We start from the raw sequence: 42,922 nt of genomic DNA, 5'->3' as shown, positions 1-42,922 counted from the left end.
GCGGCCAGGCGCCGGTCGCCGACGGCGGCGGCAGCGGCTTCGTCGGCGGCGCGCTCGGCGGCGTACCGGGTCGCGTCACGGACGGCGCGCAGGGCCGGGTGGCAGTGCGCGGCCAGCTCGGCGGCAGCGAGGAAGAGGTGATGGCGGTAGGCGTTGTGGGCGCGCTCGTGAGCGAAGAGGACCTCGCGCTCGGCCGCGTCGAGGCTGCGGATCATCGCGGTGGTGATCACGATGCGGCCGGGCCTGCCGGGCAGGGCGTAGGCGTCCGGGTGCGGCGAGTCGACGACGCACAGGTCCCCCGCCACCGGTCGGCGGCGGACCTGTGCGTGGGCGGCCCGCAGCGTCCTGGCCTGGCGGAGGGCGGAGCGGGTCAGCACCCAGACTCCGATGGCGATCAGGCCGACCGCGGCGGCGGCCGACGGCACGGCGACGGCGTCCCAAGGGGTGCGCAGGGGGTGCACGAGCTCCCCGAGCGATGCGAAGACGGGCAGTTTCAGCAGGCCCGTGACGACCAGGGCGCCCAGGGCGATCACCGAGCCGCCGGCCAGCGCGAGCGCGGCGAGGGTCAGCACCCACACCGCGGGGGCGGGGGCGAGCCGCCGCGCGGTGCGCTCCGCCAGTGCCGGCGCGATGAAGGGCAGCAGGAGGGGGAGCAGGAGGAGGGCGGTCATCGGTCTTCCGGTTCCAGGAGGTCCCTCAGGAGCTGCTCGTCGTCGGGGCTGAGCCGGGCCACGAAGCGGGCCAGGACGGTTTCGCGGTCGGCGTCCCGTTCGAGTTCGCTGTGCATGCGCAGGGCCGTGAGGCCGGGAGCGTCCTGGACGGGGAAGTAGGCGTAGCCGCGACCCTGTCGCCTGCGTCCCGCTATGCCCTTTTCGTATAGGCGCGTCAAGGTCGTGGTCACGGTCGTGCGAGCCGGGTCGTGGGGGAGGGCCGCCTGGACCTCGGCCGGGGTCAGGGGGGTGCCGGCGGCCCACAGGACGGCCAGGACGCCGGCCTCGAGCTCGCCCGCCGGCCGCCGTTCGTCCTTCGCGTTCGTCATGGGAACGTCCTTCACTCCGCCGTCGTCTACACACCAGTAGACCGTCTATATGCTTGTAGTCAGTCGGGGTGCCGCGCAGGCCGCCCGCTCCCTCATTATGAAAGGGCACGCGACGATGTCCGCACCCCTGTTCGCGACGGCGTCTCCGCTCGCCGTCAACGTCCTGGACGCCCAGTCGCTTCTCGGAGCCTTCGGAGTGCTCGGAGTCGGCGTGGTGCTGTTCGCCGAGACGGGCCTGCTGGTCGGCTTCTTCCTGCCCGGTGACTCCCTGCTCTTCACCGCAGGCCTGCTGTGCACCGGCTCGTCGGCCACCGGCGTGCACCTGTCGCTGGCACCCCTGCTGATCATGGCCGTCGCCGGGACACTGGCAGGCTCGCAGTGCGGCTACCTGATCGGCAGGAAAGCCGGTGGCGCCCTGCTCGCCCGCAGTCGCTCCGCCCGGCTCCACGAGGGAGCGCAGCGAGCGGAGGAGCTGCTGGGCCGGTACGGATTCGCCAAGGCGATCGTGCTGGCCCGGTTCGTGCCCATCGTGCGCACCGTCCTCAACCCCATGGCCGGGGCCCTGGGGGTCCCGGCGCGTTCGTTCACGCTCTGGCAGGTGATCGGCGGCGTGCTGTGGACAGTGGGCCTGACCCTGGGTGGCTACGCGCTGGGCTCGTCCATCCCCAACGTCGATCAGTACCTCCTTCCCCTCGTCGCGCTGATCGTCGCCGTGTCGTTGTCGCCGCTCCTGGTCGAGATCCTGCGCTCGCGCCGCGCCGCGGCCGGGCGGCGAAGCGGCACGGACGCGTGACCGGGCGCCGCACAGCGGCAGGCCTTGCGGCCCTGGCCTGCTTCGCGGTCCTGGCCGCGATCGTCACCGTACAAAGCGGTGCCCCTCTGCCCGGGGACAGCGCCCTGCTCTCCTGGGCCGTCGGACACCGTCCGGCCACGGCTGTGAGCGCGATACGGACGCTGACCGATACCGGGACAGGTGCGGTCCCCTACGTCCTGGCGGCCCTGGCGGGTGTCATCGCGGGGTGCACGAGGCGCCAGAAGGTGTACGCGGCCGCCGCGAGCCTGCTGTGCCTGGGCGCGGGGCAGCTCCTGCGGCGGGCGGTGCTGTACCTGATCGGCCGGCCGCGCCCGCCGGCCGGGGAGTGGGCGACGCACGCGTCGGGCTGGTCGTTCCCCTCCGGCCACGCCACTACGGCGGCCCTCACGGCCGCGCTGCTGATCACGGCCGTCCTGCTGCGTTCGCCCCCTGGCCGCTTCCTCATCGCGACGGTGATCGGCTGCTGGGGCGTCGCGGTCGGACTGACGCGCGTCTACCTCGGGGTCCACTGGTTCAGCGACGTCGTCGGCGGCTGGCTCTTCGCCCTCGCCTGGTACGCGGCGTGCGCCGTGGCGGCCACCCGGTGGCTCCCTCTGGTCAGCACCCCTGTGCACAAGGACAGTCCGGAACCGGGGCACGATGCGCAGCCCCGCACGAGTGCGTGAAGGAGACAGGTGCGGCACACCATCCTGGTCGTGGAGGACGACCACGGCCTGCGGGACGTGCTGGTGCGCGGCCTGCGCGACGAGGGATTTACGACCCTGGCCGCGCAGGACGGTGCCGCCGCCCTGCGCCTGGCCCGTGATGCCGTCGACGCGGTGGTCCTGGACGTCGGGCTGCCTGACGCCGACGGGCGGGATGTGTGCCAGGCGATGAGGGCGAACGGCTTCCAGGCACCCGTCCTCTTCCTGACGGCCCACCACCGGCTCACCGACCGTCTAGGCGGCTTCTCCGCCGGCGGCGACGACTACCTGCCCAAGCCGTTCCACCTCGCGGAACTGGCGGCCCGTCTGCGGGCGGCACTCAAGCGAGCAGGGCGGGCGGCACCGGCACGAGCGGGAGACCTGGCCCTGGACCCGGCCCGCTTCACGGCCGGAGTGGCCGGCCGCGACGTCGCCCTCACGCCGACCGAGTTCCGTCTGCTGGCCACGCTCATGGCTGCCCACGGGATCATCGTGGGCAGGCGTGAGCTGGTCCGGGCGGGCTGGCCGGAAGGCGCCCACGTCAGCGACAACACCCTCGACCAGTACCTGAGCCGGCTGCGGCGCAAACTACGACAGGCGGGCAGCGACCTGACGATTCACACCTCGAGGGGAATCGGGCACCGGCTGGCATGACGGCATTCCCGCGGGCCCTGTGGCCCCGCACCCTGCGCGGCCGTCTGTCACTGGTGGCCCTGGCGACGGCGACCTTGGTGATGGTGGTCCTCACCGTGCTCTTCAACGTCGTCGCCCGTACCCACCTGCAGCGACAGGCCGACGACGAACTGCGCACCCGTGCAGAGGCCGTGGCCACCACCGTGGACACCGACCACGACCCCGTACGCGTACGCGAGACGGCCGACGACGCACTGCTCGACACCAACGTATGGATCTACGCCGGCCCCCACCTACTCGAACACCCCGCCTCCACCCCGCCCGACGGTGCCCTCGCCAAAGCCGCCGCCCGGCTTGCCGCGCACAGCGACCGGCGGTGCGCCACCGTCGAAGGCAACGGCTCCCTCCGCCTGTGTTCCCGGCCCGTCAAAGACCTCGACCCTCACGCCGCGCCCCGTGCCGTCGTCGTCACGGCCCTGGATCTCTCCCCCTACCGGGCATCGGCGGACACGATGCTCCTCGCTTCCCTCGCCCTGGGCACTGCTGTCCTCGCCTGCACCTACGTTCTCACCCGTCTCGCGGTCGGGCGGGCACTGCACCCGGTGCGGATCATGACCGACCAGGCCACCCGGTGGAGCGCCGTCGCCTCCGACGAACGCTTCGGCTATACCCGACGACCCGACGAGCTGGCGCGGCTGGGAGCCTCCCTGGACGCCCTGCTGGACCGCATCCGCGCGGTGCTGCGGCACGAACAGCAGCTGACCGCGGAGCTGTCGCACGAGCTGCGCAACCCTCTCGCCCGTATCACCGCCGAACTGGACTGGTGGCAGGCCAGGCCGCGCTCGGCCGAGGAAACCCGGGCCACGCACGCCGGACTCGCCGACGCCGCCCAGTGCATGCGGACCATCTGCGACACCCTCCTCGACGACGCACGCGACAGTGCCCGGGCCATCCCCGGCACCACCGCCGTCCTGCCCACCCTGCGCCACCTCACCGCCGCAGCCCCCGCCGACAGCACGGTCACGGTAACGGTCAGCTGCCCGCAAACGCTGACGGCGGGCGTTGACGCCGCCCTGCTGGAACGGATCATCAGCCCACTCCTCGACAACGCCTTGCGCTACGCCCGCTCCCACGTCCTTCTCCGTGCCGGGCAGCTCCCTGACGGCAGCGTGCGCGTCGAGATCGCCGACGACGGCCCCGGCGTCCCGGACTCCTTCGGCGATCAGATCTTCCAGCCGGGCCGCCGTGCCGATCCCGGTGACGGGCACAGGGGAGCGGGCCTCGGGCTGCCGCTCGCGCGGCGCCTGGCCCGCTCGGTCGGCGGCGACGTGTGCCACGACGCCCGGCACGAGCCGGGCGCCGCCTTCCTGGTCAGCCTGCCCTCGGCGTGAGCCGCTCCCGGTCGGTCACGTCCCGGCGCGTCACCGTCAAGAACACCACCAGGCCGACGATGACGGCCAGGAACAGCCCGCTGGTGACGACCGTACCCAGCCCCAGACCGCCGTCCGCGGCCGGCTGGGACAGGTAGTCGCCGACCGAGGCGCCGAGCGGGCGGGTCAGGACGTAGGCGATCCAGAAGCTCCACACCGCATTCAGGCCCAGCGCGAAGTGCGCCAACGCGACGGCGGCGATCACCGCGGCGAACAGTACGGCGGAGAGCCAGTACCCGAGATCCATGCGCTCGGCGACCAGGTCACCGGCCGCGGTGCCGAGAGCGAAGGTGCACAGCACCGCCAGCCAGTAGAAGCCCTCCCGCCGGACGCTGTCGACATGATGGATGGACAACGTCCGCTCACTGCGGTACCAGAGGGCGAACACCCCGACGAGCACGACGGCGAACGCGCCGGTGCTGACCTGGAGCGGCACCCCCAGGTTGTCGGTCAGGTTGTCGGTGATCAGCGTGCCGACAACGCTGACCAGGGCCACGACGTGCCAGTACACATCGGGACGGTAGGCGCGGGCCCGGAACTGGGCCACCAGCGCCACCACCAACAGCGCGCTCATCAGCAACGACACACCGGTCAGCCCCAGACCGACCCGGCCGTTGAGCAGATCGGCAGCGGTCTCACCGACCGTCGTGCACAACACCTTGATCACCCAGAAGTACAGAGTGATTTCGGGGACCTTGTTCCACCGCGGACGACGGCCCGCACCCGTGCCATCAGCATCGCGTGTATCCGCCACCGCGGCCGTTTCGGAGATCTCAGGGGTCATGACGCCCGACTCTGCCACCGCCAACCTGAACGCATCCTGACCACGTCCACGAAGTGCCCCTCGCAGCGGCGGCACCCGAACCTGATCGCCATGAGCCATGCCGCATCAATCACCCACCCCCTCCCCGGTGGCCCGCCCGACAGGGTGGCTGCGCCGACACTTCAAGTACCGATACGCGACCTGGGCTGCCTGCTGCGGCGGCCCCTGGCCCTCCTCGCCGGCCTCGCCCTGCACCTGATCGCCCCGCTCCTGGTCGTCCCCGCCGTCGCACTCGCACCGCGCGGCTCGCCCAACACCGATGGTGGCAGCGGCATCGTCACCGCCGTGATCATGATCGTCGCGATGCCCGTGGCAGCCGGTGCCACGGTCTGGACCGGCAAGGGAGATGCCGACCAGCCCGTCATGGTGGGGCTCGTGCTCGCCTCCACTCTGCTCAGTCCTTTCACCATCCCCCTGGCCATGGGCGCCCTCTCCCCACTGCTGGGTGGCAACTACGCGGGAACGCTGGACCGGGCGGCCCACAGCCCCGGCTTCGCACTCACCACGGTCCTGCATCCCGGCGGCGCCGGACACCGCTCGGCAACCACCCGCGTCAAACTCCCCGACGGCACCACCTTCACCCTACCTGCGTCAGTGGCAACGGGCGGAGCGGGCGGTCGTGGCGGGTCAGCTGATTTTTTGAGTCCGCTGGGCGCAAGCTCGGGTGGCAACGGAGACACCGGCGAAACCTCACACGAGAACGGCTCACGGGGATACACCGGATCAGCGGGTGCCAAGGGCGGGGACGGGCTGATCCTCGTCGCCTGGTGACCTGCCGGTCCATGCCGCCGAAAGCGCCGGCGCATCACCGCCGGCGCTACCCCACCCACGACCTGCGACTGTAAATTCCCCATCAGACCCCCTGCACCCGCAGCAGTACGTCACGAGGCCCGGCTACCACGATCACCGGCTACGAAAATCTTGGAAGAGCCAATAGAACGGTGTAACTCCGATCATGGGGGATCACCTGTACGACCAGCGAGAACATGGCCGAGGCGGCAACGGGAACGGTGGCTACGGAGACGGCACTGTCGGCGGGGATGGACGAGCGGTTCATCGAGGAGCTTGTCGCCCGGGCTCAGGCCGACGCTGCAGCTGACCGGTGAGGGCCGGCTGTTGCAGCAGCTGACGAAGCGGCGCGGCGAAGACCGCACCCGAAACGAGGAAGCCATCCGGGCTGCCATGGACCGGTTGCTGCGCGGCGAGCTGCCGCCCGGCGGACGCTGCGACCTCAAGACCTGGCGGCGGAGGCCGAGGTGATGAGAACCGCCCTCTACTCCAAGCGCAACCGGGGTACGGCCGGGCGTCGTCGTTGTCGCGGTGCCGCACCGCGCCGGCCGGGAAGTGGACGCCGTGTGTGCCGAGGCGGGGGTCGAGCTGATGGTCACCGTCCAGCGCCGCTGCCACCCCGTCTACGCGGCCATGTTCACCCTGCCGCGTCCTCACCGACATCTCGGCCGTCGCATCACCGGAGGCTGAGTACGACGCCGAGGACACCGCCCTCGTGCACCTCGCCCACGATCGCGGGCCGTCCGGGGCGCTGCCCGTCTCCCGCTCGGCCGGGCCGAAGACCGAGCACCAGGCCACCACCGGCCCCCACGGCACGCTCACCCTCGACCGCGGCGTCGTGCGCGCGCCTCCTCGACCTGGCCGGACAGTTCGTCGAGTCGCTGCTGTACGAGCCGGCCTGGCCCTGCCCGCCCGCCGCGCTGATCGGCCGCTTGTGCCGCGTCCTCAACGGCACCGCCACCAACCCCTCGGGCCCGGCCGAGCACCTGCCGCACGGCGCGTTCCTGGCCGCCGCCTACGTCTCCGCCGCCACCAACCGCCCTGCCGCCCCAAGGAGTACCTGGCGTGAACGGCTCCACGTCGGACCTGCCCGGCGGCGCCCCGGCAATCACGGCTCTGAGCCCGCCCGATCACGCTCGGCCATGCTCAGGCAGTGTGTAGAGGCAGGCGACGTGGCGGAGGAAGAGTGTGCCGAGTGGTGCACAACGGGGGTATCCGCGAACCCGGGTCGTACACCGATGCTTCCTCGGACCAGTAATGCGCCCTGGTCGTAAGCATTCTGACTGGTTGACAGTGTGACTAGCTACCTGTTAGCTGCGGACCTACTGGCATCACGCAGCCGGGCTGAATCCCACACACCTCCCTTTGATCCCTCGTCCGGACACTTGAGGACTGTGGTCCGAGCACAGGACCAGCCTCGGGCAACGCGATTCCGTACATCGTTTCTCAGCGACACGGGCTCGGACGCCGACAGCGTCACTGCATCCGTTGTCAGTGCTCACCGCCGTACGGTCCTCAACTTCAACCGACCTTGAAGCGTGAACGGATGGCTTCCGAACAACCTCTTCATGAGACGTCCAGGGGCCTATCGCAAATGAGGGCGACAGATGCGCACTTCTCCCTACGACCCGCACCGCCCGATCCTTCTTCCGTTCCCTGACGGCTGGTTCGGTGTCGCGTTCAGCTCCGAACTCAAGCCCGGCCAGGTGTTGCGCAGGCGACTGGCCGGAGAGGACGTGGTGCTCTACCGGACACGCGGTGGCCGGCTTCGAGGCATCGAGCCCTACTGCCCCCATCTTGGTGCCCACCTGGGAGTCGGAGGGAGGGTCGAGAATGAGGACCTGGTCTGTCCGTTCCATGGGTTCGCCTTCGACCCCAGCGGGGCATGCGTCCGCACCGGCTATGGGACCGCTCCGCCGGCCAGGGCGCGCCTGGTGCAGCGGCACATTCACGAGGCGAGCGGGATGATCTGGGTGTGGCGCCACGCCGAGGGGGCCCCGCCGTCCTGGAACTTTCCCGAAGGGCCGGGCGAGGAGCACTCCACGTACCCCTGCAGCAGCTTCCATCTCCTGCGGACCTACCCACAGGAGATGCTGGAGAACATCGTCGATCTGGGACACTTCGGTCCGCTGCACGGCTATTCCGGGGTCCGGATCGGCGATGTCCCACCCGTCTTCGACGGCGACACGTTCCGGGCCCACTTCATCGCTGAGCGCGCATTCCCTCTCTTGGGCGTGCTGACAGTGGACCTCAGGTTCCGGGTCTATGGTCTCGGATGTGTGCACTTCGCGGTGGAGATCCCCCGGGTCGGTGTCCGGATGCTGGTCGTGGCCGGCTTCACCCCCCGCAACCCGGGAGAAACCGAGATGCGCATGGCCGCCTACTACCAGAAGCCGGGCTTGAAGGTCGTTTCGTCGCCGCGTGTACGGGCCGCGCTGCAAAGCGTCGTCGAGTCCACCAGCCGAGTGCTCCTGCCACAGGTGTTCCGCTGGTTCGAACGTGAGATACGCCAGGACCAGCCCATCTTCGAGACCAAGACGTACCTGGAGCGGGCTCGGCCGGCCCAGGGAGACGGCCCCATCATGCCCTATCGCCGATGGGCCTCCCAGTTCTACACCCCGCCCCTCCGGAGTGCCGCGGCCGAGGGGCCGTTCCGGCACCGGCTGGACGCGGATGAGGCGTGAGACGATCTCGTTGTGGGGGCCGTGGGATGAACGCCGCTGTCCCGGCCCGCCGGACGACCGCGGGCGGACATCGGGTTTTCTCCGGTGGCGCGGACGCATAGCGGCGCATCGCTGAACACGTCCGTCCCGCAGCCCCTGCTCGACAACATGGTCCGTGATCTGGGCTCTGCCCTCGTTGGCCGGAGTGGCAATGGGACGGGGGCTCGTGGGTATGGCCTTGCTCGCCCTTCTGAGCCCCAACGGCGCCTGGGGCCGTGCATGACCGGGTCGGCAAGAGCCGGCGGCTCTCCTCTCGCAAGTTCCGCCCCGCTTGCTGGGTGAGGCACGCGGACCTTAAGGCAACGGAGCTCTTCGGAGAGAGGGGAACCGGCCACCCAGGGTTGGCGGAGAAGCCGCGCTCCCAGCGGAGGCGTGTGGCCTGGTTCTGACTCGCTGAGCGGTATGGCAGGTGGAGTTGGCAGCGTTTGTGCCGGGCGTGGCTGTCGTGGACTCTACGGGGTGGGATCTTTTGTCGTTGTGGGGCAGGAGGGGAGGGCGCTTATTATGCGGTGCCTGGTTGTGGCCGCTCTGGACTATTTGGGCGGGCCGTGCGCCGGAGGTACTGGGATGCGCGGGGAGCGCGGCGGATGCTTCAGCAAGAGGGTTTCACGCCCTTATCATGGTCGCCGAACTGGTTGAAATTGCAGGTAGTCGCCTTCCCAAGGTGAGCACCTCCGGGAAATCTGCCTGTATTGGACTGGGCATCCGTCCGGAAAGGCTCGCTTGTCGAGTTCCTTGATGTGGCATCCGAGGTCGTTCCGCTGGCCTGATCGCCGTTGGTGTGCTTGTTCTGGTTGAGCAAGGTGGCAACTCGTGAGTGCTTCCGTCGCATTTCGTCCCGATGATTTTCCGCCGCTGCTTGGAGAGGTTTCCAGCCCAGTGGCGGCAAGGGGGTTGTCCCAAAAGCAGCTCGTAGCGCCGACGGGCGATCCGCGGGTTTCTGATCGAGACGGTGGCTGCGACGGGCGGGCACCCGGGACCGAGCCCAGGGGATGGTGGAGCCGACGATCACGTTGCACCGCGGCTTCTGCTTCGCCAGTCCGCCCGCTCAACGGTGAGCAGGAGCGTGCGGTGGCGGCGGCCATCGGCCACGGGGCCATGACCGGTGGCATGGCCCGGGAAGTGCCGAAAGCCCCCTCAAGTGGTTTGCGACCCGCGGCTGAAGCGACATCGAGACCGTCAACGCGGCTGGGGATCCATCACCTTCTCCCCCCCGATAGGCACCCGTCTTCCCTGAACGGGCTCCGGCAGGAAAATCGGCAGTTTCGTTGCCACGACTCTCTGGAGGCACGATGGAGCCCATGGCACAGTTACCGGTTGACGGGCGGGTCACCTTTCGCATTCCGGAGGTTCCGCTCATCACGCCCGCCAAGGGTCATCATCTGGCTGAAGAGATCGAACGCGACAACCAACAGTACATTCGAGCTCACCTGGCACCTCTGTACCACGACGTTGACGAGTTCGAAGACTTCGTCAGCGAAGAGCATGCCGGGTTTGTCGCATGGTGCTATCCGACGGCGAAAGACGACCGGATCGCGATCATCGCGGAGTGGACCAGCGCTTGGCTTGCTTACGACGACGTCTTTTCGCACGGCAGTAAGGCAGGCGCCTCACCGAGCAGGATGCGCGCGATGGCGGACAAACTGATGGCGGCGCTCCGCGGCCCGGATGTGATGGAATGCCCTGCGTTCCTGCGGCCGGCTGTCGACGTGATGCGCAGGATGGCGCAGGGCATGTCACCGCAGCTGAGGGACCGCTATCTCGACACCACCCAGGGGTACCTCGAAGGAACCGTCAAGGAAGTGGGGTTCCGCGCGCGACGCGAGATGCCCGGCTGGCAGGAATACCTGGACATGCATATCCTCGCCGGAGCAACCTGGGTCCTGGATACGGTCGAATACGGCCAAGGCTTCGACCTCACCTATGAACTTTCGGCAAGCAGCGAACTCCGGGAGGCCCGGCGTATCGCCGCCGAAGGCGTTGTGATGGTCAATGACCTCTTCTCGTTCAGGAAAGAGTACTCCACCGGAGATCACTCGAACATCGTCTCGTCGTTCATGGCCGGTGAGAATCTGAGCCTGCAGGGTTCCATCGACCGATTGTGCGATCTCATCCAGGACGTCGAACGCCGCTTCATCCTCAAGCAGGCGGAAGTCCTGGCAGGACCGCTGGGAGACCGGGCGGACGTCCGCGCTCACCTCGAAGCGCTGGGCTACCTGCTGCCCGGAAACATGGAATGGTCGCTCCGGACTCCGAGGTATCAGGGGGCGGGATACGTGTACGACGGCAAACGCTCCCTGGAAGTGACCCTGGATCCCAAGGCATCTCAACAGGGGGAGTCGTGACAACGAACACGCGCCGCCCGCAGACCGCGCGCGTCTACCTGCGCTGGGCCGCTGTGGCAGGCCTCGTGCCGCTGCCGCTGTCCGTGCTGTTCATTTCCATCGGAGCCGTCCCCTGGCCGGAGTCCGGCCAGGACGGGCAGGCGTATCTGGAGTATGTCCTCCACAACCATGTCGGTGAGATCCAGACCATCTGCTGGATGGTCATCATGGTCGCGCTCATGGTGTGGGCCATCGCGCTCGCCATGTTCTACATCCACCGCTCGGGAGGGCCGACGGCGAGTGCCCTGGCCATTCTGCTGGGTACGACGGCCTACGCGATTGCCGGCGGAGTTGCCGGTGCCTTGTTCAACGGCGTCGTGCTGTACGCCCGTGGCAATCCGTCGTTCGGCAGCGACCCGGCCGACTTCAGGGTGATCGCATTCGGCTGGGAGAACCTCGGCATGATGTTCGGCATGGGAAGCGTCCTGTGGGTGCTGGCCTTCGCCGGCGTCGCCGCCGCCAACCGGGCCACACCGATCCTTCCCCGCGCACTCGCCGAATGGTGCGGCATCGCGATCGCCGTCATCAGCGTGGGCAGCCTTGGTTTCTGCTTCGCCTACCGGGGCCCCTGGTCGTACGGCAGCATCGGTCACACCCTCCTGGTCATGGCTCCGCAATTTGCGTGGCTGGCAGCTGTCAGCGTGGCCTTGTTCAAGGCCGCGCGCAGGGCTCAGTAGGCGTTCCTGAAGGGCGTGGGACCGTGAGGTCGAGGTGCAATGGCTGAACCTACTTCTTCCGCACGCGGTGACCGGCACGATGCGCTGCCGTGCAAGCGGACCGGCACGATCCCGCGCCATGTGGCAGTGATCCTCGACGGGAACAGGCGCTGGGCGGTCGCCCGTGGTCTTCCTTCCGAGGCGGGCTACCGGGAGGGTGCCCGCAGGGTCGGAGAGCTCTTTGACTGGTGTGCCGAGACCGGGGTTGCCTACGCGACCGTGTGGGCGTTGTCCTTGGCGAACCTCTGCCGGGAGCCGGACGAGGTCGCGTCGCTGCTCGGCGTCATCACAGCGACCCTGCGTGATGTGGCCGAACGACGCCCCTACCGCATCCTGCCGATCGGTGCGCTCGACGGACTACCAGATCACGTGCAGCAGGCCCTCGCCGGCATCGCGGCGTTCACCGCGGCGGAGCGCGGCCTGCACGCGAACGTGGCCTTGGCCTACGACGGCCGGGAGGACATCATCCAGGCAATCCGGCACCTCGTGGCAGAGGCGGCGAGTAAAGGCCAAAAATTCTCCACCGGAGGGATATCGCGGCAGAACCTGGAAGCTTCTGAGGAAGTCGTAGCCCGGCATTTGTACACCGGCGGCCAGCCCGACCCTGATCTGGTCATCCGCACCTCGGGCGAACAGCGGATGTCCGGCTTCATGCCGTGGCAGACCGCGTACGCAGAATATTACTTCTGCCCCAAACTCTGGCCCGACTTCACCCGAGGCGACTTTGACCAGGCACTGGCAGACTTCGCCGCTCGAGAACGTCGGTTCGGTATCTGAGAAGGAAACACCGGCCGATCTTCATGTATCGGAAGGCGACCACCATGTCCGAATCCCGTGCTCTGCGGACAGCACCCGGAGCGCTTCCCCTCCTGGGGCACTCGGTCAAACTGATCCGCGATCCACTGGGTTTTCTGGAGTCCTTGCCCGCGCACGGGGGCCTGGTAGAGATCAGGCTCGGCCCGGTGCCGGGGTACGTGGTGTGTCATCCCGCGCTGTGCCATCAGGTCCTCGTGGACGATCAGACCTTCGACAAAGGTGGTCCTGTGATCGACGCGGTCCGGGAACTCGTCGGCGACGGCCTGGGCACCTGTGCGCACACCGCTCACCGCCGCCAGCGCCGCTTGACCCAGCCCGCTTTCCATCGCCGCCGGTTCCCGGGCTATACGGCGGTGATGGCCGACGAGGTCGACAGCATGACGCGATCCTGGCGCGAGGGCGAGCGCGTCGAGCTGTTCGAGCAGTTGCAGAGGCTGACACTGCGCGTGGTCACCAGGGCGCTGTTCGGCTCCACGCAGTCGCCGGACCAAGTGAGGCGGATCAGCAACGATATGGCCGTCGCCGTCGGCAGCCTCATCTGGCGCATCGTTCTTCCCCGAACGTTCAGGGTGTTGCCCGTTCCAGCGAATCGTCGCTACACGGAGGCACTCGCCCGGGTGCACACGTTCATCGACCAGATGATCACGGACTACCGTCATGGCGGCGTCGACCATGGCGATCTGCTGTCCATGCTGCTGGCTTCCCGTGACGACGACGGGCGGGGCTTGTCAGACGCCGAGGTCCATGACCAGGTCATCACCTTCTTCGTCGCCGGGTCCGAGACCGTTGCCGCAGCACTGAGCTGGACGATACACCTCCTCGGCCGGCACCCCGAGATCGAACACCAAGCGGCGGCCGAAGCCCAAGCCGTACTCTCCGGCCACACCGCGAGCTGGGAGGACCTACCGAGGCTGCCAATCATCCAGCGCATCGTCACCGAAACCCTGCGCCTGTATCCGCCAGTGTGGATCATGACCCGCGTAGTGACCGCGGACACCGAACTGGGCGGCTGTGCCATCTCCGCGGGCAGCATCATCGTCATCAGCCCGTACGTGCTGCACCGCAACAGCGACATCTTCGCCGAACCGCACCGGTTCGACCCCGGCCGATGGCTTGGGCAGGGGACGAATCTCCGGCCCAACACGGGATACGTGCCCTTCGGCGGCGGCGCTCGCAAATGCATCGGAGAAGCCTTCAGCCTCACCGAGACCGTCCTCGTACTGGCCTCGATCCTGAACCGCTGGAACCTACGGCCTGTCCCCGGTATCCGGGTCCGTCTGCGTCCTGCCCCCACCCTTGTCCCCCGATCTCTGGCGATGCTGCCCATCAGCCGGAATGACAGGAAGAGGACCGAAGGGGGCGGGTGGTGATGCCGTTTGCGGCCTTGTGCGTGCCAAATCGCCGGCATTGGCACCGCGGCAGTCCGCACGATCCGCGTCCTGACCGTCAGCAGCAGTCCGCCGGCCCGAGCGGCAGGTGGCCGCCGCGGCACTGGCCGACCGGCCCTCCACATCGTGGAGTCCCACCACGAAGCGGCAGAGGGCGGTGACCAAGGGCAAGGGGCGAGCCCACTGTATCCGCCACCTCAAGTGGCGCGACCAGGACGAAGGACGCTCCGTCCCCATGCCGGCCACCATCACCACCAAGATCCGCGACCACCTGAAGCTGCACGGAACGTTCCGCGTCGAGGACGGTGTGAACCGGATCGCAGGGGACTACCTGTTCTCCAACGTCGGACGGACCAACATCCTCATGTACTCCCTGGTGACGACAGCGCCGGCGAGAGCCAGGCGGATCACCAGCTGGTGGAGCTCCTCGATCTCGGCCCGCTTCCCGGCCCGGCCGTCGGCGGCGTTCGGCACCGCCTCCGACAGCAAAGACGTGGCGGCCTGCGCCCTCCCACCAGTGCCAGGCCGGGATTCTCCGTGCCTGCCCGCGAACAGAGAAGCACGCCGCCTTCGGGCGAAGACAGAGTCCCCATGCGAGTTGGTCCGGGCGTGCCGGTCGGGCTCTTTTCCTCGGAGAGCGGCGTGTGCTTCGACCTCTCCGGAGCAACCGAAGAGGAACCGGCGTTCGCGCCCGAGAACCTCACCACCTCGACGGCCACGGTCTTCAAGGACTTGGGTTGCGCAGGTGACGAATGCCGCCAACCTAGACGTGGCAGAGAAGGGTGCGTAATCTCCTAGAGATTACGTTCCGTCACTACCCTTGACTACCGCCGGAGCGCATGTCGTTGATCGTGTGACGCGCGCTGACGGTCGACTGGAACCCAGTGCTGGTTTGGTGCTGACTTTGGAGCCCAATTCAAGGAAAACAGCAGGCCCTAGCCTTGTCCGGATGAGTTGTCGTACCACTCGATAGTGGTCCCGATGAGGCTCGCGACGACGATGCGGGGGAGCGAGTTGGGAGTTGGGGTCGGTGGGGGAGGGGTAGCCATGGTCATCACTTCCGGGTGGGCGATGGGCGCGTCATTGCGTCGCCACACGGTAGGAAGCGGCAGATCAGGGGCCTATGTGGCGGGGGGCCACACTTTAGGGGCGAGGTGTGAGGGCAGCGCCCATGAGGGGGCGCTGTGGGCCCTTCGTATCACTCAACTCGACTTAGAAATTCGGCGCGGAGTAATGTCGCGATTGGGGTGGTCTGGTACTCGGGTGCTGACTCCCGTGCTGACTTGGTGCTGACTACGGAGCGTTGAACTAGGGCATTCAGCACGCATCACCCCGCGCGGAGAGACGTACACGGTCTCTCAGGAGACGCGATGGCTTGAGGTACGGGTCGGCGGATCGCAAGGCTCGTATCTTCTGCGTAAAGGCGTCCCGCTGTGCCTGCTGTGATGAGGATGCGTCCGAGCTTCTTGACGTCGACGTGGACCAGGTGCCGATGTGCTCGTGCTCGTAGCGGAGGAACTCGCATAGCTGCTCGCCGTGGGTGGGTCCAGGTCGCTGAGCCGGTTGAGACCCCCATGTGCCAAGACGCGATGCACGGTGGCCGGGGCGATGATGATGCCGTGCAGGCGTTTCAAGCCGGCGGCGAGGCGGGCGGGTCCGTGGTGTCGGGAGGAGTGGTCGAGTGGTCCGTTCTCGCCGTGCGCGCGCCGGCGGGCGTATTACTTGGCAAGGCAGCGGCGGGAGATCCCGGCTTCCGCCGCGACGTGTGCGATCGGACGTCCGGCGTCCATCCGCAGGCACAAGTACAAGACGTCCTTCGGGGGCAGCGGTGCCTTGCGATGCCCCTTGCTCGTGGCGCTCCTGAACTCGGCGACCGCGTTCACCGGGAGCCCTGGGATCTCGGGTCTCCCGCGTGAGCGGCTGTGTGTGGCGTCAGCGTGCGAACTTTTCAATGGCCGCTGGGGTGACGGGGGTGAAGAAGTTGACGAGGTTGCCGTCGGGGTCGCGGAACAGCAGTGATCGGTTGCCCCAGGGCATCGTGGTGGGCTCGGTGACGAAGTCGGTGACGAATCCGGTCAGGTTCTGGTGAACGCGGTCCACGTCTTCGACGAGGAACTCGGTGATCACGCTGTGATTGTCCGCCGGGCGGGCGGAGCCCGGGGCGAACAGCGGGACGGTGCGGGTGCCGGCGATCGCGAGGGTGGCGCCCGCGGTCTTGAGTTCGGCGAAGTCCTCGGTGGCCCACACCGCCCGCGCCCCTGTGGCTCGCTCGTAGAACTCGACGAGGCGCGCTACGTCGCCGGTGATGATGCGGATCGAGACGAAGTCCATGGGAATCTCCTTGGCTGTGCTGGAGGCGTGCACGTCGCAGGCTAGGAGAAATAGTGGACAGAATCGGTCCTGTATTCGCGTTAGGTTGTGCACATGCCCCGACCCACTGCCCGCGTGCTGACACTGCTGGAGCTGCTGCAGTCGGGCGGCACCCGGACGGTGGCCGAACTCGCCGACCGGCTCGGCGTCGAAGGGCGCACCGTGCGGCGGTATGTGGACCAGCTGATCGACCTGGACGTGCCCGTGGAATCGGTGCGCGGCCGCTACGGCGGGTACCGGCTCGCCCCCGGGTACCGCTTGCCTCCGCTCATGCTCAGCGACGACGAGGCGCTGGCCGTGCTGCTCGGCCTGGTCGCCGGCCGCCGAGCAGGGTTGACGACGGCGGAGCGCACGGCGAACGAGACGGCGTCGGCGAAGATCCGGCGGGTGCTGCCCAAGCACATCGCCCGCCGGCTTGACACACTCCTGGCAACTCTCGCCTTCACGGATCAGCCCGGCGAGTTCAACACCCCGGACACCGGGGTCCTGCTCACCATCGCCGATGCGGTGCGCCATCGCCGACCGGTCTTGATCCGGTACACCGACCGCGACGGACGTCGCAGCGAACGCACGCTGCACGCGTACGGGATCGTCGCCCACTCGGGCCGGTGGTACGTCACGGGCAAGGACGCCCGGATCGGCGAGGACCGAACCTTCCGGCTCGATCGCATCGCAGAGGCGAGGACCCTGCCCGGCTCATTCGAAGCGCTTGTGGGTCCCGATTCGGCACAGCGCGTGCTGTCCGGGTTCGCCACGGCCGAGTACCGGTATGAGGTGACCTTGCGGATCCACGGGACCGTCGAGCAGATCCGCGCCCACCTTCCCGCCGGCGTCGCGAGCCTGGAGGAGCACGAGCCCGTCGCGGGCGAGGACCGGGCGTCGGCCGAGCACTGGCGGCACGTAGAGCTGCGGGCGGAGCGGCTCGACTGGCTGCCTCCGGTACTCGCCTCCCTCGACCGGCCGTTCGTCATCGAGCGCCCGGATGAACTACGCGACCTCGTCACCGCGCTCGCCGATCGCCTCGCGTCCTGCGCCCGCCAAGCCTGACAGCGAGGAACCAATGTCATGAAATGGCATAAGTAGAACGGAAGCGGCCTCCGGTAGGGATTCGTCGCGCTGCGAACCATGACGGCGTGCAGCGTGCAGCGTGCGGTACGGGTGCCGCTGCATTCCGGCTCTCCGCTGTCGAGCACGCGGAGCAGGGAAGCGGTGACAACACGCGTCGCGCAGCCGATGCGTATCAAGCGACAGGGGGGGAATGCCCCGCGGCCAGTCCGCTGGAATCCAGGGGATGGCTCGATAGGTGCCTGTGGGTCGGACCAGCTGAGGCCGTACTGCGACGGGGCGACAAGCCGGCGAACACGTCACCAGCAACTGTCGGCATCACTGCGGAGAATTACGGGAGCCACATGCTTGTGCCTCGTCATCTGAGTCCGCTGACTGCCGTGCACCCGCAGATGAGTCGGCACCTTGCCGAGGCGGCCGCCGGGGTGCGGGTGGCCCGGGAACGACTCGCCGCACACGGCTGGGACGTCGCATGGGGCGTAGTGATCGCCGGGCCCGGTGCGGTGGAGTTCGGGCAGTGGCCGCCGGGCACGGTCGTCGAGCGCACCCCGGTCCACGGCAGCTTGCCAGTGGCTCGCAACCGCACACTCAACCTTCTCCCCGGACGGATGGATCCACCCCCTGGACGGGGACGACGCCCTGGACTCCGACGGGTTGGCGGACCTGGTGCGCGAGCCGGCGGTGGAGGAGGCGGGCATCGGCTGGATATCCGCCAACCGGGCCTTCCTGGACGGAACCACCTCGCTGCACTACTGCGCAGCACCCCGCCGATGGGAGCGTCACGAACCGGCTCCCGCGTGGACTCTGCCGGCATTCCCTTTCCACCCGAACGCCGTGCTGGCCCGTACCGACGCGGCTCTTGAGGCAGGCGGCTGGCCTGCCGTCATCTCCTGCGAGGACATGGGCTGGGCATTGGCCATGTCCGAGCTGTTCGCCGGCGCATCGACACCGCACGTCGTCACCGGCTGTCGCACATGGCCGGACCGTGTCACCGTAACCAGTTGCACCCCACGGAACTACTCCGCCGGCTTCGCAGGCAGTGGCAGTTCGACCGCGGCCGCCGCCTCGGCGAGCATGCCCCGACTGCCCTTCAGCTTGGAGACGTGCTTGCAGATCGTGCTGTGGATGACGCCGAGGAGCGCGGCGATCGAGGTGACGGTGTTCGCGGGGTGTGTGAGCAGTTCGCGGGCGTGACGTACGGGCCGCGGTCACCGGTACGGTCCGTGCGTTCGGCGACTCGGCATCCTCGTCAACAACGCTGACCGCGGCCACGGAGATCCGTCGGCCCCGAATCGAATACGGATCAAGATCCGCAGAGTCGTCGGGCCTGTCAGGGGCCCGCCCTCCAGACGGAACCTATGCGTTTCACGCTACCGCTCACGCCGTCGCTCACCCGCCGAGAACCTCCAATCGAGGTGGGGTCAGAACAACTGCCCAGAGGATCGCCGAGACTCACGCCGATCTGGAGCGCGCCCGCCCTGCCGCAATGCCGGCTGAACCGTGGCTGCTGGCCGTGGAGGAGTTCGCCCGCCTGTCTGCGGCGAATCAGGTCTCCGTACGGCCTGGTGCCGACTCCCGGCACCGGACCCTGCATCCGGCGTGGTGCGCGGGGCCCGGCACGGTGGGCAGCGTGATGCCGAGGTGCGCGGCCATGTCCGGCTCGAACCGTCCATACGAGTTCATGTGCGTCCAGGACAGCGGGGACAGCCCGCGAAGCAGTCGGACAAGGGGGGATGCAGGCGGGGTGATATGTATGACCAATGTTACCTGATCCGGTGAATTCCTGACGCGAGCCCTGTCGGGAGTTGACGGCACGCGGTGTCCTACCGCATGAGCAACAAGTTCCGGCCCGTCAGGGATTGGCCGTGTGGTTCTCGATGAACCCGGTGGTCATCCGAAGGAGCGTGCAACGAAGCAGAGGATCGGTGATCACCGTGTTCGATACGGGGAATGGCCGTCGCGTACGAGTGCTGGTCGCCGTCGCGGCGCTGGTCATGTCCTTGCTGGCCGCCGCGCACGGGAGACCGGTCGCAGCCGCCGCGCCGGCCTGGCCTTTGCCGGGAGCGGTCAGCGGGGACACAGTTGTGCACGACCCCTCCATGGTGAAGCTCGGAAGTCAGTACCTGGTCGCGTCCACGCACAATCAGGTCGAGCTCCGGGTGTCCGACGACCGCGTCAACTTCAGGCGTCTCGGGCCCGCCTTCGGCACGGTCCCGGCCTGGTGGAGCCGGTTCAACTCCTCCAACGACGTGTGGGCCCCGGATGTGTCGTTCCACAACGGCAAGTACTGGATGTACTACTCGGTGTCCAGTTTCGGTTCCAACAACTCCGGAATCGGACTCGCCACGAGTGCCACGGGGCAACCCGGCACCTGGGTGGACTCCGGAGGGCCCATCCTCACCTCCCCCTACCCGAACTACGACTTCAACGCCATCGACCCCAATCTGCTGGTGGACAAGAACGGGAAATGGTGGCTGTCGTTCGGGTCGTTCAGGCTCGGCATCTACATGATCGCCCTCGACCCCCAGACCGGAAAGCCGTCGGCCACGGACACCCGGGTACGCCAACTGGCACAACGGCTTCACGTCTGGCCCGACCCGGTCGAAGCGCCGTTCGTCTACTACAAGGACGGCTACTACTACCTGTTCGTGTCCTTCGACTACTGCTGTAAAGGCGTCAACAGCAACTACAGCATCCACGTCGGCCGCTCCACCGCACCCGACGGGCCCTACCTCGACCAGGCCGGGCTCAACATGATCGGGGACGGCGGGAGCCTTCTGCTCGGCACACACGACAGCTGGGTGATCGGCCCGGGTGGTCAGTCCGTGGTCCACGACGACGCGGACAACCACGACCTGCTGATCTACCACTACTACGACGGCCGCGACAACGGCACGCCCAAGCTGGGGATCAATTACCTCGGGTGGAACAACGGGTGGCCCTACGTGTACTAGCGGTGGCCTATCAGGCCCCTCGATCTCCACCGCCTGGTCCAACAAATCACCGCGAGTGATCTGAATGCGGTCCCAGACGGGCGGCGGGGTGCTGCGAACGGTCGTGAGGAGCTCGGGTCGAACGATAGGCACTCGTCAACGACGCTGCTCAGTGGGGTGGCGACGGCGACGCGTACCTGCGGGCGTCCGATCAGCACCCTGCTGCGCGGCCCGAGCGGAGGCCCCGGCGGTGTCTTCGTCCACCAGCAGCAGGTGGGCGCGGCCGTCGGGGCGCGCTTCCAGGAGTCGGCCGGCTCGGCAATTGCCGCTTCGGGGCCTCCACATCGTGGGCCCGGTGTTTCAGGTTGCCGGCGGCGACGAGCCGTTGCTGGCCTTCCGCTACGGGAGTCCCAGCGGGTCGCGGAGGAGCTGGGTGCGCGGACGGTGGCGTTCCCGGCGATGTCGACGGGCGTCTGCCGCCGGCCAGCCGAGGGTGCGGCCCGCATCGCGGTAGAGGCGGTGCGGCAGGCGTCGGCGTTGGCGGAGGAATACCGTTTCGTACTCTTCCACGAACGGGCATACGGGCATTTTCGCCGCGCAGGCGAGGCGATTGACCTGCTTATCGACCGAGAGCGTCTGCCCGGCTCGAGCCTCTTCAGAGCTGCTGGGATGTCGCCATGCCATCAGGCTGCGGCATCTCGGCGGTGCGCCTTCACCGTCCTCAATGCGCTGGAGCCGGCCACTATTCGCACCCGACTGCCCGTCTCGTCAGAGCCACCCAAGGCACAGCCTCGGCGCTTCTGTCGAAGTCATCACCCGTAGAGGCGATGATCTGAACTTCATTGCGATCCAAGGCCGTTCAGCTCAACCTTTAGGTCCTCGACCTGCGCGGGCCGGCTTCGACGCGGCCGCCGAGCGGCGGATGTAGCACCATGCGGCCAATAGGCTCTTGTGTGTGATGGCTGTCGTGAAGGTTGTGCAGCGGTGGCTGCTGGGACTGATGCTGGCCTGTTACGTGCTGGCCGGTGTGTTCCCCGCCCCCGGCGAGGCGCTCCGCGAACTGACGCTCCCTGCCCCTGCGGGTGCAGGCGCTCTGACGGTACCGATGGTGCTGTTGGCGGTGATGCTGTTCAACGCGGGTCTGGGGGTTCGTGCCGCTGAGCTGCGGGTGATGGTGCGTCAGCCGGTTCGGCTGGTGCTCGGTATCGCCGCCAATGCTCTGCTGCCCTTGCTCGTGCTTCCGCTGATCGCCCTCGCCCTGCGGACGTGGCCCGACCCTGCCGAGGCTGAGGGGCTGGTGGTAGGGCTCATGCTGGTGCTGGCGATGCCGATCGCGGGCGGTGCCGCCTCCTGGGGGCAGAACGCGGGCGGCAACGTTCCTCTGGTCGTCGCAATGGTGATCGGTTCCACCCTGCTCAGCCCGCTCACCGTCCCGTTCGGGATGCACATGGCCGGTCAGTTGGTCGGCCCGTACGGTGCCGGTGCTCTGGACGACACCACCAAGGTCGACGTCATCGCCCGGACCGGGGCCGGGATGTTCGCTCTGATGTCGGTGGTGCTGCCCTGCCTGGCAGGCGTCCTCGTGCGGATGCTGCTCGGCGAGGAACGGGCCCGTCGTGTCCTGCCCGCCGTCAAGGCGGTCAACATCGTGAACATCCTGCTGCTGTGCTACATCAACGCGGCCGGCGCCCTGGGGCAGGCACTCGCCCACCCGGACCCGGACCTGCTGGCACTCGCCCTAAGCCTGTCCGGCATGGTGTGCTGCCTGACCTTCTACTGCGGCCGCTGGATGTCCCGCTGGACGCGCTGCGACCAGCCCGACGGTATCTCCCTCACCTTCGCCACCGGCATGAACAACAGCAGCGCCGCTGCCGTACTGGCCGCCTGCTGGTTCTCCCACCGCCCCGAGGTACTGCTTCCGATCCTCTCCTACAGCCTGCTGCAGAAGATCGTCGCAGGCGCAGCGGGGAAACCGCCCCGCTCCCGGCTGGACAAGACACCCAGCCAGATGACGGCCCCTGGCGTGTAGACGTCCTCCGGTACGACCGCCCGCCCCCGGGGGTGAGGCCGCTTCGGCATCCGTTTCCCGGCGGGCCATCGACCCACGGCCCGTTCATCGACAGCTCTGAGCCGTCGTCCTGGCTTGTCATCGGGTGAAGCGGTGGTCCTCCTCGATGACAGGTGCGGCCGGCGGCGGTGGCTGGGTGCGGCGGCGCTTTTAACACGCTGACGTAGGCGGTCGTGCCGATGACGTCGACGACCATCAGGATCAGGCCGGTGAGGTAGGCGTTCCTGCCCTGGAGATGCCAGTCCGCGGCGAAGGCGAGGACGGCTCCTACGGCGATCAAGGAGATGCACCCTCCCATGCCACAGCCTGGATGAGGACGCCTGCGAGCACGACCACGGGCTGGAGGCAGCCCCCGCTTGAGTGCCCGGGGACGAGGCCCGGACGTCAGCCGTCCCGCCAGGGTTCGCCCGGGGACGGCACTCGGCGTATCAACGCCGACATTCGTCTCGTTGTAGTCCCTCGGCGCAGTGGGCGGTGCTCGGTTACCCGCCGCACTGGCACGGGCCGCCGGACTGGCATCCGCAGCTGCAGCCCGGACCGCAGGTGCAGCCCTCGCTGCACGTCGGTCGCGGAGTGTGAACGGTCATGTCAGCGCTCCTCCTTCGCTCATGCGGCTGTCTCATCGAGCGAACACCCGGCCGGTTCTTGACCGCAAGAAGGGGTACACGGGTAGCGGTCACGAGAATGGAGAACCGGTCCTCTCGCCGGATGCGGGTCGGCGGGCTGTGAGGCGGCCCGGCGGCGGTGGCGGTGGCCGCTCGATGCCGGAGTCACCTTCTGTCGCATGGCGTGGCACGGCGTGTTTCCAGCCGACTTCCGGCGACTTTCGTGAATCCCCGGCGCGGCTGACACTGGAAGGGCAGGCTCTCCCGTCGGACAGATCCGATCACGCGGGGGAGAAGGAAGGCTTTGCCATGCTGACCAGCGCGCACACTTCTCACGCGAACCACACTCACCAGCACGGTGCGGAATGCGGGCACGTCGCCGTGCCGCACGAGGACCACGTCGACTACGTCCACGACGGGCACCTGCACCGCGTGCATGAGGACCACACCGACGATTGCGAGCCCACCGGCCACACCGTTCACCAGGAGCACGCGCACCAGCACGGTGCGGAATGCGGGCACGTCGCCGTCCCGCACGGCGACCACGTGGACTACGTCCACGACGGGCACCGTCATGCCCAGCACGAGGGGCACTGGGACGACCACTGATCTTCAGCGTGTCTGTGCCCGCTCCTCCTTCCGGAGGCAGTCCGGAAAGCGGCCGGAGAGTTCGACGGCGTGCCGGACGTCGGCGAACCCGGAGGTCCGGGCGATCCGGGCCGCCCATTTCTCCACCGGGCCGGATCCGACGGGCAGGCTGAGGCCGCACTCGGTGCAGATCAGGTAGTGGCGGTGGTCAGAGCCGGGGCGGTGACGGAAGAGCTGCTTGCCGTTGGCGTCGCGGAAGACGTCCGCACGGCCGGCCTCGGCCAGCGCGGTGAGGGTGCGATAGACGGTGGAGAGGCTGACGGACGAGCCACCGGCCACGAGCCGCTTGCGCAGGTCCTGGGTGCTGATGAAACCTTCCGCCACGACAAGGGCCCCAGGACCGCCGCACGCTGCTGTGTGGCGCGGCCGATCAGCGCCATGTTGTCCACGGTGTCGTGCGTCGTTGTCGTTGCCTGCTGCCGGTCGTCTGCCATCGCGGCGCTCCTCCGCTCAGCCTTCAGTCAGTACGCGGGGCGGGGCGCCGTATGAGGAAGGTGGCGGCGTAAACGGCAGTGGCCGTGGCCATGATGGCGAAGCTCGGCGGCATCCGCGGCACCGCGTACGAGGCGAACAATCCCGCCCACATCTCCGTCACCGCAAGACCCACGGAGAGGGCAAGGGCACGATACGGGCGGGCGGTCAGCCGGATCGCGGCTCCGGCAGGGGCGGCGAGCAGGCCGAGGAGCAGGAGGGAGCCGACCGCTTGCGTGGCCTCGGCGGCACCAATGTCGACGAGCCGCGCCGGCTGACCCTGACCTGGTCCGGTCCCGGCGAGGACCGGCCGCACGGCGAATCCCGGGTCACCTTTGAACTCCAGCCCTACGGTGACACCACGCGTCTCACGGTCACCCACGTCAAACCTGCGGGACACAAGAAGCACCGCTCCATCTCCGGCGGCTGGAACTCGTGCTGGCCAACCTCAAGACCTATGTCGAGACCGGCACGACGCTGCCCGTCCCGGCCTGGCGCCCCTGAGAAGACACAGCCCGGCGGCGCATGCTCGGCGCATGCGCCGACCCTGTCCTTACCGGGCCTCGTGCGCGATGTCGCTCAGGCCCGGACGGGGCCGCGAGCGGAAGGTGCGGCGGTAGGTGTCCGGGGGCACGCCGACCGCGCGGTTGAAGTGCCGGCGCAGCGTCGTGGCGGTCCCCATGCCGGTGGCCGCGGCGATGGCGTCGACACTGTCCTCGGTGCTCTCCAGCAACTCCTGGGCGTGGCGGATCCGCTGAGCCAGCAGCCATTGCAGCGGGGTCGTGCCGGTCACCGACCTGAAGTGGCGGCCGAGGTGGCGCGAGCTCATCCGGGCCTGGCGGGCGAGGTCTTCGACGGTCAGCGGATGGTCAAGCCGTTCGCTCACCCAAGGGAGCAGCTCGGCGAGCGGGTGATTGCCCTGTGCGGGCACGGGAGTGGTGACGAACTGGGCCTGGCCTCCGGGCCGGTGCGGCGGAACGACCAGGCGGCGGGCGAGAGCGTTGGCGGTCGACGAACCGTGGTCGAGACGGACCAGGTGCAGGCACAGGTCCATCGCCGCTGCCTTGCCGGCGGAGGTGAGCACGCTGCCGTTGTCCACGTAGAGGACATCCGGGTCCACCTCCACACGCGGATAGCGGGCGGCCAGAGCCTCGGTGTGCACCCAGTGTGTGGTCGCGCGCCGCCCGTCCAGCAGCCCGGCGGCGGCCAGCACGAACGCGCCCGTGCAGAAGGAGACCACGCGCGCCCCCGCCTCGTGGGCCGCGCGCACCGCGTCGACGAGGTCGGCCGGCGGGTCCTCGTCGACATCGGCCCAGGCGGGGACGATCACCGTGCCGGCGCGCCGGAGGTGGTCGAGTCCGTAGTCGGGCTCCAGCGTGAACCGGCCGACCCGCACCGCGCCCGGCCCGCAGACCACGACGCGGTAGTCGGGGCCGGCTCCACCGGGAAGGCTGTCGCCGAAGACCTCGCAGGCCACGGACAGCTCGAAGTGGAGCATGCCGTTGGTGACGGCCAGGGCGACAGTGCCACCGTCACTGCCGGTGCCGGTGCCGGTGCCGGTGCCGGTGCCGGTGCCAGCGTCCGCGTCCGCGTCCACGTCCACGTCCACGTCCACGTCCACGTCCACGTCCACGTCCACGTCCGGAATTGTACGGGTCATGTCGTTCCGGACACTCGTGTGAGGGACCCGCGCTCGCCAGGATGTCCGTAACGGATCGTCGGTGGAACGCCATCGGATCCTCATTGGATCGTTTCAACAACGGGGAGAAACCCATGGGATCGAAACCTGCCGTAGTGGTGTTCGGCGCGTACGGGCACACCGGCCGCTTCGTGGTGGCACACCTGCGAGAACGCGGGTTCGTCCCCGTGCTCTCCGGTCGCGATGCCGGCAAGCTGGAGGCGCTGGCCGCGTCCGCGTCCGCTTCCGTACTTGAGGCCCGTCCGGCGTCGGCCGGGGACCCTGACTCGCTCGACCGTGCGCTGGCCGGCACGGTGGCGGTGATCAACTGCGCCGGGCCCTTCGCCACCACAGCCGCCCCCGTCATCGAGGCGGCACTGCGCGCGGGCATCCCCTATGTGGACGTCACGGGCGAGATCGAGTCCGGCGTCGATACGTTCGCGGACTTCACGGACCGGGCCCGCGCGGCGGGAGCGGTGATCGTCCCCGCGATGGCCTTCTACGGGGGCCTGGGTGACCTGTTGGTCAGTGCGGCGATGGGGGACTGGACGGCGGCCGACGAGGCACACATCGCCTACGCGCTGAGCAACTGGCACCCCACCACCGGAACACGCGCCACGAGCAAGGTCTCCCGCCTGCGGCGAGGCGGCCGGCGCATCCGCTACGCCGACGGGCAGTTGGAGTACCGTGACGACGCGTCACCGACCCTCCAGTGGCCCTTCCCCGACCCAATCGGCCCCAGGGCCGTCATAGGGGAGTTCACCACGGTCGACGTCGTCACCATTCCCAGTCACCTGTCCATCTCCGACGTGCACACCCACATGACGGTCGAGGCGGCCAGGGAGGTGCTGGCCCCGGACACGCCGACGCCCGCCGCGACCGACGCGTACGGACGGTCCGCGCAGACCTTCCTCGTCGACGCCGTCGTGCGCCGCAGCGGCACCGAACGCCGTGCTGTGGCGCGGGGCCGGGACATCTACGCCGTCACCGCGCCGCTCGCGGTGGAAGCGGTCCACCGCATCCTCACCGGCCGGACCCGGGCGACCGGCGTCGCCTCCGCAGGCAAGATGTTCGACGCGCCCGACTTCCTCCGCGCCCTGTCGCAGCACATCTCCGTGGAACTGCACTAGCGGCGTGCAGAGGGCCGGAAGACACTCCGTCCGGCACATCCCCGCGTAAGCCCGTGTGCCCATGAGCGGGGCTCAGCCGCCACTTCCGCACGGGGCTACCCCGTACTCGAGGAAGCTTGAGCAGCCCGGTTATCCCTGATCCCGGCCCGCTCGTACACCTCTTCCAGCAGCCGCCGCTGCTGCTGCAACTCGGCGCTGGACGCCGCCAGGCCCGCCGTGCCTCCGTCGTTGTTCACCCCGCTCGCCACGATCACCGCGTGCACTCGGTCCCCGTCGGCCGGCGCGTCACCGAGGCGCTTGAGCAGCAGCGCGCCCTCGCCCTCGGACCGTACGTGCCCGTCCGCCTCGGCGGAGAACGACGCGCACCGTCCTTTGGGCGACTGGGCGACTGGGCGACTGGGCGACTGGGCGACAACATGGAGGCCCGTGAGAAGCCCACGAACGCCAGCGGGTTCACCAGGCGTTCACCCCGCCCGCCAGCTCGGGATCCGGATCCCACAGCCGTGCCGGGGCGAACCATCCAGCGGGAGGGACGGGCTGATCAGGTCACGCCCCTCAGCCGGCGCGGCTCACAGATCGGCCGGCCGGCAGCCCTGCCCAGTCTTCGGGCGGGCCGCGCACTCCACTACCGCGCCCGGGCGGTGTGCGGATGCGCCACCCGGCGCACGAACGCACCCGCGCCGCTCAAGTCCCTCGCATGACGTCAGTCGATGACCGCGGTGGCTTCGATCTCGACCAGGTGGTCGGGTACGTCCAGGGCCGCGACACCGAGCAGAGTGGCTGGTGGGACCGGTGTGTTTCCCTGCTTCGCGGCCGCCCGAGCGATCCCCTCCAGGAGCAGGGGCATCTTGTCAGGGGTCCAGTCGACTACGTAGGCGGTCAGTTTCGCCACGTCGTCGAAGGAGCCGCCGACCTCGGCCAGGGCAGTGGCGATGTTGAGGTAGCACTGTTCGACCTGGGCGGTGAGGTCGCCTGCGCCGACGGTGACTCCGTCGGCGTCCCAGGCGACCTGGCCGGCGATGAAGACCAGCTTCGAGCCGGTGGCGATCGACACCTGCCGGTAGACATCGATCTCCGGCAATCCGCTGGGGTTGATCAGGGTGACGGCCATGTTTGCTGCCTGCGCCTTCTCCCGGGAGCGCGTGGGAACAACGCACTTACGTCGTCCCACGAGCCGCTGGTCACTTGTGGTTACTCGGAAACCGTAGGAGAGTTGCCGTTGACCTGGAAGAACGCACTTTTTGGTGACTGGGGAACCTGATGGTGACCAAGCAGTTCAAGGGCTCGCCCGAAGACGCGGACCTGACGCGAGCGGACTCCCTGGGGCGGGAGATCTTCTCGGACGTCGCCAACAAGTGGGCGCTCCTGATCATCGAGTGTCTCGGTGACCGCACGCTGCGCTTCAGCGCTTTGCGTGACGAGATCCAGGGCATCAGCCACAAGATGCTCACCCAGAACCTGCGCATGCTGGAGCGCTACGGCCTGGTCGTGCGGACCGTGCACCCCACTGTGCCGCCGCGCGTCGAGTACAACCTCACCGAGCCGGGCCGGGCCTTGCGCGTGACGATCGACGGCCTGTGCGACTGGACCCATCGGTACATCGGTCAGATCGAGGAAGCGCGCCGCCGCTTCGACGCATGATGGGCGGTGGCACGCCCCTGTGCCTCCCGGCGGAGCAGGGCGGCGCCGTATCCCCCGGGGACAAGAACTCAGCCCGCGTGACCGGTCAGCCACTCCCAGAGCAGCTCGGCGACTACGACATGTGGGCTGAGATCATCAAAGAACTCGGCGAAGGCGGCGCACTGCTCGCCCTGGTCGGGCTCGCCATCCTGGGACTGTTCGCCGGCATCGTCGCCATCATCGAAGCGTGCACCGCATGGATGAAGGGCGACTACGTCGGCACCAACACCGTCGCCGTGACGAGCCAGGCCCTCGCCAAGTGGCACCACAGCACAGACGTCCAGCACATCGGCCATGCCGCAGCCGTCGTCGGGAACCACTGCGCCGCGCGGGGTGTAAACCGTGTCCCCCGGACGGTAGAGCGGTTGCCGGAAGTGGCGCAACGCGGTGCCTTCGACTGCGGGCGCGATACGGGCTCCCCCGTAGGCCAGGTGCAGAGCCCTGCCGATCACGGTGGCCTCGGTGTCGTCCATCTCGGCGATCCGCCAAGAATCTGTTGCGGTCGCGGCAGCGGCGCGGACCGCAGCGATCTGAGCCTGCACCCCCCTGACCGCTGTAGCGTCGGGATGCTGCTGCACTAGGTGCTCCAGCCGCTCCAGCCGCGTACGCAGCTCCTGGCGCCACTCTTCCAGGTCGCTCGTGTCCATGTTCTGGATCCTGCCCCCCGGGGTGGGGAGCCTGCCTCCCGAGGTGAAGAGCGGCGCCCCCGCTGCGAGACAGCCGAGCAGGCTGAGGTGCACGCCAGCTCACCAAGCGGCGCTTTGCTCATAGGTACGGCCGTTGGCGCTAAGCACTTGATCTTGGTCGGAGTAGCTCGGCGTGACGCTTTCCAGGGCGCTGCTACTGGCTGCGGCCCCAGTTCGTCGTTCGCGCGTGGTGTGTCCGGGCTGCGGGCTGCGGGCCGGCGTGACCGTCAGCGTGCCCCGCGGCTAGAGGACGGCGAGGACGTTGGCCAGGCCGGCGACCGCGCCTCCGAGCAAGACTCCGGAGAGGATACCGTCAGCGGGGGCGCGCAGGACCGGGGAGCCGGCTACCGCTGGTGCCGCGTCAGCTGGGCCGGCGCCCCGACACCGGGAAGAACAAGCAGGGCGCTGAGCGAAGGAACGACCTCTGAGTGCTGATGGGCGATCTTCCTGGCCGTTGAAGCAGCCGATAGGTTCACCTCCATGAGATCACCACAGGCGGACGTGCATCATTCGGCTTCGTCCTGGCGGCAGCCCTCTCCTCCGGCGGCCTCCGGCGAGCGGAGCATGCTGGTTGAAGAGATCGCCAAGCGCATCCTGGCTCTCGGTCAGGGTCGCCTGCTCGTGGGGATCGACGGCTTCACCGCTGCTGGGAAGACGAGCTTCGGACATGAACTGGCCGAGTGGATCAGTGCTGCGGGACGGCCGGTGCTCCGGTCGACTCTTGACGACTTCAAGAAGCCGTGGAGGGACCGGCATCTCTACGACCGGGAGTCTGGTGAGGGGTACTACCGCAACGCGTATGACTATGAGGTGGCCAAGCGTCTATTGCTGGATCCCTGCCGGTCATCGGGAGCGACAGCCTGTGCGCTGTGCAGCATCGACCCGCTGACCCAACGAGATCACTCATCCGAAGTGACGCCACTTGGGGTGGACGCGGTGCTGATCGTGGATGGTGTCTTCGCCTTCCGCCCCGAGATCAATGAGTACTGGGACTTCCGCGTCTGGTTGCAGGTGGATGCGGAACTGTCCGTTCAGCGGGGCGCCGAGCGTGACCAGGACTGGGCCGGAACTGAAGCGGAGTCGATCCACCGCAACAGGTATCTGGTCGCCGAGCGTATCTATCTTCAGGAAGTCGACCCGTTGCCGATGATGGACGTTGTCATCGACAACTCGGTCTTCGCGCGTCCGCAGGTCGTAACACCGTGATGTCGGTATGGTGCCGGGCTGGTGGGCGATTCAGCGAACACAGACCTCAGAGCCAAACCAGCCACACAGGCACGATGCAGTGAGACTGGCCGCCTCACCTCAGGCCGTACAGACACCGCCAGGTGAGACCAGCTTCGGTTCCTCAACAAGGCCATCTCCGCGTCAGGCGCAAGGGACGTTGATCTGGTAGTTGCGCTGGACGTGGACGTCGGAACCGTCGCCCGCCCAGTAGGGCCCCTTCTGGCTGTAGGACATGGAGACGGTGTACGTGCCGCAGCCGCCGCTGGATGCCCTGGGGGCGGTCCTGCCCGAGTAGGAGATCAAGAACTGGGGTGGGGTGTACCGCGAGGCGGTGCAGGCACTGGGCGACCAGGTCGCCGTGGTGCCCCGGGTCACGACGGAAACCTCTTCGTGAAGGGCCTGCGCGAGTACGGCTTCGGCGCCACTGTGTTCGAGCGTTCCCGGCCCGCGTCGGCCACCTTCGCGGGAGCCGGGGCCGACGAGCGGCAGGCGGGGGCTGTCGCGCCGGCGGCGGCGTCGTTCGGGGTGAAACTGGAGCTGGAGAACTTCTACTGCCACCGGGCGGTGGGTGACCAGTGGGGCGGCAAGGGCGAGACCTACTGGGCCTCCGCCACCGGCAGTGACAAACAGGTGGGGCCCGGCTTCATCTCCCAGGAGTTCGGGAGCAGGTCCGTTCCGCCCGCGCGGTCCCGCTGCCGTGGCCTCCGGGACGCTTGACGCCCGCGTTGGCCGCGCCGCCGTCCTCCGCCCGCGCCTCGCCGGTCGCGACCGCCGTGTCCTCTGTGCGGTTCTCCGGGCGCTGGAACAGCGCCCGGACCAGGGCGGCGATGCTCACGGCCCCTGGACGGTCCTCACGGCCCCTGGACGGTCGCCGCCGTCAACTGCCCGCCGTCAGGGCTGTCGAGCAGCCAGACCAACGGCGTGGACACGATCCCGGCCACCGCCAGCACGATGACGGTGACCTTCCATGACGCGATCAAGGGTGCCCAGGTCTCCCCCCGGACCGAGTTCTATCTGGCGGTGGCCGAACGCGACGACGACCGTGCGATCGGCTTCGTCCGTCTCGTGCGCTCCGGCACCCGGGGCGAGGACATCGGCTGTGCCATCGCGGCGGACGAGTGGGGCCGCGGCTACAGCACCGATGCCCACCACGTGCTCCTGGACTTCGCCTTCCGGAGCCTCGGCCTGGAACGTGGCAGCGGGTGGATCCTCTTGGACAACACGGCGAGGATCACGTCCCTTGAGGAAGGATCCCTCGCGAGGCTGGGGTTCACGACCGACTGTGTGGCGCGCAGGCACCAGTTCATCAACGGCGCGTGGCGGGACTGCAACCTGAACTCCGTGAGCGCGGAGGAGTGGGATCGCCGTCACCGGACGTGGCGGGACTGAGCGTCCCGGCGGGAGACCGCAGCCCATGCTCCGTCCACCGGGTCCGGTCGGGAGGAGCGCCGGGACGCTCCGGGCCGCCGCCGCCCTGGCGGGGCGGCGACGGCCCGGACCGGTTTCAGGATGCCCCTCGCCTGCGGCGGCGGAGGGCGAGGAGGGCCCCGGCGAGCGCGACCGCGGCGCTGGAGCCGCCGAGGATCGCCGGGGTCGGGGACGAGGACGACGGGCGGGCGGCGGGCTGGTAGCCGCTGGAGAAGCCTTTGGTGGCGTAGTCGGAACCCGCCATCTTGTCGGCGTACCGGCCCTTCACAAGGTTCTGGTAATCCGCGAGGGACACCGACGACTTGCCGCCGAGACCGCTCTTGGCCGCGTCGTTGAGCGGTGTGACCTGGTCGAGTGCCAGCTGGTACCAAGCGTGGAGCTGCGGCTCGGAGAACACCGGGCTGGTAGCCGTGCCCTTGCCCGCGTAGCCGGCGTCGCCGTCGCTCTCGCGTACGGCGGCCAGGTGCCAGCCGCCGCCCTGGGTGGCGCCGAGCAGGACCGTGGCGCTGCGCGCCTCGCCGACGTTGACCGGGGCGGCCACGTAGGAGAGCTGGAGGGCCGTGGCGGTCGTGGGCAGGGCCTTGCCGGACACGAAGTCCGAGGTGATCTCGAACACGGCCAGCGGGGTCTGCCCCACGGTGAAGGACGGTTGGCCTTGACACGGATCGGCCGTGGAGGGAATGGGATGCGGTGTCCGCTGGCCGCTCTGGGGAACGGGGACGCTCAGGAAGCGGCAGACGGCATTGTGGACGCCGGTCGATTTGAGTGTGTCCACCGCGTTCTGGAGATCCGGGATGTCGGGGGGCCGCGCGGCGGCGTGGGCCGGAAGCGCGGTCAGGGCGGACAGCAGTGCCGTCGCGGTGAGCGCGAGACCGAGCGGGCGACGCTGGGTACGCCGAGGTGAATTCGGCGCCGATGACGTTCTGGTGATGGACATGATGTCTGCCTCACGTGGCCGAGACGCCGATTTGGGTGTGGGTCCAGTTGAACGAGCTGTTGCTCACGTAGTCGTTGTAGTTCCACCAGGTGTAGGTCTGGGTGGCGGGCCAGGGATCGGCGACGGCGATGGTGTTGTTGGTCTCGTCGTAGCCGTAGATGACGTTGAAGTGGCCACCGCCGGACTTCCAGCCGATGCGCGCCAGGAAGGGACGCAGGCCGTCGACCTCGGTGCGGGTCTGGCTGAACGAGGCCGCGCTGTACTGGAGAGTGCCGGTGTGGGCGAAGCCCATGAGGCGCCAGGCACCGGCGACGTCGTTGGGAGTCGCCGGCTGGTTGTTGCAGCTGACGCCCGTGGCCCGGTTGGCCAGGTTGCAGAAGTCGGTCTGGCTGTAGTTGTAGCCCCACCAGCTCGCGACGGTGTTGCCCGAGGCGTCCCAGCACCACTGGCTCTGTTCCTGCTTCTGCATGCTGATGTCGTCGTAGGCACCGGCGTGAGCCGTGCCGACGGCGGCTGCCGTCCACCCCGCCGCGGCGAGCGCCAGAGCTGTCGCGGTGGTTGCGAACCTTTTTCTGCTCATTGTTCTGCCCTCTCGTGAAGGGAATGGAGGAGTGTGGTACGCGGGTTTCGGGAGCGGATCCATGGGGGCGCGGTAAGGGGAAGCAGGCGAAGAAGGTGAATGCGAAAAGGGCGAATGCAAAAAGGAAGTGCGTGCGCGCCTTGCGATCGCGTCGCCGTCGGTGCGGCAACGGTGTTCCCCGGATTCGGCACGTTCCTCGCCGAACGGGAGCCTCCATATCCGGAAGTCAGTATCAGGGAAGCGCGGGGCGTCAACCTTGACCAGGGGCCGGGTGCGAGCTTCACTCGGGTGAGTGAAACATTCAGATAATGATTCCGCGCGACATTCCGCGCCGTATTCCGGCCGCGTCGGCTGTGCCGGTGGCGTTATCCGTTACGGGACGCGGGGTGGGGTCGGGGAGTTGCCCTGTGCGTCGGTGGTCCTTGAGGTAGGGCTACCCCCCGCGTGCGCTCGGCCGACGCCACGCGCGCCCCCACGGTCCTCCTGGCGTGCGTACTGGTCCTCCGGGGCAATGTCTTGGGCTGCTTGCTGGGCCTCTTGCACCCGACTCGTCTCGCACAACAGCCGAACAAGGACGTACAGGGCGTCACGGTCACCGTCTTCGGCGCGGTTACGCAGTGCCGCCTCCATACCCCGCTCGCCAAGCGACCTGTTGAGTCTCCGACGTGCGTGGACATCCGTGAGAGCGCGTTCCGTGAGTTCCGAAATCCGTTCCGCTCGCACAAGCAGATCCATGTGCCACAGATGGTTGCTGTGCATCTCGGGATCGCTGGAATAGCACTCGGCGCGGGCGCTCACCAGCGTGATCGCCACGTCCCAGTCCCGTCCCTGTTCCGCCGCCCGGGCCTGCTCGAACCAGTCCACGGGACGATTATGGCAAGTCGGCGCACCGGCCAACACCGTAGGGGTGACCACTGAAGTGCACACTCCAGAACAGCGGCTACCGAAGACTCTCAAACCGTCCTCTAAGACCGCCTGCACGTCTACCGGAACGGGTTCTCCGTGCCGCGGTCGTCGTCAGTGGCCGCATCCAGGAGTTCGGGCAGATCCAGGGCCTCGGCATCCCGCTGGCCGATCCACCACCCGGCGCGCTTGTCCGCCGGGCGGTTCGACAGATCGTGATCCACGCTGTGCCCACAACGATGGTCAATATTCCAGGTCTTTCGGACAGCCATGTATGGGTCTCCTTGGTGAGAGAGGTCAGGGACGGGTGGCGTGGCCGGGAACACGCCGGTGTCGGCCGGGGCGGACCGCGCCGGCCAGGGCGGTCCCGGCGGCCTGGCCGGTACCGATCGAGGCGATCAACCAGGCGTACGCCTCGACCGTGGTGCCGGCCGGGGCAAGACCGTCCACGGTCAGGAAGGCGCTGGTGATCAGCGCGGTGAGAAACAGGCCCGGCAGCGCGGTGAAGGCGGTCGCCGCGATGGGCCCGGAGCCGGTCATCAGCGGCAGCCACCCGGCCGCGAGTCGCAGGCTGTGGGCCGGCGGGGCCGGAGGTACCGGCGGCGGAGGAGGCGGTGAAGGGCGATAGCGGCGCCAACGGAAGCCGAGGCGCGGTGGCCTGGGTGCAGCCGGAAGGTTCCTTTCCTCTCGCGACAGCCTTGGGAGGCCACGGCGGTGTCGGGGGCGGAGGGGGTGGAACCGGGGGAAGTGAAGACGGCGCCGCGAGCGGCGGCGGAGCAACCTCCTCTGCCGCCGGGGGAGACCCATCAGGTGGGTGCAGACCCCAAGGTCAGTGCACCGGGGCGAACGGCAGGACTGGAGGCGCGGGCAAGCCGGGCCGGAACAGTAAAGCTGTGTCCAGGGGCCTATGGCAGGGTTCCGATCCTGCAAACATCAGCGGCGGTGGCACCGGAGCCAGTTCCAGCTCCCCCGCAACCATCACCCTGCCGGGCGGAACGACCTACACCCTGCCAGCAGATGTGAGTGAGGGCGGCACCGGAGGCGGGAGACGAGGCGGAGCGTGCCGGCGGACTCCCTGCGACGGCGCCGGGGGGCAATGGGGCAAACACGGACAGCCAGGATTCCGAAAACCACGACTCGAAGGCCGGTGGCAGGGGACCCAGGGGCCGGGCAGCCCGTGGAGGGGAAGCCAGGACTCGTGCTCGACGAGCCCTGAGAAGCACATCCCGGCCGTGCGGCTTCTCACCGACAGTCAGGTGCCGTACCTGGCCTCCGAATTAAATAGGGCGTTCGTTCTAGTGGTGCTAGTGTCTAGCTAGAACGTTCGTTACAGCGGCGGCTCGCGGAACCAGTCAGCCGCCCGTCACCTGGGAGGAACAGTGGAGATCAAGCACATCACCGTCAATGGCCTCGACCTCGCCTACATCGAGCAGGGCGAGGGCCCTCTGGCACTGCTGCTGCACGGCTTCCCGGAGACCCCCGGCGTGTTCCGGCACCTGATGCCGGAGCTTGCGAAGGCCGGGTACCACGTGGTCGCCCCATACATGCGGGGATTCGCCCCGAGTCAGGTGCCGCCGGACGGAAGCATGCTGATGAAGGACCTGATCGCGGACGCCAATGCGCTGCACGATGCGCTGGGCGGAGGCGGTGACGCGATCATCGTCGGGCACGACTGGGGCGGCTTCGCCACCTGGGGTGCCGCCGCCCTCGCGCCGGAACGCTGGTCGAAGGTCGTGGTGGCCGATGTCCCGCCGGTGCGGTTCTACGAGCGCCGGGCCGCGGTCCCCGAGCAGATCCACAAGAACAGCCACTTCTACTTCTTCCAGATGGCCGTCGCCGATCATCTGGTGCCGGCGAACGACTTCGCCTACATCGACTGGCTGTGGGACCACTGGAGTGGCGACATCCCCGGCTTCGACTCCACCCAGGACCGGGAGGAGGGCAAGGACGCCCTGCGCGAGCCGGCCAACCTCCAGGCGGGGCTGGGCCTCTACCGGCAGAACTTCCCCTCCGAGGTGTTCGGCACCGACGCCTGGGAAATGGGTCGTCTGCTGGCGGAACTGCCCACCCAGCCGACCCTGTACCTGCACGGCAGCGAGGATCCCGTCGTCAACGAGGAGATCCTCGCCGACATCGTCGCCGCCCTGCCCAAGGGGTCGGACGGCGCGTTGCTCCAGGGCGTGGGCCACTTCCCGATGGTCGAGGCACCGGAGGAGGTGAACAAGCGGATCCTCGCCTTCCTTGGCGAGTGACCGGTTGCGTGCCAATGCCCGCACCGTCTTCGGGCGGTGTGGGCAGCGGCCTGCGTGACGACGGGGGCATCAGCTCACAGGGGGTGTGCCGTACGAGCCGACCAGGCGGGCCGGTTGTCGGCCCGTCGCACACAAGGGCTCCTCGCTGCGGATGACCTGCACCGTCACTTCGGCGCCTTCCAGAGCGCTGATGATCGTGGTCGCCGGACCCTGGGCATCGCCGGCAGGGATGCCCGGACCCAGCAGCTTGTCGTGAACCAGCTGCTCCCAGCCACGCAGCGCGGCGCGGAGCAGCGCCGAGAACTCCTGGTCGCCGTGGGTGATCGCGCCGACCGCGACGGCCTCCTTGCCGCCGGGGAAGAAGTGGTAGACCGAGCCGAGCGTAGCCTGCGCCGTAGCCGTAGGTGTGGCAGAAGCACTGCTCAGGCGCGGTGTCCGCGTCCGGCCGCAGCTACGGGGAGACGTCGACCGCGAGGACCAGGTGGCCGTCGGCCGCCTTCGGCAACGGCACCTGCACTGGCCCGTCGCAGCCGGCCCACATCCAGTCGGCCGTGATTGAGCCTGGTGTACAAGGCACCGTGCCCGCGGCGGCGTTCCGGTACGAGCGCGAGGCTGACCAGGGTCTTCATCGGTCCGTCCCCACACAGCATGGCGTCGGTGAGCTCGAACAGCGCGTCCGCACGCGTGGTCAGGCATGCGTACAACTCCGACCGGAAGGACGGAGCAGCCCAAACGGCTCCCGCAGAACATCGTCGTGCAGCGAACTCACCCCACGGCCTTCGACTGGATCTACACCTCTGTGACGGAGCACAGGATCCAGACGAAGGCCGCCCTGCTGTCCGGCCCTTCTCGCTACAAGTGATCAAGTTCGAGGAACGATTCGACCCGGCGACGATAAAGGGCAAGGTCAGGGCTAAGGTGTGTCCGACGGATCGTGTGACCGAGCCGTGCTGGCGTCGTTCCGGCTAACGTGGGGCGAGGCGATCTGTACGGTGACACGCCCACCGTCCGCCACGCCCCGCGTTTACCTGGCGAGCGACGGCGGCTGCCGTCCACTGGCCACCCTGCTCACCCCCGGGCAGAGTGGGGTGACGCCCCGCTGATGATCCCGGTCCTGGACCGTATCCGCGTCCCGCGCCCGGTCGGCGGGCATCCAAGGCGGCGTCCGGACCATGTCAGCGGCGACAAAGCGTACAGTTCCCGCCGCGCAACCGCCGTTTACCTGCGGCGACGGAAGATCCGGCACACGATCCCCCGAACGCCGCGACCAGCGGGCCAACCGCCAACGCCGCGGAAGCCGCAGCGGCCGGCCCACCGGCTTCGACCGGACCCGTTATGCCCGCAGGAACGAAGTCGAACGAACCGTCAACGCCCTCAAGGGCTTCCGGGCCGTAGCCACCAGAGACGACAAGCGAGCGCGTACATCTTCCAGGGCACGGTCACCCTCGCCGCGATCCGGCTATGGCTGCGGTGAGAGCCTTCTGGCCTCCCTGAAGAGCCTTGCGAACGATCTTCTATGGGCTTACTCAGATCAGGTGCCGTTGTTGGTTTGCAAAGCGGCCTCGAGGAGGTCCGTGACAGGTGTCAGGAGCCCGCCGATATCGCCCAGCGCCGTCACTTGCCCGAGCAGTTCGTCCGCACCTGGAACTGGGACTGCGGCTGCCGGCCCGGCGCCGGAAAGACACAACAGGGTCGTTGCGGCAAGCGTCACGAGCGAGCGGCGGATCAACTTCATGCGGTCTCCTCAGGGGTGCGGTCCAGTAGGCACTCCTCACTACCTCCTAGGAAGCCGTATGACTCATACCGCGCATCCATGCGCCGTCTCTTGGCGCCGTGCGCCTTCGGCTGCGCAACAACCTCGGTAGGCAACCTGACGGCAACTCAACTCACCGGACACGCTGGCCTGTTCGAGTACCCAGGTGCAGCCGCTTGTTGACACAGCCCAAGCGGCCGCACGCAGTCGATATCGCCCCTGGTCGAGCGAAGGCCAACATCATCGGCCAATGACGGATCAGAGGACAGGCGACCCTGCTCGGTCCGCGGCGTGGGACGTGCACGTGAAGCTCTCCAGGCGGCCGGCCTTCACCGAGATCACGGACTACGCGGAGATCCCCAGCCACCTCTTCGACGCCGCCGACCACCTCGACCGGATGCTGAAGCGCGTCGCCGCGCAGATCCGTCCGGACGCGTCGTGGACCTGGTCGTCAGGGGCCAGAAGGCCCTCGACCCGGTGAGGGCGCTCCGGCCGATTTTCGGACGGTGGCTGCTCGGGCAGCAGAAGACGCCTGTAGGGGGCGACGAGCGTGCCTGGCCGGACTACCCGGCGCTGGTGTCGGCGCAGCGGCAGGCCGCCCTCCAGCTACGGTCGATCGCCGGTGCTCTCGCGGCCTACACCCGGTCGGGCCGTGTCCACGAGTCCGGGGACGGCTGGGTCACGCTCAGCACCGAGACCGTGCACGAGGGAGCCTTCCTCGCCCTTCACCGCGATCAGGTCATCCAGCCCGACGGCAGGTTCGGCACGTACGATCACGTCACCATCGCTGACGGCGCCCGCGTCGTCGCCGTCGACTCCGCTGGGCGCATCGCGATCGTCACGGACAGCTGCCACCTACCAGGCCGTATGCCGCTCCTTCCCGGCGGAGGCATCGCACCGGGCGAGGCGCCGGAAGGCGCGGCCTGTCGGGAGTGCGAAGAGGAGACGGGCTGGCGGCCACGCGAACTCCATCTCCTGGCCGTGACCCACCCCATCGCCGGGCTCACCATGGCCACGATCCACCTCTACCGCGCCACCGACCTGGAATCCGGGCGGACGCGGCGCGACCCCACCGAGGTCGACATGACCGTCGAGTGGATCCCCTGGAGATGGCATCAAGCGCGTGGAAGACGGTGCGATCTCCGACGTCGCGTGCGCTCTTGGGATTCTCCTCGCCACGCGGGTCCTCACACCCTGATTCGCCGTGGGTGCACCCACCACGCTCAGCCGGGGGGCCGACCGTCCGGAGGGCGCAACTGCACAGCGGGCGGTCCCGCTCAGGATGGGGGGTGCTCCTCGGAGCTGTGTGCGGTTGTGGGTGGTGCGGCAAGCCTGCGGTATCCGGCAGACGCGAGCACGAGCACGGCCATGCCGGCCACGCCGGCGAGGACGACCAGGCACCGGGCCCACCATGTGGCGCCGTTGTTCGGATGCAGGGCCCAGAGCACGGCCACGGGGCTGCATACGAGCAGCAGGAAGCCCCTGGGATTCCACCACTTCCATTCCCTGGTGCCGTCAAGGCTGATCGGAAAGATCCAGGGCGCCAGGAGCTCTGCCCGCACAAGATGCGACAACCGTCGGCGGCGCTTCGGCATGACAACCACGTTTCATCAGAAAGATCGACTCGCGCAACCTTAACTGATCGGAATGAATCAGCACATTCTATGCATCAGTAGCGAACGTCATTTTAAGGTGCTTGCTTCGTAAAGCCGGGCCTATCCCCAGGCCGCAGTCGCGCGGGCCAGTTCCGTGTCGTACTGGGCGGCGTCGAACCGGAACTCCGGAGGCAGCTTCCCTCCGTCGCCGGTGTTCTCCCAGCCCTCCCAGAGCACGTGCGGGCCTTCGCGGCGGATGGTCACCCAGACCGAGCCGCAGCACGAGGTGCTGCACTCCGCGGCCGCCATCATGACCTGGGTGCCGGCCTCCGACGCGGCCAGCGGGATGCCGTCCCCGCACCACTGCCACCACAACGTGGTGCCCTCGGGGAAGATCTCTTCGAGCACGTCCTGCCCGTTGATCAGCGGGCGGAGCTCTCCGAGAAGGTCGGGGTGGACACCGTCTTCCGGGCCGACCTGGTGGAGGGTGAAAGTGCTTATCTCGCGTGACACCGGATGATTATCTACCACAGCGGTATGTAAGCAGACATCTGCTTCAGTGGTGCGGGGCGACGTATCGATGCGGCCACGCCCGATCCCTTCAAGCGCCTGACCCCCACAGAGCCGCGCGCCATGATGCCCACAAAGCACAAGAACCGCTGGAGGGCACCGTGGGCGCCCTGAAGGCCCCGGAACCCCAAGCCCTGGCCGCCCTACGCAACGAACAGGCGCAGCACGAGCACGGCTGGGCCGCCGACAGCAGCAGCATCGGCCTCAACATCGTCGACCGGCTCCGGAAGGCCGACCTGTGCGAGATGGCCGACGCCGACACCCTGAACCGGCTACGCCCAGGCACTCTACTGGGCGGCCCGACTCACACCCGAAGGCCAGGACGCCCTCGTCTACCTTCCCGCCCGCCGCTCAACCACCCCTCGTCCCGCCCCGCAGGCCGACTCCATCGCCTACGCGCTGTGGCTCGAGGCCCGCGCCCACTCCATGGGCCCCGCGAACCGCCTCGCCCGCCAGCACGACAGCCAGTACAAGCCGTCGACCAGGTAGCCGAGACGCTGCCCGGACCGGCGGTGCTCCTCAGCCCAGGCCGGCCAGGACATCCGACGCGATGAGGAGCAGCATGGAGAGGCCGGTGGCGATATACGCCGCGATGAGGCGCCGGAACTTCATTACGGCCAGGGCCGGACGGAATGCCGATCTGCTGCGGCCTGGTTTCCTCCTCGACGGCTTCACGGATCTCTTCCGAGCGCAACTTCGCCCCGTACGGGAACGACGTACGTTCGTCGCCGAGCCTGGGCAGCACGGCGAGCACGGCGAGCACGGCGAGCACGGCAAGCACGATGAACACCACCGACACCGCCAGGAACGCCGACGCCACTCCGGCGAGGGCGAACAGCAGGCCCGCCTTGACGTCGGTTTTCCCGAGCGCCTCGGAGGAAGGCCCCTCGCCGGACGTGGGCGAGGGGCCTTCGGGTCACGCGACCGCTGAAGGCGGCGGTGTCGCAGACGGTACTGCCGCGGCCTTCGTCTTGCCGTCCTCGATGCGCTGGACGACCTCGCCGGGCACTCAGCCCAGCGCATCCTCTCTGGGGATTACTCGTTTCGCTACGTCGAGCTCCGCCGCCACACGCAGGTTCGGCGCGCCGCCCGCGCACGCCTGAATGATGCGGGCTGGCAAGCGGGTTGGACGGATTTGAGTCGTGTGGCGGAGAGGACCCAGCCCGGCCGCCACAGCTGTTCCAGTTCACATGCCTGGCCCTGGTGTGTTTCGGGGACGACTCCCGGGTTCCTGAAAACGGCTAGGGATGCTTACGCTCCCCACTTGTTTCGGAGTTGAACGAGCCGTCCAGCCCAGGGTCCGGCGCCCCGGCGCACCCGTCCTGTTGATCTTGCTGGCCGTGGCGGCCCTGGAGTGCAGCTCGTCGATCTTGCCGGTTTCGTGTTGTGGGGTTGTGGTGCGTGTTCTTGGCTTGATGCGGGTCCGTAATGGGGGTCAGGGCCTGATGGGGGTGCTGGACGGGCTGGCCCGGTGGTGCGACGACATCTACGTGGTGGACGACCGCAGTACCGACGGGACGGCCGAGGTGCTGCGAAGCCATCCGCGGGTGACGAACGTGGTGCACGCCCGCCCGGGCCTGCCGGGCGATCCGTGGCTGGTGCCGGAGTCGGCCGGGCTGGAGCTGCTGTACCGGATGGCGGACTTCTGCAGGCCCGACTGGATCATCATGACCGACGACGACCAGGCCCTCGATGTCGAGGGGGACTTGAGGGCGCGCTTAGCGGCCCTGCCCGGCGAGGTGGCAGGTGTGCGGTGTGCGCTGGTGTCCTCGTGGAACGATCCGCAGTTCCCGCGCATGGTGCCGCTGATGGGAGCGGCGACCAGTATGCGCTGCGCGATCTGGCGGTACCGGCCCGGGCTGAAGGCCGGGTGCAAGCCCTTGCACAACCACCACTGGCCGCTCAACCTCACCGACCATGGACGCCTTGAGGACATCGACGGGATACGGGTGGTGCATTCGGGCTGGGACACCCTCGACAAGCGCATCGCCCGGGTCAAGCTCTACCAGCGGCTCGACCCGGACCATGTGCACAACTTCGGCGCCGCCTACGACCGTGCCCTGCTCTTCGGCTACCGCCTGGACGAACTCGACCGGCTCAAAGCC

The 42,922-nt window shown here is 68.4% G+C and carries 45 protein-coding genes and 4 pseudogenes (1 of these 49 only partly in view); 29 read left to right on the top strand and 20 right to left on the bottom strand.

Features of this window, described 5'->3' with window-relative positions:
• Positions 1–671, bottom strand: a 671-nt coding sequence (locus B7P34_RS02565; RefSeq protein WP_106674095.1) for a M48 family metalloprotease, incomplete at its 3' end; no start/stop codon positions are given.
• Entirely contained in the window at positions 668–1,039 is a 372-nt protein-coding gene (locus B7P34_RS02560) for a BlaI/MecI/CopY family transcriptional regulator (RefSeq protein ID WP_106674094.1), read from the bottom strand. The genes B7P34_RS02560 and B7P34_RS02565, both read right to left, overlap by 4 nt.
• 115 nt (positions 1,040–1,154) lie before the next feature.
• Between B7P34_RS02560 and B7P34_RS02555 the strand changes: the two genes are divergently transcribed.
• The 4 genes from B7P34_RS02555 to B7P34_RS02540 are packed head-to-tail and all read left to right on the top strand — an operon-like array spanning position 1,155 to position 4,560.
• Positions 1,155–1,832 carry a DedA family protein gene (locus tag B7P34_RS02555; protein WP_189382392.1) on the top strand — a complete coding sequence of 226 codons (678 nt, stop codon included), beginning with the start codon at positions 1,155–1,157 and terminating at the stop codon, positions 1,830–1,832.
• Positions 1,829–2,518 carry a phosphatase PAP2 family protein gene (locus tag B7P34_RS02550; protein ID WP_106674092.1) on the top strand — a complete coding sequence of 230 codons (690 nt, stop codon included), beginning with the start codon at positions 1,829–1,831 and terminating at the stop codon, positions 2,516–2,518. Before B7P34_RS02555 ends, B7P34_RS02550 begins: the two co-directional genes overlap by 4 nt.
• Before the next feature lie 9 nt (positions 2,519–2,527).
• Positions 2,528–3,190 (top strand): response regulator transcription factor, encoded by a 663-nt coding sequence (locus B7P34_RS02545; protein WP_106674091.1) that lies wholly within the window; start codon positions 2,528–2,530, stop codon positions 3,188–3,190.
• Positions 3,187–4,560 (top strand): sensor histidine kinase, encoded by a 1,374-nt coding sequence (locus tag B7P34_RS02540; protein WP_106674090.1) that lies wholly within the window; start codon positions 3,187–3,189, stop codon positions 4,558–4,560. Before B7P34_RS02545 ends, B7P34_RS02540 begins: the two co-directional genes overlap by 4 nt.
• Here the strand turns inward: B7P34_RS02540 and B7P34_RS02535 are convergent.
• On the bottom strand, positions 4,541–5,383 hold the full coding sequence (locus B7P34_RS02535) for a COG4705 family protein (protein ID WP_106674089.1): 843 nt from the start codon (positions 5,381–5,383) through the stop codon (positions 4,541–4,543). The genes B7P34_RS02540 and B7P34_RS02535 overlap by 20 nt on opposite strands.
• Before the next feature lie 90 nt (positions 5,384–5,473).
• Between B7P34_RS02535 and B7P34_RS38200 the strand changes: the two genes are divergently transcribed.
• The 7 genes from B7P34_RS38200 (at position 5,474) to B7P34_RS02505 (ending at position 14,220) form a co-directional block, all read left to right on the top strand.
• On the top strand, positions 5,474–6,193 hold the full coding sequence (locus B7P34_RS38200) for a hypothetical protein (RefSeq protein WP_223267413.1): 720 nt from the start codon (positions 5,474–5,476) through the stop codon (positions 6,191–6,193).
• A gap of 549 nt (positions 6,194–6,742) precedes the next feature.
• Positions 6,743–6,901: a hypothetical protein gene (locus B7P34_RS37185; RefSeq protein ID WP_189382390.1), complete on the top strand. Its 159-nt coding sequence runs from the start codon at positions 6,743–6,745 to the stop codon at positions 6,899–6,901.
• Positions 6,902–7,818: 917 nt separating this feature from the next.
• Positions 7,819–8,895: an aromatic ring-hydroxylating oxygenase subunit alpha gene (locus B7P34_RS02525; RefSeq protein ID WP_106674088.1), complete on the top strand. Its 1,077-nt coding sequence runs from the start codon at positions 7,819–7,821 to the stop codon at positions 8,893–8,895.
• A gap of 1,340 nt (positions 8,896–10,235) precedes the next feature.
• Positions 10,236–11,279, top strand: coding sequence for a terpene synthase family protein (locus B7P34_RS02520; protein ID WP_146166714.1), 1,044 nt, complete (start codon positions 10,236–10,238; stop codon positions 11,277–11,279).
• The gene (locus tag B7P34_RS02515; RefSeq protein WP_106674086.1) at positions 11,276–11,995 is read left to right on the top strand and encodes a hypothetical protein; all 720 of its coding nucleotides are present in this window, start codon (positions 11,276–11,278) and stop codon (positions 11,993–11,995) included. Before B7P34_RS02520 ends, B7P34_RS02515 begins: the two co-directional genes overlap by 4 nt.
• Before the next feature lie 39 nt (positions 11,996–12,034).
• A complete protein-coding gene (uppS, locus tag B7P34_RS02510; RefSeq protein WP_106674085.1) occupies positions 12,035–12,811 on the top strand; it encodes a polyprenyl diphosphate synthase in 777 nt (258 codons plus the stop codon).
• A gap of 44 nt (positions 12,812–12,855) precedes the next feature.
• Positions 12,856–14,220 (top strand): cytochrome P450, encoded by a 1,365-nt coding sequence (locus B7P34_RS02505; RefSeq protein ID WP_189382388.1) that lies wholly within the window; start codon positions 12,856–12,858, stop codon positions 14,218–14,220.
• 1,950 nt (positions 14,221–16,170) lie between these two features.
• On the opposite strand, the gene B7P34_RS02500 is transcribed toward B7P34_RS02505, so the two are convergent.
• Positions 16,171–16,569, bottom strand: a complete 399-nt coding sequence (locus tag B7P34_RS02500) for a VOC family protein (RefSeq protein WP_106674083.1) — start codon at positions 16,567–16,569, stop codon at positions 16,171–16,173.
• A 93-nt stretch (positions 16,570–16,662) separates the two neighbouring features.
• On the opposite strand from B7P34_RS02500, the gene B7P34_RS02495 reads away from it, so the two are divergent.
• The 6 genes from B7P34_RS02495 (at position 16,663) to B7P34_RS02465 (ending at position 23,888) form a co-directional block, all read left to right on the top strand.
• Entirely contained in the window at positions 16,663–17,655 is a 993-nt protein-coding gene (locus B7P34_RS02495) for a helix-turn-helix transcriptional regulator (RefSeq protein ID WP_106674082.1), read from the top strand.
• A gap of 672 nt (positions 17,656–18,327) precedes the next feature.
• Positions 18,328–18,867 carry a hypothetical protein gene (locus B7P34_RS02490; RefSeq protein WP_106674081.1) on the top strand — a complete coding sequence of 180 codons (540 nt, stop codon included), beginning with the start codon at positions 18,328–18,330 and terminating at the stop codon, positions 18,865–18,867.
• 800 nt (positions 18,868–19,667) lie between these two features.
• Positions 19,668–20,627: an arabinan endo-1,5-alpha-L-arabinosidase gene (locus B7P34_RS02485; RefSeq protein WP_223267420.1), complete on the top strand. Its 960-nt coding sequence runs from the start codon at positions 19,668–19,670 to the stop codon at positions 20,625–20,627.
• A 156-nt stretch (positions 20,628–20,783) separates the two neighbouring features.
• On the top strand, positions 20,784–21,428 hold the full coding sequence (locus B7P34_RS39640; protein ID WP_353620226.1) for a macro domain-containing protein: 645 nt from the start codon (positions 20,784–20,786) through the stop codon (positions 21,426–21,428).
• A gap of 136 nt (positions 21,429–21,564) precedes the next feature.
• Entirely contained in the window at positions 21,565–22,635 is a 1,071-nt protein-coding gene (locus tag B7P34_RS02475) for a bile acid:sodium symporter family protein (RefSeq protein WP_106674080.1), read from the top strand.
• 953 nt (positions 22,636–23,588) lie between these two features.
• Positions 23,589–23,888 carry a hypothetical protein gene (locus B7P34_RS02465; RefSeq protein WP_106674079.1) on the top strand — a complete coding sequence of 100 codons (300 nt, stop codon included), beginning with the start codon at positions 23,589–23,591 and terminating at the stop codon, positions 23,886–23,888.
• Between the two features lie 3 nt (positions 23,889–23,891).
• Here B7P34_RS02465 and B7P34_RS02460 read toward each other — a convergent pair whose 3' ends face one another.
• Together B7P34_RS02460 and B7P34_RS02455 are read right to left on the bottom strand one after the other, a co-directional pair.
• Complete coding sequence (locus B7P34_RS02460; protein ID WP_223267412.1) at positions 23,892–24,251, bottom strand: Fur family transcriptional regulator; 360 nt, start codon at positions 24,249–24,251, stop codon at positions 23,892–23,894.
• Between the two features lie 133 nt (positions 24,252–24,384).
• A complete protein-coding gene (locus B7P34_RS02455; RefSeq protein ID WP_223267419.1) occupies positions 24,385–24,714 on the bottom strand; it encodes a metal ABC transporter permease in 330 nt (109 codons plus the stop codon).
• Here B7P34_RS02455 and B7P34_RS39635 point away from each other — a divergent pair.
• Positions 24,673–24,780: pseudogene (locus B7P34_RS39635) on the top strand (hypothetical protein); the annotation flags it as partial. The gene B7P34_RS02455 and the pseudogene B7P34_RS39635 sit on opposite strands and share 42 nt — an antisense overlap.
• 171 nt (positions 24,781–24,951) lie before the next feature.
• Here B7P34_RS39635 and B7P34_RS02445 read toward each other — a convergent pair.
• Positions 24,952–25,914: a helix-turn-helix domain-containing protein gene (locus B7P34_RS02445; protein ID WP_286157441.1), complete on the bottom strand. Its 963-nt coding sequence runs from the start codon at positions 25,912–25,914 to the stop codon at positions 24,952–24,954.
• Positions 25,915–26,171: 257 nt separating this feature from the next.
• Between B7P34_RS02445 and B7P34_RS02440 the strand changes: the two genes are divergently transcribed.
• A complete protein-coding gene (locus tag B7P34_RS02440) occupies positions 26,172–27,206 on the top strand; it encodes a saccharopine dehydrogenase family protein (protein ID WP_106674077.1) in 1,035 nt (344 codons plus the stop codon).
• 95 nt (positions 27,207–27,301) lie between these two features.
• Here the strand turns inward: B7P34_RS02440 and B7P34_RS39630 are convergent.
• Both B7P34_RS39630 and B7P34_RS02430 read right to left on the bottom strand, forming a co-directional pair.
• Positions 27,302–27,592, bottom strand: a pseudogene (locus B7P34_RS39630) (beta-ketoacyl synthase N-terminal-like domain-containing protein); the annotation flags it as partial.
• 317 nt (positions 27,593–27,909) lie between these two features.
• Positions 27,910–28,317, bottom strand: a complete 408-nt coding sequence (locus tag B7P34_RS02430) for a RidA family protein (protein WP_106674076.1) — start codon at positions 28,315–28,317, stop codon at positions 27,910–27,912.
• Between the two features lie 149 nt (positions 28,318–28,466).
• On the opposite strand from B7P34_RS02430, the gene B7P34_RS02425 reads away from it, so the two are divergent.
• Positions 28,467–28,847: a winged helix-turn-helix transcriptional regulator gene (locus tag B7P34_RS02425; RefSeq protein ID WP_106674075.1), complete on the top strand. Its 381-nt coding sequence runs from the start codon at positions 28,467–28,469 to the stop codon at positions 28,845–28,847.
• A 68-nt stretch (positions 28,848–28,915) separates the two neighbouring features.
• On the opposite strand, the gene B7P34_RS02420 is transcribed toward B7P34_RS02425, so the two are convergent.
• Positions 28,916–29,533: a hypothetical protein gene (locus B7P34_RS02420; RefSeq protein WP_146166712.1), complete on the bottom strand. Its 618-nt coding sequence runs from the start codon at positions 29,531–29,533 to the stop codon at positions 28,916–28,918.
• 519 nt (positions 29,534–30,052) lie between these two features.
• On the opposite strand from B7P34_RS02420, the gene B7P34_RS02415 reads away from it, so the two are divergent.
• On the top strand, positions 30,053–30,778 hold the full coding sequence (locus B7P34_RS02415) for a uridine kinase (protein WP_106674073.1): 726 nt from the start codon (positions 30,053–30,055) through the stop codon (positions 30,776–30,778).
• Positions 30,779–30,940: 162 nt separating this feature from the next.
• Here B7P34_RS02415 and B7P34_RS37180 read toward each other — a convergent pair whose 3' ends face one another.
• Positions 30,941–31,174, bottom strand: coding sequence for a hypothetical protein (locus B7P34_RS37180; RefSeq protein WP_189382386.1), 234 nt, complete (start codon positions 31,172–31,174; stop codon positions 30,941–30,943).
• A 15-nt stretch (positions 31,175–31,189) separates the two neighbouring features.
• Between B7P34_RS37180 and B7P34_RS37175 the strand changes: the two genes are divergently transcribed.
• Positions 31,190–31,516 (top strand): hypothetical protein, encoded by a 327-nt coding sequence (locus B7P34_RS37175; RefSeq protein ID WP_189382384.1) that lies wholly within the window; start codon positions 31,190–31,192, stop codon positions 31,514–31,516.
• Between the two features lie 204 nt (positions 31,517–31,720).
• Positions 31,721–32,188, top strand: coding sequence for a GNAT family N-acetyltransferase (locus B7P34_RS02400; protein WP_146166711.1), 468 nt, complete (start codon positions 31,721–31,723; stop codon positions 32,186–32,188).
• A gap of 115 nt (positions 32,189–32,303) precedes the next feature.
• On the opposite strand, the gene B7P34_RS02395 is transcribed toward B7P34_RS02400, so the two are convergent.
• The 4 genes from B7P34_RS02395 to B7P34_RS02375 all read right to left on the bottom strand — a co-directional run bounded on the left by B7P34_RS02395 (position 32,304) and on the right by B7P34_RS02375 (position 35,187).
• Entirely contained in the window at positions 32,304–32,864 is a 561-nt protein-coding gene (locus B7P34_RS02395; protein WP_223267410.1) for a hypothetical protein, read from the bottom strand.
• Positions 32,865–33,174: 310 nt separating this feature from the next.
• Positions 33,175–33,744, bottom strand: a complete 570-nt coding sequence (locus B7P34_RS02390) for a papain-like cysteine protease family protein (protein WP_106674070.1) — start codon at positions 33,742–33,744, stop codon at positions 33,175–33,177.
• Positions 33,745–34,727: 983 nt separating this feature from the next.
• A complete protein-coding gene (locus tag B7P34_RS02380; protein ID WP_106674069.1) occupies positions 34,728–34,919 on the bottom strand; it encodes a hypothetical protein in 192 nt (63 codons plus the stop codon).
• A gap of 25 nt (positions 34,920–34,944) precedes the next feature.
• Entirely contained in the window at positions 34,945–35,187 is a 243-nt protein-coding gene (locus tag B7P34_RS02375; protein WP_106674068.1) for a hypothetical protein, read from the bottom strand.
• Between the two features lie 839 nt (positions 35,188–36,026).
• On the opposite strand from B7P34_RS02375, the gene B7P34_RS02370 reads away from it, so the two are divergent.
• Positions 36,027–36,899, top strand: a complete 873-nt coding sequence (locus B7P34_RS02370; RefSeq protein WP_106674067.1) for an alpha/beta fold hydrolase — start codon at positions 36,027–36,029, stop codon at positions 36,897–36,899.
• A 69-nt stretch (positions 36,900–36,968) separates the two neighbouring features.
• Here the strand turns inward: B7P34_RS02370 and B7P34_RS39895 are convergent, their stop codons facing one another.
• Positions 36,969–37,223 carry an LmrA/YxaF family transcription factor gene (locus tag B7P34_RS39895; RefSeq protein ID WP_435693943.1) on the bottom strand — a complete coding sequence of 85 codons (255 nt, stop codon included), beginning with the start codon at positions 37,221–37,223 and terminating at the stop codon, positions 36,969–36,971.
• Positions 37,224–37,321: 98 nt separating this feature from the next.
• On the bottom strand, positions 37,322–37,549 hold the full coding sequence (locus B7P34_RS02360; protein WP_286157440.1) for a hypothetical protein: 228 nt from the start codon (positions 37,547–37,549) through the stop codon (positions 37,322–37,324).
• A 44-nt stretch (positions 37,550–37,593) separates the two neighbouring features.
• On the opposite strand from B7P34_RS02360, the gene B7P34_RS37170 reads away from it, so the two are divergent.
• Together B7P34_RS37170 and B7P34_RS02355 are read left to right on the top strand one after the other, a co-directional pair.
• A complete protein-coding gene (locus B7P34_RS37170; protein WP_189382382.1) occupies positions 37,594–37,761 on the top strand; it encodes a hypothetical protein in 168 nt (55 codons plus the stop codon).
• A 166-nt stretch (positions 37,762–37,927) separates the two neighbouring features.
• Positions 37,928–38,373 (top strand): annotated as a pseudogene (locus B7P34_RS02355) (IS5 family transposase); the annotation flags it as partial.
• Positions 38,374–38,430: 57 nt separating this feature from the next.
• On the opposite strand, the gene B7P34_RS02350 reads toward B7P34_RS02355, so the two are convergent.
• A complete protein-coding gene (locus B7P34_RS02350; protein ID WP_106674066.1) occupies positions 38,431–38,634 on the bottom strand; it encodes a hypothetical protein in 204 nt (67 codons plus the stop codon).
• Positions 38,635–38,902: 268 nt separating this feature from the next.
• Between B7P34_RS02350 and B7P34_RS37165 the strand changes: the two genes are divergently transcribed.
• Positions 38,903–39,133 (top strand): hypothetical protein, encoded by a 231-nt coding sequence (locus tag B7P34_RS37165; protein ID WP_189382380.1) that lies wholly within the window; start codon positions 38,903–38,905, stop codon positions 39,131–39,133.
• Positions 39,091–39,750: pseudogene (locus B7P34_RS39625) on the top strand (NUDIX domain-containing protein); the annotation flags it as partial. The gene B7P34_RS37165 and the pseudogene B7P34_RS39625, both read left to right, overlap by 43 nt.
• 179 nt (positions 39,751–39,929) lie before the next feature.
• On the opposite strand, the gene B7P34_RS38190 reads toward B7P34_RS39625, so the two are convergent.
• The gene (locus B7P34_RS38190; protein WP_223267421.1) at positions 39,930–40,247 is read right to left on the bottom strand and encodes a hypothetical protein; all 318 of its coding nucleotides are present in this window, start codon (positions 40,245–40,247) and stop codon (positions 39,930–39,932) included.
• Between the two features lie 120 nt (positions 40,248–40,367).
• Positions 40,368–40,760, bottom strand: a complete 393-nt coding sequence (locus B7P34_RS02340; RefSeq protein ID WP_106674064.1) for a hypothetical protein — start codon at positions 40,758–40,760, stop codon at positions 40,368–40,370.
• A gap of 1,472 nt (positions 40,761–42,232) precedes the next feature.
• Between B7P34_RS02340 and B7P34_RS02335 the strand changes: the two genes are divergently transcribed.
• Positions 42,233–42,922, top strand: partial view of a glycosyltransferase family 2 protein gene (locus tag B7P34_RS02335; RefSeq protein ID WP_189382376.1) — the 5' portion only. 51 nt of this gene lie beyond the right edge of the window; 690 of the gene's 741 nt are visible here — the first part of the coding sequence; the start codon lies at positions 42,233–42,235; its stop codon lies beyond the right edge, outside the window.

It is taken from the genome of Streptosporangium nondiastaticum, assembly GCF_003011965.1.
Classification (GTDB): Bacteria; Actinomycetota; Actinomycetes; order Streptomycetales; family Streptomycetaceae; genus Streptomyces; species Streptomyces nondiastaticus.
The sequence above is the reverse complement of the archived record's forward strand: the minus strand, read 5'-3'. Positions and strand labels throughout refer to the sequence as shown.

Coding starts and splice junctions, on each gene's coding strand:
- B7P34_RS02430 (WP_106674076.1), bottom strand. CDS start 28,317: ATGGCCGTCACCCTGATCAACCCCAGCGGATTGCCGGAGATCGATGTC.
- B7P34_RS02500 (WP_106674083.1), bottom strand. CDS start 16,569: ATGGACTTCGTCTCGATCCGCATCATCACCGGCGACGTAGCGCGCCTC.
- B7P34_RS02535 (WP_106674089.1), bottom strand. CDS start 5,383: ATGACCCCTGAGATCTCCGAAACGGCCGCGGTGGCGGATACACGCGAT.
- B7P34_RS02425 (WP_106674075.1), top strand. CDS start 28,467: ATGGTGACCAAGCAGTTCAAGGGCTCGCCCGAAGACGCGGACCTGACG.
- B7P34_RS02375 (WP_106674068.1), bottom strand. CDS start 35,187: ATGACCGGCTCCGGGCCCATCGCGGCGACCGCCTTCACCGCGCTGCCG.
- B7P34_RS02540 (WP_106674090.1), top strand. CDS start 3,187: ATGACGGCATTCCCGCGGGCCCTGTGGCCCCGCACCCTGCGCGGCCGT.
- B7P34_RS02390 (WP_106674070.1), bottom strand. CDS start 33,744: ATGAGCAGAAAAAGGTTCGCAACCACCGCGACAGCTCTGGCGCTCGCC.
- B7P34_RS02555 (WP_189382392.1), top strand. CDS start 1,155: ATGTCCGCACCCCTGTTCGCGACGGCGTCTCCGCTCGCCGTCAACGTC.
- B7P34_RS02505 (WP_189382388.1), top strand. CDS start 12,856: ATGTCCGAATCCCGTGCTCTGCGGACAGCACCCGGAGCGCTTCCCCTC.
- B7P34_RS38200 (WP_223267413.1), top strand. CDS start 5,474: ATGAGCCATGCCGCATCAATCACCCACCCCCTCCCCGGTGGCCCGCCC.
- B7P34_RS02415 (WP_106674073.1), top strand. CDS start 30,053: ATGAGATCACCACAGGCGGACGTGCATCATTCGGCTTCGTCCTGGCGG.
- uppS (WP_106674085.1), top strand. CDS start 12,035: ATGGCTGAACCTACTTCTTCCGCACGCGGTGACCGGCACGATGCGCTG.
- B7P34_RS02380 (WP_106674069.1), bottom strand. CDS start 34,919: ATGGCTGTCCGAAAGACCTGGAATATTGACCATCGTTGTGGGCACAGC.
- B7P34_RS02560 (WP_106674094.1), bottom strand. CDS start 1,039: ATGACGAACGCGAAGGACGAACGGCGGCCGGCGGGCGAGCTCGAGGCC.
- B7P34_RS37165 (WP_189382380.1), top strand. CDS start 38,903: ATGACGGATCAGAGGACAGGCGACCCTGCTCGGTCCGCGGCGTGGGAC.
- B7P34_RS02440 (WP_106674077.1), top strand. CDS start 26,172: ATGGGATCGAAACCTGCCGTAGTGGTGTTCGGCGCGTACGGGCACACC.
- B7P34_RS37170 (WP_189382382.1), top strand. CDS start 37,594: ATGCGTACAACTCCGACCGGAAGGACGGAGCAGCCCAAACGGCTCCCG.
- B7P34_RS02475 (WP_106674080.1), top strand. CDS start 21,565: ATGGCTGTCGTGAAGGTTGTGCAGCGGTGGCTGCTGGGACTGATGCTG.
- B7P34_RS02485 (WP_223267420.1), top strand. CDS start 19,668: ATGTCCTTGCTGGCCGCCGCGCACGGGAGACCGGTCGCAGCCGCCGCG.
- B7P34_RS02420 (WP_146166712.1), bottom strand. CDS start 29,533: ATGGACACGAGCGACCTGGAAGAGTGGCGCCAGGAGCTGCGTACGCGG.
- B7P34_RS02360 (WP_286157440.1), bottom strand. CDS start 37,549: ATGCTGTGTGGGGACGGACCGATGAAGACCCTGGTCAGCCTCGCGCTC.
- B7P34_RS02525 (WP_106674088.1), top strand. CDS start 7,819: ATGCGCACTTCTCCCTACGACCCGCACCGCCCGATCCTTCTTCCGTTC.
- B7P34_RS02495 (WP_106674082.1), top strand. CDS start 16,663: ATGCCCCGACCCACTGCCCGCGTGCTGACACTGCTGGAGCTGCTGCAG.
- B7P34_RS38190 (WP_223267421.1), bottom strand. CDS start 40,247: ATGCCGAAGCGCCGCCGACGGTTGTCGCATCTTGTGCGGGCAGAGCTC.
- B7P34_RS02350 (WP_106674066.1), bottom strand. CDS start 38,634: ATGAAGTTGATCCGCCGCTCGCTCGTGACGCTTGCCGCAACGACCCTG.
- B7P34_RS02465 (WP_106674079.1), top strand. CDS start 23,589: ATGCTGACCAGCGCGCACACTTCTCACGCGAACCACACTCACCAGCAC.
- B7P34_RS02520 (WP_146166714.1), top strand. CDS start 10,236: ATGGCACAGTTACCGGTTGACGGGCGGGTCACCTTTCGCATTCCGGAG.